The sequence below is a fragment of the Streptomyces sp. NPDC048270 genome (assembly GCF_040652335.1).
In the GTDB taxonomy this organism is placed as follows: Bacteria; Actinomycetota; Actinomycetes; order Streptomycetales; family Streptomycetaceae; genus Streptomyces.
Genome location: NZ_JBEZLV010000001.1, coordinates 57,332 through 115,002 on the forward strand (window position 1 = coordinate 57,332; position 57,671 = coordinate 115,002).

45 protein-coding genes (2 of these 45 running past the window's edge) are annotated in these 57,671 nt (G+C 72.2%); 28 read left to right on the forward strand and 17 right to left on the reverse strand.

Annotation, left to right across the window (positions count from 1 at the left end):
* On the reverse strand, positions 1-3 hold the beginning of the coding sequence (locus AB0D66_RS00230; RefSeq protein WP_362294248.1) for a pyrimidine reductase family protein. The gene continues 780 nt to the left of window position 1, outside the view; 3 of the gene's 783 nt are visible here — the first part of the coding sequence; its start codon is at positions 1-3; its stop codon lies off the left edge, out of view.
* Between the two features lie 36 nt (positions 4-39).
* Between AB0D66_RS00230 and zapE the strand changes: the two genes are divergently transcribed.
* From zapE to AB0D66_RS00255, 5 genes are all read left to right on the forward strand, one after another.
* Positions 40-1,143: a cell division protein ZapE gene (zapE, locus tag AB0D66_RS00235; protein ID WP_362294252.1), complete on the forward strand. Its 1,104-nt coding sequence runs from the start codon at positions 40-42 to the stop codon at positions 1,141-1,143.
* A 63-nt stretch (positions 1,144-1,206) separates the two neighbouring features.
* On the forward strand, positions 1,207-1,632 hold the full coding sequence (locus AB0D66_RS00240; RefSeq protein WP_362294255.1) for an OsmC family peroxiredoxin: 426 nt from the start codon (positions 1,207-1,209) through the stop codon (positions 1,630-1,632).
* A 145-nt stretch (positions 1,633-1,777) separates the two neighbouring features.
* Positions 1,778-3,121 (forward strand): alkaline phosphatase PhoX, encoded by a 1,344-nt coding sequence (locus AB0D66_RS00245; protein ID WP_362294258.1) that lies wholly within the window; start codon positions 1,778-1,780, stop codon positions 3,119-3,121.
* On the forward strand, positions 3,112-3,963 hold the full coding sequence (locus AB0D66_RS00250) for a PPK2 family polyphosphate kinase (protein WP_362294261.1): 852 nt from the start codon (positions 3,112-3,114) through the stop codon (positions 3,961-3,963). Before AB0D66_RS00245 ends, AB0D66_RS00250 begins: the two co-directional genes overlap by 10 nt.
* Before the next feature lie 17 nt (positions 3,964-3,980).
* Positions 3,981-4,898 (forward strand): polysaccharide deacetylase family protein, encoded by a 918-nt coding sequence (locus AB0D66_RS00255; RefSeq protein WP_362294265.1) that lies wholly within the window; start codon positions 3,981-3,983, stop codon positions 4,896-4,898.
* A 27-nt stretch (positions 4,899-4,925) separates the two neighbouring features.
* Here AB0D66_RS00255 and AB0D66_RS00260 read toward each other — a convergent pair whose 3' ends face one another.
* Complete coding sequence (locus AB0D66_RS00260) at positions 4,926-5,117, reverse strand: hypothetical protein (protein WP_362294268.1); 192 nt, start codon at positions 5,115-5,117, stop codon at positions 4,926-4,928.
* A 222-nt stretch (positions 5,118-5,339) separates the two neighbouring features.
* Between AB0D66_RS00260 and AB0D66_RS00265 the strand changes: the two genes are divergently transcribed.
* From AB0D66_RS00265 to AB0D66_RS00300, 8 genes are all read left to right on the forward strand, one after another.
* Complete coding sequence (locus tag AB0D66_RS00265; RefSeq protein WP_362294271.1) at positions 5,340-6,686, forward strand: discoidin domain-containing protein; 1,347 nt, start codon at positions 5,340-5,342, stop codon at positions 6,684-6,686.
* A complete protein-coding gene (locus tag AB0D66_RS00270; RefSeq protein WP_362294274.1) occupies positions 6,686-7,948 on the forward strand; it encodes an MFS transporter in 1,263 nt (420 codons plus the stop codon). Before AB0D66_RS00265 ends, AB0D66_RS00270 begins: the two co-directional genes overlap by 1 nt.
* A complete protein-coding gene (locus AB0D66_RS00275; protein WP_362294278.1) occupies positions 7,945-8,931 on the forward strand; it encodes a hypothetical protein in 987 nt (328 codons plus the stop codon). Before AB0D66_RS00270 ends, AB0D66_RS00275 begins: the two co-directional genes overlap by 4 nt.
* A gap of 109 nt (positions 8,932-9,040) precedes the next feature.
* Positions 9,041-9,793, forward strand: a complete 753-nt coding sequence (locus tag AB0D66_RS00280) for an aminoacyl-tRNA hydrolase (RefSeq protein WP_362294281.1) — start codon at positions 9,041-9,043, stop codon at positions 9,791-9,793.
* Between the two features lie 135 nt (positions 9,794-9,928).
* Entirely contained in the window at positions 9,929-11,209 is a 1,281-nt protein-coding gene (locus AB0D66_RS00285) for a DUF692 domain-containing protein (RefSeq protein ID WP_362294914.1), read from the forward strand.
* Entirely contained in the window at positions 11,206-12,258 is a 1,053-nt protein-coding gene (locus AB0D66_RS00290; protein WP_362294284.1) for a TIGR04222 domain-containing membrane protein, read from the forward strand. Before AB0D66_RS00285 ends, AB0D66_RS00290 begins: the two co-directional genes overlap by 4 nt.
* A 96-nt stretch (positions 12,259-12,354) precedes the next feature.
* Positions 12,355-13,137 carry a TIGR04222 domain-containing membrane protein gene (locus tag AB0D66_RS00295; RefSeq protein WP_362294287.1) on the forward strand — a complete coding sequence of 261 codons (783 nt, stop codon included), beginning with the start codon at positions 12,355-12,357 and terminating at the stop codon, positions 13,135-13,137.
* A gap of 80 nt (positions 13,138-13,217) precedes the next feature.
* Positions 13,218-14,867 carry an alpha/beta hydrolase gene (locus AB0D66_RS00300; protein WP_362294290.1) on the forward strand — a complete coding sequence of 550 codons (1,650 nt, stop codon included), beginning with the start codon at positions 13,218-13,220 and terminating at the stop codon, positions 14,865-14,867.
* A 112-nt stretch (positions 14,868-14,979) separates the two neighbouring features.
* Here the strand turns inward: AB0D66_RS00300 and hemQ are convergent, their stop codons facing one another.
* Together hemQ and hemG are read right to left on the reverse strand one after the other, a co-directional pair.
* The gene (gene hemQ / locus AB0D66_RS00305) at positions 14,980-15,693 is read right to left on the reverse strand and encodes a hydrogen peroxide-dependent heme synthase (RefSeq protein ID WP_030651599.1); all 714 of its coding nucleotides are present in this window, start codon (positions 15,691-15,693) and stop codon (positions 14,980-14,982) included.
* 4 nt (positions 15,694-15,697) lie between these two features.
* Positions 15,698-17,176 carry a protoporphyrinogen oxidase gene (gene hemG, locus AB0D66_RS00310; protein WP_362294294.1) on the reverse strand — a complete coding sequence of 493 codons (1,479 nt, stop codon included), beginning with the start codon at positions 17,174-17,176 and terminating at the stop codon, positions 15,698-15,700.
* A 150-nt stretch (positions 17,177-17,326) separates the two neighbouring features.
* Between hemG and AB0D66_RS00315 the strand changes: the two genes are divergently transcribed.
* The 3 genes from AB0D66_RS00315 to AB0D66_RS00325 all read left to right on the forward strand — a co-directional run bounded on the left by AB0D66_RS00315 (position 17,327) and on the right by AB0D66_RS00325 (position 20,932).
* Positions 17,327-18,355: a DUF4349 domain-containing protein gene (locus tag AB0D66_RS00315; RefSeq protein WP_362294297.1), complete on the forward strand. Its 1,029-nt coding sequence runs from the start codon at positions 17,327-17,329 to the stop codon at positions 18,353-18,355.
* A gap of 62 nt (positions 18,356-18,417) precedes the next feature.
* Positions 18,418-19,824, forward strand: coding sequence for an FAD-dependent oxidoreductase (locus AB0D66_RS00320; protein ID WP_362294299.1), 1,407 nt, complete (start codon positions 18,418-18,420; stop codon positions 19,822-19,824).
* A 130-nt stretch (positions 19,825-19,954) separates the two neighbouring features.
* Positions 19,955-20,932 (forward strand): hypothetical protein, encoded by a 978-nt coding sequence (locus tag AB0D66_RS00325; protein WP_362294302.1) that lies wholly within the window; start codon positions 19,955-19,957, stop codon positions 20,930-20,932.
* Positions 20,933-20,972: 40 nt separating this feature from the next.
* Here the strand turns inward: AB0D66_RS00325 and hemE are convergent, their stop codons facing one another.
* Positions 20,973-22,037, reverse strand: coding sequence for a uroporphyrinogen decarboxylase (gene hemE / locus AB0D66_RS00330; RefSeq protein WP_362294304.1), 1,065 nt, complete (start codon positions 22,035-22,037; stop codon positions 20,973-20,975).
* A 91-nt stretch (positions 22,038-22,128) separates the two neighbouring features.
* Here hemE and AB0D66_RS00335 point away from each other — a divergent pair, with 91 nt between their 5' ends.
* The 6 genes from AB0D66_RS00335 to AB0D66_RS00360 all read left to right on the forward strand — a co-directional run bounded on the left by AB0D66_RS00335 (position 22,129) and on the right by AB0D66_RS00360 (position 29,883).
* Positions 22,129-22,785: a DUF3000 domain-containing protein gene (locus AB0D66_RS00335; RefSeq protein ID WP_362294306.1), complete on the forward strand. Its 657-nt coding sequence runs from the start codon at positions 22,129-22,131 to the stop codon at positions 22,783-22,785.
* A 297-nt stretch (positions 22,786-23,082) separates the two neighbouring features.
* Entirely contained in the window at positions 23,083-23,745 is a 663-nt protein-coding gene (locus AB0D66_RS00340) for a response regulator transcription factor (protein ID WP_069922445.1), read from the forward strand.
* A 124-nt stretch (positions 23,746-23,869) separates the two neighbouring features.
* Complete coding sequence (locus AB0D66_RS00345; protein WP_362294309.1) at positions 23,870-25,153, forward strand: ribonuclease D; 1,284 nt, start codon at positions 23,870-23,872, stop codon at positions 25,151-25,153.
* 236 nt (positions 25,154-25,389) lie between these two features.
* On the forward strand, positions 25,390-26,616 hold the full coding sequence (locus tag AB0D66_RS00350; protein WP_266997582.1) for an acetyl-CoA C-acyltransferase: 1,227 nt from the start codon (positions 25,390-25,392) through the stop codon (positions 26,614-26,616).
* A complete protein-coding gene (locus tag AB0D66_RS00355) occupies positions 26,613-28,751 on the forward strand; it encodes a 3-hydroxyacyl-CoA dehydrogenase NAD-binding domain-containing protein (RefSeq protein WP_362294312.1) in 2,139 nt (712 codons plus the stop codon). The genes AB0D66_RS00350 and AB0D66_RS00355 overlap by 4 nt, the downstream gene beginning before the upstream one ends.
* 91 nt (positions 28,752-28,842) lie before the next feature.
* Positions 28,843-29,883, forward strand: a complete 1,041-nt coding sequence (locus tag AB0D66_RS00360) for an LCP family protein (protein WP_362294315.1) — start codon at positions 28,843-28,845, stop codon at positions 29,881-29,883.
* A gap of 4 nt (positions 29,884-29,887) precedes the next feature.
* Here the strand turns inward: AB0D66_RS00360 and AB0D66_RS00365 are convergent, their stop codons facing one another.
* The 6 genes from AB0D66_RS00365 to AB0D66_RS00390 all read right to left on the reverse strand — a co-directional run bounded on the left by AB0D66_RS00365 (position 29,888) and on the right by AB0D66_RS00390 (position 38,385).
* Positions 29,888-31,384: an amino acid permease gene (locus AB0D66_RS00365; protein WP_362294318.1), complete on the reverse strand. Its 1,497-nt coding sequence runs from the start codon at positions 31,382-31,384 to the stop codon at positions 29,888-29,890.
* 116 nt (positions 31,385-31,500) lie between these two features.
* The gene (dxs, locus tag AB0D66_RS00370; protein ID WP_362294320.1) at positions 31,501-33,417 is read right to left on the reverse strand and encodes a 1-deoxy-D-xylulose-5-phosphate synthase; all 1,917 of its coding nucleotides are present in this window, start codon (positions 33,415-33,417) and stop codon (positions 31,501-31,503) included.
* Positions 33,418-33,668: 251 nt separating this feature from the next.
* On the reverse strand, positions 33,669-34,919 hold the full coding sequence (locus AB0D66_RS00375; RefSeq protein WP_362294917.1) for a sugar ABC transporter permease: 1,251 nt from the start codon (positions 34,917-34,919) through the stop codon (positions 33,669-33,671).
* Between the two features lie 62 nt (positions 34,920-34,981).
* Positions 34,982-35,770, reverse strand: a complete 789-nt coding sequence (locus AB0D66_RS00380) for an ATP-binding cassette domain-containing protein (protein WP_069922436.1) — start codon at positions 35,768-35,770, stop codon at positions 34,982-34,984.
* A 169-nt stretch (positions 35,771-35,939) separates the two neighbouring features.
* Positions 35,940-37,052 (reverse strand): substrate-binding domain-containing protein, encoded by a 1,113-nt coding sequence (locus AB0D66_RS00385; protein ID WP_362294324.1) that lies wholly within the window; start codon positions 37,050-37,052, stop codon positions 35,940-35,942.
* A gap of 118 nt (positions 37,053-37,170) precedes the next feature.
* Positions 37,171-38,385, reverse strand: a complete 1,215-nt coding sequence (locus tag AB0D66_RS00390; protein WP_362294327.1) for an ROK family transcriptional regulator — start codon at positions 38,383-38,385, stop codon at positions 37,171-37,173.
* A 610-nt stretch (positions 38,386-38,995) separates the two neighbouring features.
* Here AB0D66_RS00390 and mgtA point away from each other — a divergent pair.
* Both mgtA and AB0D66_RS00400 read left to right on the forward strand, forming a co-directional pair.
* The gene (gene mgtA, locus AB0D66_RS00395) at positions 38,996-41,716 is read left to right on the forward strand and encodes a magnesium-translocating P-type ATPase (RefSeq protein WP_362294330.1); all 2,721 of its coding nucleotides are present in this window, start codon (positions 38,996-38,998) and stop codon (positions 41,714-41,716) included.
* A 28-nt stretch (positions 41,717-41,744) separates the two neighbouring features.
* On the forward strand, positions 41,745-42,467 hold the full coding sequence (locus tag AB0D66_RS00400; protein WP_362294333.1) for an MgtC/SapB family protein: 723 nt from the start codon (positions 41,745-41,747) through the stop codon (positions 42,465-42,467).
* Positions 42,468-42,504: 37 nt separating this feature from the next.
* On the opposite strand, the gene AB0D66_RS00405 is transcribed toward AB0D66_RS00400, so the two are convergent.
* From AB0D66_RS00405 to AB0D66_RS00425, 5 genes are all read right to left on the reverse strand, one after another.
* The gene (locus AB0D66_RS00405) at positions 42,505-43,431 is read right to left on the reverse strand and encodes a carbohydrate ABC transporter permease (RefSeq protein WP_362294336.1); all 927 of its coding nucleotides are present in this window, start codon (positions 43,429-43,431) and stop codon (positions 42,505-42,507) included.
* 13 nt (positions 43,432-43,444) lie between these two features.
* On the reverse strand, positions 43,445-44,389 hold the full coding sequence (locus tag AB0D66_RS00410; RefSeq protein WP_362294339.1) for a sugar ABC transporter permease: 945 nt from the start codon (positions 44,387-44,389) through the stop codon (positions 43,445-43,447).
* A 19-nt stretch (positions 44,390-44,408) separates the two neighbouring features.
* Positions 44,409-45,839 (reverse strand): N-acetylglucosamine/diacetylchitobiose ABC transporter substrate-binding protein, encoded by a 1,431-nt coding sequence (ngcE, locus tag AB0D66_RS00415; RefSeq protein ID WP_362294342.1) that lies wholly within the window; start codon positions 45,837-45,839, stop codon positions 44,409-44,411.
* 308 nt (positions 45,840-46,147) lie between these two features.
* Positions 46,148-48,862, reverse strand: a complete 2,715-nt coding sequence (acnA, locus tag AB0D66_RS00420) for an aconitate hydratase AcnA (protein WP_362294919.1) — start codon at positions 48,860-48,862, stop codon at positions 46,148-46,150.
* A gap of 155 nt (positions 48,863-49,017) precedes the next feature.
* Entirely contained in the window at positions 49,018-50,022 is a 1,005-nt protein-coding gene (locus AB0D66_RS00425; protein ID WP_362294345.1) for a LacI family DNA-binding transcriptional regulator, read from the reverse strand.
* An 84-nt stretch (positions 50,023-50,106) separates the two neighbouring features.
* Here AB0D66_RS00425 and AB0D66_RS00430 point away from each other — a divergent pair, with 84 nt between their 5' ends.
* The 4 genes from AB0D66_RS00430 to AB0D66_RS00445 all read left to right on the forward strand — a co-directional run bounded on the left by AB0D66_RS00430 (position 50,107) and on the right by AB0D66_RS00445 (position 56,630).
* Positions 50,107-52,077, forward strand: coding sequence for an amidohydrolase (locus AB0D66_RS00430; protein WP_362294922.1), 1,971 nt, complete (start codon positions 50,107-50,109; stop codon positions 52,075-52,077).
* 243 nt (positions 52,078-52,320) lie between these two features.
* Positions 52,321-53,850: a UDP-N-acetylglucosamine 1-carboxyvinyltransferase gene (locus AB0D66_RS00435; protein WP_362294348.1), complete on the forward strand. Its 1,530-nt coding sequence runs from the start codon at positions 52,321-52,323 to the stop codon at positions 53,848-53,850.
* 247 nt (positions 53,851-54,097) lie between these two features.
* A complete protein-coding gene (locus AB0D66_RS00440; RefSeq protein WP_362294351.1) occupies positions 54,098-55,090 on the forward strand; it encodes an excalibur calcium-binding domain-containing protein in 993 nt (330 codons plus the stop codon).
* Positions 55,091-55,223: 133 nt separating this feature from the next.
* On the forward strand, positions 55,224-56,630 hold the full coding sequence (locus AB0D66_RS00445) for a cytochrome P450 (protein ID WP_362294354.1): 1,407 nt from the start codon (positions 55,224-55,226) through the stop codon (positions 56,628-56,630).
* Between the two features lie 157 nt (positions 56,631-56,787).
* Here the strand turns inward: AB0D66_RS00445 and AB0D66_RS00450 are convergent, their stop codons facing one another.
* Positions 56,788-57,671 carry the 3' portion of an amidinotransferase gene (locus AB0D66_RS00450; protein ID WP_362294924.1) on the reverse strand. The gene runs 154 nt beyond the window's last position, so 884 of the gene's 1,038 nt are visible here — the last part of the coding sequence; the start codon falls outside the window, past its right edge; its stop codon occupies positions 56,788-56,790.

Consider the following 57,671-nt stretch of genomic DNA (forward strand, 5'->3'; position numbering starts at 1 on the left):
CATCGGTGCAGTGTGCCACGACCCGTAGAGTTGAGTGCTGTGTCAACATCACTCTCCACCTCCGGTGCCACGTCCAGTCGGCCTCAGATAGCCGACGCGGGGCCCCAGGCCCTGTGCGCCCGCGAGCCCCGGGTGCCCGCCGAACGGCTGGTGGCCGAGATGGTGCCGCCGCCGCGTTTCGACTCGGTGCGCTTCGACACGTACAACCCGGACCCGACCCAGCCGAGCCAGTCCGAGGCGGTCACCGTCCTCAGCGGCTTCGCGGCCGGCCTGGGCGGGGCCCACGCGAGCGGATCCGGCAAGCGGCGCTGGTTCAGCAAGAAGCCGGCCCCCGCGGCCGCCCCGCGCGGGGTCTACCTCGACGGCGGCTACGGCGTCGGCAAGACCCACCTGCTCGCCTCCCTGTGGCACGCCACGCCGGCCGAGCCCGCGCTCAAGGCCTTCGGCACCTTCGTGGAGCTGACCAACCTGGTCGGCGCGCTCGGCTTCCAGCAGACCGTGCAGACCCTGGGCGGGCACCGGCTGCTGTGCATCGACGAGTTCGAACTGGACGACCCGGGCGACACCGTCCTGGTGTCCTCGCTGCTCAGCCGCCTGGTCGAGCAGGGCGTGGCGCTGGCCGCCACCTCCAACACGCTGCCCGGCAAGCTCGGCGAGGGCCGTTTCGCCGCCGCGGACTTCCTGCGGGAGATCCAGGGGCTGTCGGCGCACTTCCGGCCGCTGCGGATCGACGGGCAGGACTACCGCCACCGCGGCCTGCCGGATGCCCCGGCTCCGTTCTCCGACGAGCAGGTCGCCAAGGCGGCGTACGCGACCGACGGCGCGAGCCTGGACGACTTCCCCGGCCTGCTGGAGCACCTGGCCCGGGTGCACCCGAGCCGGTACGGGGCGCTGACCGACGGGATCACGGCGGTCTGCCTGACCGACGTCGGCCCGGTGCCGGACCAGTCGACCGCCCTGCGTCTGGTGGTGCTCGCCGACCGGCTGTACGACCGCGAGGTCCCCGTCCTGGCGTCCGGGGTGCCCTTCGACAGGCTGTTCAGTGAAGAAATGCTCAACGGCGGCTATCGGAAGAAGTACTTCCGCGCCATATCGCGGCTCACCGCGCTCGCCCGCGACGCGAAGCCCCTGGTGTCGCAGTAGGTTGGGGAACGCCGGGCGCCCTGGCGGGTGTCCGGCCGTTTCCACTTCTGCGAAGGGATCACCATGGCCACCACGCGTCACGCGCACACCGTCTGGGAAGGCGACCTGCTCAAGGGCAAGGGCGTCGTCACCCTCGACTCCTCGGGCCTCGGCTCCTACGACGTCTCCTGGCCCGCCCGCTCCGAGGCCGCGAACGGCAAGACCAGCCCCGAGGAGCTGATCGCCGCCGCCCACTCCAGCTGCTACTCCATGGCGCTGTCCCACGCCCTCGCGGGCGCCGGCAACCCGCCGAGCCGCCTCGAGACCAAGGCCGACGTCACCTTCCAGCCCGGTGAGGGCATCACCGGCATCCACCTCACGGTGAAGGGCGAGGTCCCGGGCATCGACGCGGACGCCTTCGCCGCCGCCGCCGAGGACGCGAAGAAGAACTGCCCCGTCAGCCAGGCCCTGACCGGCACGACGATCACCCTGAGCGCCGAACTCGCCTGATCCCCCGCGGGACCGCCCGGTCCGGCCGGGCGGGGCCGCGCCGCGCCCGATCCGGCCGGGCACCGCCCCACCGCACCGGTCCGGGCGGCGCACCCCGGCGGCGCGGCGGCCCACCGCGGGCGGCCCCCTGTGGTACCAGTGGCCGATGTCCGTCACCCGACGCAGTCTGCTCGCCGCCGGCGGGATCGCTTTCAGCGGGGCGCTCGGCGCCCTGTTCACCAGCCGGGCCGGCGCCGCCCGGCCGACGCGCGGGTACGGGCCGCTGCTGCCCGACCCGGGCGGGCTGCTCGACCTGCCCGCCGGATTCTCCTACCGCGTCCTCTCGCGCGCGGGCGCTCCGCTGCGCTCGGGTGAGGGCGCCGTCCCGGCCAACTGCGACGGCATGGCCGCCTTCGGCGCGGGCGGCGGACGCGTGCGGCTGGTCCGCAACCACGAGAACCGCGCCACGGCCGCCCTGCGCGTGCCCGCCGTCGCCGGGCTGACGTACGACCCGGAGGCGCTGGGCGGCTGCACGGCCCTGGAGCTCGGCCCGGACGGGCGGGTCACCGGCGAGCGGGTGGCCCTCGCGGGTACCGCCGTCAACTGCGCGGGCGGCCGGACCCCTTGGAACACCTGGCTGAGCTGCGAGGAGACCGAGGAGCGGGCGGGCGGCTCCGGCTACGCGCGCGACCACGGCTACGTCTTCGAGGTGGATCCCGCGGACCCGTACCGCTCGGGGGCCGTCCCGCTCACCGCGATGGGCCGCTTCGCCCACGAGGCCGTCGCCGTGGACCCGTACCTCGGGGTCGTCTACGAGACCGAGGACGCCTTCGACCCGCCCTTCGGGCTGTTCTACCGCTTCCTGCCCGCGCGGCCGCTCGGCGGCGCCGGTTCGCTGCGGGCCGGCGGCGCGCTGGAGGCGATGCGCGTGCCGGGGCTGGCAGACCTGGCCGTGGTGGACCGGCCCGGGGCGGAGTTCCCGGTGGAGTGGGTCCGCGTGCCCGACCCGTCCGCGGCCGGGACCGCGATCCGGTTCCAGGACTTCGGGCGCGGCGGGATCACCCACGCGCAGAAGCTGGAGGGCTGCTACTGGGGCGGCGCCGGCGTCCACTTCGTCTCCAGCTACGCCCGCCGCGGCGAGGGCGCGGGCGCCGACCACCACGGGCAGGTGTGGTTCTACGACCCGCTGCGCGCCCGGCTCCGGCTGGACGTGGTGTTCGGCCCGGCCGCCGACATCCGGCTCCCCGGGGACTCCCCCGACAACATCTGCCTGGCCCCGGACGGCGGGCTGATGGTGTGCGAGGACGGCGGCGGGGCCCAGTACGTGTTCGGGGTGACGGTCGGCGGCGAGGTGTACCCGGTGGCCCGCAACGCCGACGACATCGGCCGGCCGGGCGCGCCGGAGTGGGGGGAGTTCGCCGGGGTGACCTTCTCCCCCGACGGGCGGACCATGTACGTCAACGCCTACGCGCCGGGCACCACGTTCGCGGTGACGGGACCGTGGCGGTGACCCCGCGGCCCCTGCGGGAGCTGCTGCGCGTGCCCGTCGGCGGGGGGCTCGACCTCGGCTGCCTCGACCCCGCCTCGACCCCGGCGGGCCCCCCGGACAAGGCGGCCGGCCGGGCGGCCACCGCGGCGATGGCGCAGCCGCTCGCCTCGCTCCAGGAGCGGCTCTACGCCGCGAGCACCGCGGGCGACCGGCGCCGCGTGCTGCTCGTCCTGCAGGGCATGGACACCAGCGGCAAGGGCGGCACCGTCAAGCACGTGATCGGCCTGTTCAACCCGTCCGGCTGCCGGATCCGGCCCTTCAAGGCGCCCACGCCGGAGGAGCGGAGGCATCCCTTCCTGTGGCGGGTCAGGAAGGCGCTCCCCCAACCGGGCGAGATCGGCATCTTCGACCGTTCGCACTACGAGGACGTGCTGGTCGCCCGCGTCCGCGAACTGGTGCCGCGCAGCCGGATCGCCCAGCGCTACGCGCAGATCAACCGCTTCGAGGAGTCCCTCGCGGACGACGGCGTGACCCTGGTGAAGGTCTTCCTGCACATCAGCTACGAGGAGCAGCGCGAGCGGCTGCTGGAGCGGCTCGACAACCCGGACAAGCACTGGAAGTTCAGCCCGGCCGACATCGAGGACCGCGCCCTGTGGCCCGCGTACCAGGAGGCGTACGAACTGGCCCTGGAGCGCTGCTCCACCGGCGCCGCGCCCTGGTTCATCGTCCCCGCGGACCGCAAGTGGTACCGCAACTGGGCGGTCAGCAGGCTGCTGCTCGAGCATCTGGAGGACATCGGCCCGAGGTATCCCGCGGGTGACTTCGACGTCGGGGAGTGCCGCGCACGACTACTTGCCACATAGTCATATATTTTGCCTGTGTGACCATTTCCGTGCGCAAAGCGGCGTCCGCAGCCGTGCTCAGTGCCGCCCTCGGCGCCGCCCTCGCGGGATGCGGGGGCGGCGCCGGTCCGTCGGACGCCGGCCGCGAGGCCCGTCTGGGGACCCCGGCGGCGTCCGCCCCCGCGTCCGCCCCCGCCCCCGCGCCCGGCGCGCCGTCGGCGGCCGGAGCCGGGCCGCAGGCCGGCGCCCCCGCCAAGCCCCCGACCCTGGCCCCCGGCCCGAACGGCCTGACCCCGGTCTTCGAGCGGGCGAAGCAGCACACCGACAAGACCGTGGCGCTGACCTTCGACGCCGACATGACCGCCGACCAGGGAGCGCGCGCCGCCGGCGGGGAGCGCTTCGACAACCCCCAGCTGATCACCACCCTGCGCACGCTCAAGGTGCCGTCGACGATCTTCATGACGGGCCGTTGGGCCGAGGAGTACCCGGACCAGGCGAAGGCGATCGGCACCGACCCGGTCTTCGAGGTCGCGAACCACTCGTACAGCCACCACGCCTTCACCTCCCCCTGCTACGGGCTGCCCGCCCTCGACGCCGCCGCCGCCCGCGCCGACGTGGACCGGGCCTTCGCCGCCTTCCGCACGGCGGGCGCGGTGAACACCGTCCCCTACTTCCGCTTCCCCGGCGGCTGCTACGACGACCAGGCGCTGCGGGCCCTGTCCACGGCGAAGGTCACGGCCGTCCAGTGGGACGTGGTCAGCGGGGACGCCTTCGCCAAGGACCCCGACGCGGTGGCCGAGCAGGTGCTGGCGGGGGTCAAGCCGGGCTCGGTGGTGGTCATGCACTGCACGCGCAGCGCGGCGCCGGTCACCGAGGAGGCCATCCGCAAGATCGTTCCGGAACTGCGCCAACGCGGCTACCGGTTCGTGAAGGTCTCCGAGCTCATCGGCACCTAGCGCGCGGAAGGGGGCGGCCGGGGCCCTTCAGCCCGAGCAGGCCGTGCGCTGCGCGTCCTGCCACTCGCACACCGGGCACAGCACCACGCCCGGGGTCTTGACCCCGTACTCGGTGGGCTTGCCGCACTCCAGGCAGTCGGCGTACGGAGGCCCGGCCACCCGCCCGGCCGGAGCGGCGGGAGCGGGGCAGTACGACGGGTTCGCGTCCGGCTGGTCCATGGGAACAAGCCTATCCGGGACACTGGTAGGAAACTTTCCTTCCTGTTAGTCTCCCGGGCGGCGGCTTGGCGCGGTGCCCCCGTTCCGCAGGCGGGCATGACGCGCTCAGCGAGAGCTCTGACCCGGCCGCCGTGCACCGCTCCCCGCCCGCACGCGGGCCGGGGCGCGCTGCTCCGCGCCAGAGTCCAGCTCTCGCCGCCCCCAAGGCCAGGGAGTCCAGGTATGCACCTGAACGCTTCCGCTCCGTCCCCCTCAGTCCGCAGCAGACTCCGCACCCTCCTCCTCGCCGGCGTCGCCGCCCTCGTCCTCGTCGGCGGGCTCCTCGCCTGGCCCGAACGGGCCGGGGCCGCCGCCGCCCCCCTCATATCGCTCGGCAAGCCCGCCACCGCCTCCTCCGTCGAAACCTCCTCCCTCGGCGCGAAGAACGCCTTCGACGGCGACCCGGCCACCCGCTGGGCCAGCGCCGAGGGCAAGGACCCGCAGTGGATCCGGGTCGACCTCGGCGCCTCGGCCACCGTCTCCCGGGTGCGGCTGCGCTGGGAGGCGGCGTACGCGAAGGCGTACCGCGTCGAGGTGTCCGCCGACGGCGCCGCCTGGACCCCGCTCGCCACCGAGACCGCCGGCAACGGCGGCACCGACGACTGGACCGGGCTGTCCGGCAAGGGCCGATACCTGCGCGTCCACGGCACCGCCCGCGGCACCTCGTACGGCTACTCGCTGTTCGAGGCCGAGGTCTACGGATCCCTCGACGGCGGGCCGCCGCCCGGCGGCGCCTTCACGGTGGTCGCGGCCGGTGACATCGCCGCGCAGTGCACGGCCTCCGACAGCGGCTGCGCACACCCCGAGACGGCCGCGCTCGCCCAGCGGATCGACCCGAAGTTCTACCTGACGATGGGCGACAACCAGTACGACGACGCCCGGCTCTCCGACTTCCGCAACTACTACGACAAGAGCTGGGGCGCCTTCAAGGCCAAGACCCGCCCGGTACCGGGCAACCACGAGACCTACGACCCGGCCGGCTCCCTCGCCGGGTACAAGGCCTACTTCGGGAGCATCGCCTTCCCGCAGGGCAAGAGCTGGTACAGCTACGACGAGGGCAACTGGCACTTCATCGCCCTCGACTCCAACTCCTTCGACCAGTCAGCCCAGATCGACTGGCTCAAGGCCGATCTCGCCGCCAACACGAGGAAGTGCGTCGCGGCCTACTGGCACCACCCGCTGTTCTCCTCCGGCGGGCACGGCAACGACCCGGTCTCCAAGCCCGTCTGGAAGATCCTGTACGCCGCGAAGGCCGACCTCGTCCTCGGCGGCCACGACCACCACTACGAGCGGTTCGCCCCGCAGGACCCCGACGGCCGGGCCACCGCCGACGGGATCGTGGAGATCGTCGGCGGGATGGGCGGCGCCGACCCCTACCCGATCGAAGAGGTCCAGCCCAACAGCCAGAAGCGGATCAGCGGCCCGTACGGCGTGGTGAAGCTGGAGTTCGCCGACTCCGGCTACGGCTGGACGTACGTCGCCACGGACGGCCAGGTCAAGGACACGAGCCCGAAGTACAGCTGCCACTGATGTACCTGGCCGCCAACGGCCGCCCGGACGCGCCGCCCCGCACCCCAGGGGCCCGGCGGCGCGTCCCCGCCGCCGTCCTCGCGCTCGGCGCGGTCAGCCTGGTCACCGACATCTCCTCGGAGATGGTCACGGCGGTGCTGCCGCTCTACCTCGTCCTCGGACTCGGCCTCTCCCCCCTCCAGTTCGGCTTCCTCGACGGGATGTTCAACGGCGCGACCGCACTCGTACGGCTGCTCGGCGGGCGCCTCGCCGACCGCGGCGGCCGCCACAAGCGCGTCGCCGGAGCCGGCTACCTGCTCTCCGCGCTGTCCCGGCTCGGCCTCCTGCTCGCCGGAGGCGCCACCGCCGGGATCGCCGCGGCGCTCGCCGCCGACCGCCTCGGCAAGGGCATCCGCACCGCCCCGCGCGACGCGCTGATCTCGCTCAGCGGGCCGCCCGAGGCCCTCGGCAGGTCCTTCGGCGTACACCGCGCCATGGACACCACGGGCGCCCTGCTGGGCCCGCTCGCCGCGTTCGCCGTGCTGTGGGCCACCGCCGACGCCTACGACGCGGTGTTCGCCGTCAGCTTCTGCGTCGGCCTGCTCGGCGTGCTGCTGCTCGCCGTATACGTCCCGGCCGCGCCCGCCGCCCCGCCCCCGTCCGCGGCCGCGCCCGCGCGCCCGCCCACCACCAGCGCCCTGCGCGACCCCGCCTTCCGCCGCGTCCTGTGCGCCGCGGCCCTCCTCGGCGCCACCACCATCGGCGACGCCTTCCTCTACCTGCTGCTCCTGCGCGCCCTCGACCTGCCGCCCGCCCTGTTCACGCTGCTGCCGCTGGGCGCCGCCGCCGTCTACCTCCTGCTCGCCGTCCCGGCGGGCCGAATCGCCGACCGGTACGGGCGGCGGCCGGCCTTCCTCCTCGGACACGGCGCCCTGCTCTGCGCGTACGCCGTGCTGCTGGCGCCGGTCTCCTGGCCCAGCGCCATCGCCGTACTCGCCCTGCTGGGCGTCTTCTACGCCGGCACCGACGGGGTCCTGATGGCCCTGGCCGCGCCGGCGCTGCCCGCGCACGGCCGGGCCGGCGGGCTCGCGCTGCTGCAGACCGGCCAGGCACTGGCCCGGCTGCTCGGCGCCGCCGGGTTCGGAGCGGCGTGGACCTTCTGGGGGCAGCGGCCCGCCCTGTGGGCGGCCGCCCTCGCGCTGGCCGCGGCGCTCGCGGCCGCCCGGCGCGTCCTGCCCTCCCCCGCCGCCTCCCCCCGCACCCCCACCCCGGAGCCGTCATGAACCTCCGTCACGGGCGGCTGCGCCCCGCCCTCGTCGTCGCGGCCGTACTCCTGCTCGCCGCGGGCTCCCTCGGCTACGTCCTGCACGCGCGGCACCGCGAACGGCCGGCCCCGCAGGCCGGGGCCAGTGCCTCGTTCGGCCTCGCGGAGCCCGGGCTCTACTTCCGGGACGCGGCCACCGGACGGGTCGCGCGCCGGCCCGCGTCCGAGGGGCCCAGCGTGCGGGGCGGCCCGTCCTGCGACCGCTTCCACGCCGCCGGGGAACACGCCCTGTGCCTGCGCAAGCTGCCCGGCGTCCCGGCCCGCACCGACGCCCACGTCCTCGACCGGCAGCTGCGCGAGATCCGCCGGGTGACCGTGCCGGGCATCCCCAACCGGGCCCGCGTCTCCGCCTCGGGGCAGCTCCTGTCCTGGACGACCTTCACGACCGGGGACTCGTACAACACCTCCGCCTTCTCGACGCGGACCTCGATCCTGGACCTGCGCACCGGCTACCTGGTCAAGTCGATGGAGCAGATCCCGCTGACCCTCGACGGGGCCCGGCACCACGACTCCGACGTCAACTACTGGGGCGTCAGCTTCGCGGGCGACGACAACCGCTTCTACGCCACCGTCTCCACCCGGGGCCGCACCCACCTCGTCGAGGGCGACCTGCGGAACTGGTCGGCGAAAGCGCTGCGCGAGAACGCCGAATGCCCCTCGCTGTCACCCGACGGCACCCGCGTGGCCTTCAAGAAGAAGGTCTCCGACGACGCCCGGGCGCCCTGGCGGCTGTACGTCCTGGACCTGGCGACGATGCGGGAGCACCCGCTGGCCGAGCCGCACAGCGTCGACGACCAGCCCGCCTGGCTGGACGGGGCGAACGTCGGCTACGGCCTCGACGGCGACATCCGCTCGGTCCCGGCGGACGGGACGGGGGCGTCCCGCGTCCTCGTGCGCGGCGGCTCGTCCCCCGCGTACGTCAGTGCGGAGCCGCCTCGGTGACCTCGCTCGGGCGGACGACGGCGCCTGGCCCTCCCCGCTCGGCATCGGCCGGCCCGGCCCGGCCCCCCGCGGCATCCTCCTGGCGGGGGAGGCTGGCATCCTTGGCGGGATGAGCAGCCAGCAGACGAACGACACCACAGAGGTACCCGCGGTCGGCGCGGACAGCCCGTTCCGGCAGGAGCACGCCCTGCGCGACGAAGCCCCGCAGTACGTCCTGCCGCTGGTGGTGCGGATCGAGAAGACCGAGCCGCCCGCCCGGACGGACGCGCTGGAGACGGCGGCCCGCGCGGTGCTGGTCCTGCTGACCGACGAGCGCTCGCGGGGCGAGGGCGAGTGGGCCGGGGCGGTGCGGGACTGGCAGGACGCGCGGATCCGCAAGGTGGTCCGTCGGGCGCGCGGGGCGGAGTGGCGCAAGGCCGGCACCCTGCCGGGTGTCACGGTGCACGGTGACACCGCGGAGGTACGGGTGTTCCCGCCGGTGCCGCTGGACGGCTGGCCCAGGGAACTGGCCAAGCTCCAGGTGTCGGGCACCGACCTGGCGGACCCGGAACCCGTCGCCCCGGACACCGCGCCGGGCCTGCCCGTGCTCTGGTTCAACCCCGGCCTCGACATGTCGGCCGGCAAGGCGATGGCCCAGGCGGGGCACGCGGCGCAGCTGGCCTGGTGGGAGCTGACGGACGCGGAGCGGGCCGAGTGGCAGGACCGCGGCTTCCGGCTGGCCGTGCGGACGGCGCCGCGCGAGCGGTGGGCGCAGCTGAGCTCCGGCGGGCTGCCGGTGGTCCGCGACGCCGGTTTCACGGAGATCGCGCCCGGCAGCGCGACGGTGATCGCCGACCACCCGGCGCTGCGCGCGCGGCTCTGAGGGATCCGAGGGGCGGAACCTCAAATGTTGCTCTGAACGTCCCCTCTTCGTGGTTGGCCGGACCGCGCCGGGGCCATCACTTCGGCACACGGTGCGAGGAACGGCACTGAAAGGGGGGCGAGGGACATGAAGCCCATGGCACACCTGGGGGTGGGCATCGGCTGGCGGCCCGAGATCGCGGACGCGGTCGAGCGGCTGCCCGGCCTGGACTGGGCCGAGGTGGTGGCCGAGAACATCTGCCCGGGCCATCTGCCCGAGGCGCTGCTGAGGCTGCGCGAGCGGGGGGTGCGCCTGGTCCCGCACGGGGTCTCGCTGGGCCTCGGCGGCGCCGACCGCCCCGACCCGGCGAAGCTGGCCGCGCTCGGGGAGCGGGCGGTGGCGCTGGGGGCGCCGCTGGTCACCGAGCACATCGCCTTCGTCCGCAGCACCTCGCCGGTGCTCGAGGCCGGGCACCTGCTGCCGGTGCCGCGTACCCGCGACGCGCTGGACGTGCTGTGCGAGAACGTGCGCATCGCGCAGGACGCGCTGCCCGTGCCGCTGGCACTGGAGAACATCGCCGCGCTGTTCTCCTGGCCGGGCGAGGAGATGACGGAGGGGCAGTTCCTGACGGAGCTGGTCGAGCGGACCGGCGTACGGCTGCTCATCGACGTGGCCAACCTGCACACCAACCGGGTCAACCGGGGAGAGGACCCGCTCACCGTGCTGGACGCGATCCCGCTGGAGGCGCTGGCGTACGTGCACGTGGCGGGCGGCGTCGAGCGGGGCGGGGTCTGGCACGACACCCACGCGCACCCGGTGCCGCCGGTGGTGCTCGAGCTGCTGGCCGCGCTCCGCTCCCGGGTGGACCCGCCGGGCGTCCTGCTGGAGCGGGACGACGACTTCCCGCCGGAGCCGGAGCTGGCGGCCGAGCTGGCGGCCGTCCGCGCGGTGATGACGGCCGGGCCCGCCCTGCCGTCGGACCCCGGCCCCGCGGCCGGGGCGCACGACCGGCACGCGCCGCCCGACGAGGCCGCGCGCACCCGGGTGGGGCTCGGGCAGGCCGCCCTGCTGTCGGCGCTGGTGGCCGGGACTCCGGTTCCCGAGGGCTTCGACCGGCAGCGGATCCGGGTGCAGTCCCGGGCGCTGGCCGCCAAGCGGGCGGACGTGGTGGCCCGGCTGGCTCCCGAACTGCCCGGCATCCTCGGCGGCGGGGGACCGTACCGCACGGCCTTCCTCGCCTACGCCAAGGGCCGCCCGATGACCGCCGGATACCGCCGGGACGCGCTGGACTTCGCCGAGCACCTGCTGATCCAGGACCTGCCGGCCGACCCGGCCGCCCGGCGCCGGCTCACCGCGTGGTGGCGGGACCGGGCCGCGGCAAGACCGCCCGGCCGGGTCGTGCGCTGGGCCCGCGCCCTCGTGGGGAGGGCGGCATGAACCTGCTCGCACTGGCGATCTGGCTCGCCGTCGCCGCGTCCAGCGGCCTGCTGGCCCTCGGTCTGTACCGGGCCCGGCCCCGGGCCGCCGGTCCGGCGCCGGTCCTCCACGACCTGTCCGAGGCCGCCTTCATGGCGGGCGGGCCCGGCGCGGTCGTGGACACCGCCCTCGTGTCGATGCTGGGGGACGGCCGGCTGATGGTCGGGGGCCCCGGCATCGTCCACGTACGCCCCGGGGCGCGGGCGAACGACGCCGCCGAGCGGGCCGTCCTCCAGGCGCACGCCGGGGCGCCCTCGGGCTGGCTCTACCAGGTGCGCTACGCGGCGATGGTCGACCCGGCCGTGCAGGAGACCGGGGACGGGCTGGCGGCCCGCGGGCTGCTCTCGCCGCCCGGCTGGGGGCGGACCTGGCGGCGCTGGGGCCTGGTCCAGGCCACGGTGTGCGGACTGCTGGTGCCCGTGTCGCTGCCGCTGACCTTCGTCGCGTTCGTCCTGGACCCGGACGGGCAGGTGCCGTTCATCGTCAAGGTGCTGCCCGTCCTGCTCGTGGGGGTCCTCGTCGGGGGCCTGTGCGCCGCGGCGGCCGGCCGGCGGGTCACCCCGGCGGGACGCCGGGCGCTGCGCGAGATCCGCTCCCACTACGTGAACGACCGGACGCCGCACGTGCAGACCGCGCTGTTCGGGCTGCGCGGCCTGCGGGACCCGTTCCTGCGCGGGCAGCTGGTGCCCGCCGCCCGCGGCACCCGGCTGGCCGCGGCCCAGTCGAGACCGTCCCGGCCCGCACACCACGCGCACGCCTCGTCCTCCTCCGGCGCCGAGCTGCTGCCGGTGCTGTGGTGCGCGGGGAGCGACGGCGGTGGAAGCGGGGGCGGATCGGGGTCGGGCTGCGGCTCGGGGTCCTCGTGCGCGGGGTCCGGCGGGGGCTGCGGAAGCGGCAGTTCCAGCTGCTCCGGCGGGAGTTCCGGCGGTTCGAGCTGCAGCAGCTCCTCCGGGTCGAGCTGCAGCAGTTCGTCCGGTTCCAGCTGTTCCAGCAGCTCCAGCAGTTCCTGACGCCCCCTCACCGCGGCGCCACGGTCTGCTCACACGGCGGCTCGTACGGCGACGGCACCCTCGACCGGGCCTATCAACACACTATAGAACTCACTCATGTTCTGGGTTCTGTTCCTCCTGGTGGCCTGGGCCGGGGTGCTGACGTCGTGCACCCTGCTGCTCAGAGCCGCCGCCCATGCCGCGGAGGCGCCCGCCGGCGCCGCCGCGCACCACCACGCCGAGCTGAACCTGTACGAGGCCGCCTACCTGGCCGGCGGCCCGGCCCGGGTGGCCGACCTGACACTGCTGACCATGCACCGCCAGCGGCGGCTGCTGCTGGCCCACACCGGCTGGGCGACGGTCGTCGACCCGGTCGGCCGCGACGCGCACGAGCGGTCCGTCCTCGGGGCGTTCGGCCCCGACGGCCAGTCGCCGGTGCCCGAACTGCGCTCCACGGTGGCGGCGGACGGGGCGGTACGGGCCCTCGCGGAGCGGCTCGGCGAGGCGGGGCTGGCCCTGCCCGCCGACACCCTGCTCCGCGTGGGCAACGGGGTCCGGGCGGTCCGCGCCGCCACCCTGCTGGTCCTCGCGATGGCCGCGGCCGCGCTCGCCGCCCCGGCGGACGGGAGCACCACCACCGTCGTCCTGGGCTGGTTCGCCCTGCCGCTGATACTGGGCGCCGGCTGTCTGGCCATCGCCCGCTTCGAGTCGCACCCGTACTCCCGCTGGGCCTCCCCGGCGGGACAGCGGCTGCTGCGCACCCTGGACCGCGAGCACGGCGCGGGCGAACCGCTGACGGCGGTGGCGGTGCACGGGGTCCGCGCGGTCGACGATCCCGGGCTGCGGGCGGCCCTGGGGTGCGGCAACCGGGGGTGGCTCCCCCGGCAACGGGGCCAATGAGGCCGACACCGCCCGGTGATCCTTTACTTCCGTGCGGGGCCCTGGTCGTCTCATCGGACCATCGGCACGAAGGGGCCGCCATGCGGACGACACCCGCACGCCACGGAGCCGCCGCGGCGGCCCTCACCCTGTGGGCCACCGCGGCCACCACGGTCACCGCCGTCCCGGCGGCAGCGGCCCCCGCCCCGTACGCCGCCCCCGACGCCGCGTCGGCCGGCGCCGTCCTCGCCGCCCGCCGCGCCGCCGCCGCGGGCCTCGGCTTCCGGGCGTGCCCCGCCGTCGAGGAGCTGCCCGACCCGGTGCGCTGCGCGTCCCTGCGCGTGCCGCTCGACTACGCCCGCCCCGACGGCCCGCAGATCACCCTCACCGTCAGCCGGGTCGCGGCCGGCCGCGCCGGCGGCGCCGCCCGGCAGGGCGCGCTCGTCCACAACCCGGGCGGCCCCGGCGCCTCCGGCATGTACTTCCCGCTGCTCGCGGAGCTGCCCGCGTGGCAGCGCATCGCCGCCGCCTACGACCTGGTCGGCTACGCGCCGCGCGGCGTCGGCCGCTCCGCCCCGCTGTCCTGCCGGGACCCGGCCGCGCGCTCGGCCGGCCCCACCCAGGTGCCGGCGCACCCCTCCGCCGCGGAAAAGGAGCGCCGCCGCGCCGCCGCCCGGGCCTACGCCCGGGGCTGCGCCGAGCGGGCCGGAGCCGCCCTGCCGCACTACACGACGCTGGACAACGTCCGCGATCTGCACGTGCTGCGGGCCGCGCTCGGCGAGGAGAAGCTGACCTTCGCCGGCGCCTCGTACGGCACCTACCTGGGCGCGGTCTACGCCACCCTGTACCCGGACCACGTCCGCCGCATGGTCCTCGACTCGGCGGTCAACCCGGATCCGGACCGGATCTGGTACCGCAACAACCTCGACCAGGCAGCGGGGTTCGAGCGCCGCTGGCACGACTTCCGCGCCTGGGCGGCCCGCCACCACGCCGCGTACGGTCTCGGCAGCACCCCGGCGGCCGTGCGGGCAAGCTACGAGCGGGTCCGCGAAGCGGTGGCCCGTACCCCGGCGGGCGGCAACATCGGCACCGGCGAGCTCCACGCGGCGTACCTCGAGACCGCCTACCGGGACGAGGTCTGGCCGGAGCGGGCCGCGGCGCTGGCGGCCTTCCTGCGCGGAGATCCCGGACCGCTGGCCGGCCAGGCGGCCCCGGACCCGGCCACCGCCACGGAGGCGGAGAACGCGACGGCCGTCTACACGGCGGTGCTGTGCAACGACGCCGACTGGCCGCGGGACTGGGAGACCTGGGACCGCGACCACACCGAGCTGGCCCGCACGGCGCCCTTCGAGACCTGGGCCAACGCCTTCCTGAACCTGCCGTGCGCCTCCTGGCCGGTCCGGGCGGCCCGGCAGCGGCCGGTGGAGGTCGGCGGGCCGTCATCGGCCCGGCTGCCCCGCACGCTGATCGTCGCGGCGGAACGGGACGGGGCGACCCCGTACCCGGGCGCGCTGGAGCTCCAGCGGCGGCTGGGCGCCGAGGCGGCGCTGGTGACGGAGCAGGGGTCCGGCTCCCACGGAGTCTTCGGCGGACGCAATGACTGCGTGGACCGTCACGTGGAGCGGTATCTGCTGACGGGTGACACCGCAGGATGGCGTGTCACGTGTGCGCCGCATCCGGAGCCCGCACCGGTGTCGCTGGACGACCGGGCAGCACGTGCCCGCGGGGCAGTGCTGCCGCCAGTCGTCTGAACTTCCGGGCGGGGTCTCCGGCTGCGTCGTTTCGGGGGCAGGGCCTCCCGATCCGCCGAAGGCCGCTCTTGTGTCACGAGCGCTCCTCCGGCCCTTCCCCCCAGGGGAGGTATCAGGCGAGCCCGGCCACCAGATCGGCGACGGACTTGCGGCGTCCGGTGTAGAAGGGGACCTCTTCACGGACGTGCATACGGGCCTCGGAGGCGCGCAGGTGACGCATGAGGTCGACGATGCGGTAGAGCTCGTCGGCCTCGAAGGCCAGCAGCCACTCGTAGTCGCCCAGGGAGAAGGAGGCCACGGTGTTGGCGCGCACGTCGGGGTAGCCGCGGGCCATCTTGCCGTGGTCGGCGAGCATGCGGCGGCGGTCCTCGTCCGGCAGCAGGTACCAGTCGTAACTGCGCACGAAGGGGTACACGCTGACGTAGTCGCGGGCGACCTCGTCGGCCAGGAAGGCCGGGATGTGCGACTTGTTGAACTCGGCCGGGCGGTGCAGGGCCATGTTCGACCAGACCGGCTCCAGGGCGCGGCCCAGCTTGGTGCGGCGGAACAGGTTGTACGCGGTCTGCAGCTCGTCCGCGGTCTCCGCGTGCCACCAGATCATGATGTCCGCGTCGGCGCGCAGGCCGGAGACGTCATAGGTGCCGCGGACCGTGATGTCCTTGGCGGCCAGCTGGTCGAACAGCTCCTGGACCTCGTCGGCGAAGCCGGCGCGGTCCTCCGGGAGGACGTCCTTCAGCTTGAAGACGGACCACAGGGTGTAGCGGATGACCTCGTTGAGGTCCTTCGCCTTCTTCCCCGCGTTGGGAATCTTCTCTGGTGCAGTCATGTGCCTATTGTCCCGTGCGCTGATCAGTGGTCTGCGCCAGGGGTGGCGAACCCGCACCGAAGGCGGCGGTCACCGCGTCCACGGCCTTGCCCGCGCCGGCGATGCACGCCGGAATGCCCACGCCCTCGTAGAGCGCCCCGCACACGGCGAGGCCCGGCAGGGCGGCCACGGCCGCGCGGATCCGGGCCACCCGGCCGAGGTGGCCGACCGGGTACTGGGGCAGCGCGCCGTCCCAGCGGGTGACGGCGGAGGCCACCGGCCGGGCCGCCAGGCCCACGGCCGCGCCGAGGTCGGCCAGCGAGACCTCGACCAGTTCCGCGTCCTCGCGCAACAGGTCCTTCTCGTCGCCGTGGCGGCCGACCGAGGTGCGCAGCAGGAAGAGGTCCGGATCGGTCCCGGCCCAGGCCCACTTGTTGCTCGAGAACGTGGAGGCCTTGATGGTCCGGCCGTCGACGGGCGGTACGAGGAACCCGCTCGCGCCCCCGTCGGCGACGGCCGCGGGCAGGTCGGAGCGGCGGAAGGCCATCGTGATCAGGGCCATGGAGGCGTACTCCACCCCGCGCAGCTCGGCCGCGGCGGCCGGTGCGAGCCCGTCGAGCAGCCGGGCGGCGGGTCCGGCGGGGGTCGCCAGGATCACGCCGTCGGCCTCGACGGCCTCCGAGCCGGCCACGACCCGCCAGCCCCCGGGGGTGCGCAGGAGCTCGCGGGCGGGGGCGTCGGTGACGATGCGCGCCCCGGCCGCGCGGCAGGCCTCGGCCACCGCCACCGGGAGCCGCCCGATCCCGCCGTCGATGCCGGCGAAGACCGGACCGGCCTGCTGGGGCTGCGCCTGGGCCCGGCGCTGCAGCTCCCGTACGCCGTCGCCCAGCAGCGCGTGCGTGCGGGCGGCCTCGAAGAGCTGGGGCACGGCGGCGCGCAGGGAGATGCGGTAGGCGTTGCCCGCGTAGACCCCGCCGAGCAGCGGTTCCACGAGGCGGTCGACGACCTCGCGGCCCAGCCGGTCGGCGACGTACTCGCCGACGGCGACGTCCTCGCCGATCTCGGCGGGCGGCAGCGCGTGTTCGGCCTCGATCCGGGCGAGCCCCTCGGGGGAGAGCACCCCGGAGGCGGCGAGCGGTCCGAGGTCGCCCGGCACGCCCATCACGTGCCCGCGCGGCATGGGGCGCAGCGCGCCCCGGGTCCACAGGTGGGCGGTGGCGGTGGCGGGCGGCTGGAGGGCCGCGCCGAGGCCCACGGCCTTGGCTAGGTCCACGGCTTCGGGGCGGCGGGCCAGCACGGACTCGGCGCCGAGGTCGACGGGAAGGCCGGCGAGCTCGCCGGAAAGCAGTTTGCCGCCGAGCCGCGGGCCGGCCTCCAGCAGGGTGACGCGGACGCCCTCGGCGAGCAGCCCGTGGGCCGCCGCCAGGCCCGCGATGCCGCCGCCGATGACGACGACGTGCCGGGTTCGGGCGGGGCGATCCGTACGCATGTCCGCTTCGTGCATGGACACATCGTCTCAGACCGATCACCGGCCGCGCGCCGAGGCCGGACCGTGACCGCATCGGGATCGGCCCGGGACCGCCGGAGTGAAACCCGCGACCGGACTCTGTACGTCGAAACGGCAACACCAGCCGAAACTCGGGGGTTTGACACGATGCATCGCTCTGCGGCGGCCCTGGCGGCCGCCCTCTCCCTGGCCGGGGCGCTCACGCTCACCGGTTGCGGCGCTTCCGGCGGGAGCCGGGACAGCGCCTCCGACAAGGCGGCGGTCGCGCCCGCCCAGGGCGACAAGGCCCCGGAGGGGGCCCCGGGGGCCGCGGCGGCCCCCGCCCCGGCGGGGCCCGGCGCCTCCCCCGCCGACAAGAACGGGCAGCAGCCGGTCACCGTCCGCCCCAACGTCATCCGTACGGCGACCCTCGGCATCGAGACGGAGGACGTCCAGAAGACCCTGTCCGCGGCCCGGACGGCGGCCGACGGAGCGGGCGGCTACGTGGGCAACGAGTCGACCAAGCGCGGCGGGGACGGCCGGATGACCTCCACGCTCACCCTGCGGGTGCCGGGCGAGCGCTATGACGCGGTGCTCGGGGCGATGGAGGGCAGCGGCAAGCTCCTGCACCGCAAGGTCGACGCGCAGGACGTCACGGAGAAGGTGGCCGACATCGGCAGCCGGGTGGCGTCCCAGCAGGCCAGCGTGGCCCGGGTGCGGGAGATGATGGGCAAGGCCTCGGCGCTGAGCGAGGTGGTGATGCTCGAGAGCGAGCTGAGCCGCCGCCAGTCCGACCTGGAGTCGCTGCTGGCGCAGCAGACGGCGCTGAAGGACCAGACCTCGCTGGGCACGATCACGCTGGAGGTCTCCGAGCCTCCCGCGAAGCCGGTGGCGCAGGAGAAGAAGAAGGAGAAGGAGCCGACGTTCCTGGGGGCCTTGAGCGGCGGCTGGGAGGTCTTCACCAAGGTCGTGCGCTACCTGACGGTCGCGGTCGGCGCACTGCTGCCGTTCGCCCTGGCGGCCGCGCTGGCGGCGCTGGGGTACCGGCTGTACCGGAAGTTCCGCCCGGCCAGGCCGAAGGCGGGCCTGACGCCGAAGCAGGCCGCGGTCCCGGCGGCCCGGCCGGCGCCTTCGACGCCGCCCTCCCCCTCCCCCTCCCCGTCTGACGGTGCCGCGGAGGCCGGCGCACGCGACTGAACGCGCGTTCGCCCGTAGCGTGTTCCCCATCCGGTGGACGGCGCGAAGGGGCGGTGCGGACGATGGCGGCGGCAAGGGAACGCGTGGTGGTGGTCGGCGGTGACGCGGCGGGCATGTCCGCCGCGTCACAGGCCCGGCGGCTCAAGGGCCCGGCGGAGCTGGAGATCGTCGCCTTCGAGCGCGGGCACTTCACCTCGTACTCCGCGTGCGGGATCCCCTACTGGGTCGGCGGCCTGGTCCCCGAGCGGGACGACCTGATCGCCCGGACCCCCGAGGAGCACCGGGCCCGGGACATCGACCTGCGCACCCGCACCGAGGTCGTGGAGCTCGACCTGCCCGGGTCGCGGGTCCGCGCCCGCGATCTGGACAGCGGATCCGAGTTCTGGACGGGCTACGACAAGCTCGTCCTGGCGACGGGCGCGCGTCCGGTCCGCCCCCGGCTCCCCGGCATCGGCGCGCACGGGGTGCACGGCATCCAGACCCTGGACGACGGCCAGCGTCTGATGACGGACCTGGATCCGAAGGAGGGCGCGGCCGCCCCGGAGGGCCGCCGGGCGGTCGTCGTCGGCGCCGGCTACATCGGCGTGGAGATGGCGGAGGCCCTGGTCGGGCGGGGGTACGAGGTCACCGTCCTGCACCGGGGCGAGCAGCCGATGGCCACCCTGGACCCGGACATGGGCGGCCTGGTGCACCGCGCGATGAACGGGATGGGGATCCGTACGGTCTCCCGCGCCGAGGTGACGGAGATCCTCACCGACGAGCGCGGCCGGGCCCGGGCGGTGCGGACGGCCGCGGGCGAGGAGTACCCGGCGGACGTGGTCGTGCTCGGCATCGGCGTGGAGCCGCGCACGGCCCTGGCCCGCGCCGCCGGACTGCCGCTCGGCTCCTCGGGCGGCATCCTCACGGACCTCTCGATGCGGGTCCTGGGCCACGAGGACATCTGGTCGGGCGGCGACTGCGTGGAGGTCCTGGACCTGGTCGCGGGCCGCACCCGGCACATTCCGCTGGGCACGCACGCCAACAAGCACGGCCAGGTCATCGGTTCGGGAGTGGGCGGCGGCTACGCGACCTTCCCGGGGGTGGTGGGCACGGCGGTCAGCAAGGTCTGCGAGCTGGAGATCGCCCGCACGGGCCTGCGCGAGCGCGACGCGCGGGAGGCCGGCCTGCGGTTCGTGACGGCGACCATCACCTCCACCAACACGGCGGGCTACTACCCGGGCGCGGCGGAGATGACGGTGAAGATGCTGGCGGAGCTGCGCACGGGCCGGCTGCTGGGCGTGCAGATCGTGGGCGCGGCGGGCTCCGCGAAGCGGGTGGACATCGCGGCGGTGGCCCTGACCGCCGGTATGACGGTGGAGCAGATGGTCTCGCTGGACCTGGGCTACGCCCCGCCGTTCTCCCCCGTCTGGGACCCGATCCTGGTGGCGGCCCGCAAGGCGGCCTCGGCGGTGCGGGCGGCGGGCTCCTAGGCCCCGGGCGGTCCCTGGCGGACCGGGCGGGCTCCCGGGCCCCCGGACGGTCCCCGGTGGACCTTTCCGGTCGCCGTACTAGGCTGGAAGGCGCCTTCGCCTCGGGGACCGTCCGGATGAGGTGACCCGCTTGCGCGCGTCCAGGCACATCCCCGCCCTCGCCACCGCCACCGCCCTCGCCGCCGTGTGCCTGCTGCCCGGTCCGGTGTCCGCCGCTCCCGCCGCCCCGGGGGACGGCCCCTGCGCGACCTCGCTGCCGGACAGTTTCTGGCGCGCCCCCGTGGACACGCTCCCGCTGCACCCGGCATCGGCCCGGTACGTCTCCTCGATCGGGTCCGCGCAGCCCCTGCACCCGGACTTCGGCTCGGGGCTGATCGAGGGGCAGCCCTTCGGCATACCCATCACCGTCTCGGACACCCAGGTGCCGGAAACGAAGGTCACCCTGGACTACCCGGAGGAGAGCGAGCGGTCCGGGTACCGGATCCCGCAGGACGCCAGGGTCGAGAACGGTCCGGCGAGCGACGGGGACCGGCACGTCGTCGTGTGGGACCGCGGCCTGTGCAAGTCCTACGAGCTCTTCGACGCGAAGCAGCAGGGCCCCGACGCCTGGCACGCCGGCTCGGGCGCGATCTTCGACCTGCGGTCGCACGAGCTGCGCCCCGACGGGTGGACCTCGGCCGACGCCGCCGGCCTGGCCATCCTCCCCGGCCTGGTGCGCTACGAGGAGGCGGCGGCCGGGCGGATCGACCACGCGATCCGCATCACCGTGCCCCGCTCGGACCAGAGCTACCTCTGGCCGGCCCGGCACCAGGCGGGCGCCGCGGCGGACGCCTCGCTGCCTCCCATGGGGCTGCGGCTGCGGCTCAAGGACTCGGTGGACACCACGCGGTTGCCGCCGCAGGCCAGGGCGGTGGCCGAGGCGCTGAAGAAGTACGGCGCCATCGTCGCGGACAACGGCTCGCCCTGGTACATCACCGGCGAGGAGCACTCCGGCTGGGACAACTCCCAGCTCGACGCGCTCAAGGACTTCAAGGGATCGGACTTCGAGGCGGTCGACGCGTCCGGGCTCCGGCTGTCGCCGGACTCGGGAGCCGTCGCCCCGAAGTGACCCCTCGGGGACGCGTCGACCGTACGCGGGTGCCTTCGGCTCAGCGGGCCGTCTTGGTGTGGACGTAGTCCACCAGGCGGGTCAGGGCGTCCGGGTCCGTGGTCGGCAGGACGCCGTGTCCCAGGTTGAAGACGTGGCCCTCCAGGCCGGCGGCCGCCGCGAGGACCTCGTCCGCCTTGGCCTCGACGGCCTCCGGGGTGGAGAAGAGCACGGCCGGGTCCAGGTTGCCCTGGAGCGCCTTGCCCCGGCCGACCCGGCGGGCCGCCTCGTCGAGCGCGACCCGGTAGTCGACGCCCACGACGTCCGCGCCGGCCTCGCCCATCAGGCCGAGGAGCTCGCCCGTGCCCACGCCGAAGTGGATCCGCGGGACCCCGTACGAGGCGACGGACTCCAGGACCTTCGCCGACGCCGGCATCACCGAGCGGCGGTAGTCCGCCGGGGCGAGCGCGCCGACCCAGGAGTCGAAGAGCTGGACCGCGGAGGCGCCGGCCTCGATCTGGACCTTCAGGAAGGCGGAGGTGATCTCCGCGAGGCGGTCCAGCAGGTCGGCCCACAGCTGCGGGTCCCCGTACATCAGGGCCTTGGTGTGCTCGTGGTTCTTCGAGGGGCCGCCCTCGACCAGGTAGCTCGCGAGGGTGAAAGGCGCACCCGCGAAACCGATCAACGGCGTGCCGCCCAGTTCACCCGTGAGCATGCCGATCGCCTCGGTGACGTACGAGACGTCCTCAGGGGTGAGGTCGCGCAGCTGTGCGAGGTCCTCGCGGCGGCGGATCGGCTGGGCGACGACCGGGCCGACGCCCGGCTTGATGTCCAGGTCGACGCCGATGGCCTTCAGCGGGACCACGATGTCGGAGAAGAAGATCGCCGCGTCCACCTTGTGGCGGCGCACCGGCTGGAGCGTGATCTCGGTGACCAGGTCGGGCCGCATGCACGACTCGAGCATCTGGGTCCCCTCGCGCACCTTGCGGTACTCGGGGAGCGAGCGCCCGGCCTGCCGCATGAACCACACCGGGGTGTGCGGCACCGGCTCCCGCCGGCACGCCTTCAGGAAGGCGGAATCGTACGTCTGACTCGGCTGGCCCGTGGGGCGGTCGTTGGCGCTCACGACCCAAATCTTCGCACGTATGAAGAGTTGCCCGGCCCGGTGCGGGTGTCCCTGCGCCGTACGGGCGCCCGTTCCGCCTAGTCTTCCCCGCATGGCTGCGGCTCAGGGACGATTTTCAGATGGCGCTGACGGTATGGACAGCGCGGAGGAGAGCTCCGTCCCGCTCCCGTTCCGGCGGGCGGTCGACGGCTTGAAGAAGGCGCGGCTGCGTCCGGGGATCGAGATCGACCCCACCAAGCCGCCGCAGAGACTCGCACCGTACGCCTACGCCCTGGAGGCGGCGGTCGTGGACGGCGAGGAGGACCTCGCCGACGGCCGGCTCATCCTGCTCCACGATCCGGCCGGGCACGACGCCTGGCACGGGACCTTCCGGCTGGTGACGCTCGTACGGGCGGAGCTCGAGCCGGAGATGGCCGTGGACCCGCTGCTCCCGGAGGTGTGCTGGTCGTGGCTGACCGGGGCGCTGGAGGCGCGCGGGCTGGGGTACGGGGAGGCGAGCGGAACCGTGACGATGGCGAGCTCGCACTACTTCGGCGGGCTCGCGGAGCGGCGTCCGGCGACGCAGATCGAGATCAGAGCCTCGTGGACGCCGCGCGAGGGCGTGGGCGGGGTGCCGGACACCTCGGCGCACCTGGCGGCCTGGTGCGAGCTGCTGTGCCAGATCGCGGGGCTGCCGCCGGTGGGGCCGACCGACAGCGTCACGGGCGTGGTCTCCCTGCCACAGCGGCGCGGTCCGCACCACCCCTAGGCAAGGGGCCGTCCGGCCCACGACGCGAGGGGCCGTCCGGCCGGCGGCCGGGGCGGGCGGCACAGAACGGGTGGTCGAAGTCCGCTACGGAGTGTCGCAACGGGGCGTCCGTTGTGGGCTTCTGATCACCCTATGATCGATCGTGCGTCCGAATTGCCCGAATTGTTACTCACCAAATCGTGATCATTCCCTAAAGCCGGGCGGGTGACGTGCCGAAGGAGTCAGTGACCATCCGCACGGTTCGCACCGGCTTCCTTCCCCGAGCCGGCCGTCCCGCCACTCCCCCAGGAGGCCTAGGTGTCCGTTCTTCTCGAGCAGCCCGCAAGCCTGGTCGCCTACCGCCCGAACAAGCCGACGGCCATGGTCGTCGTGGCCGACCCGCGCGTCCGTTCCACCGTGACCCGCCATCTGTGGGCCCTCGGAGTACGTGACGTGATCGAGGCGTCGTCCATCGCGGAGGCCCGCCCCCGCGTCGGCAGCCCGCGCGACATCTGCGTGGCCGACGTACACCTGCCCGACGGTTCCGGTCTCACCCTGCTCTCGGAGACCCGCGCCGCGGGCTGGCCGAACGGTCTGGCCCTGTCCGCCGCCGACGACATCGGCGCCGTGCGCAACGCCCTCGCGGGCGGAGTGAAGGGCTACGTCGTCACCGGTACGCGGACCAACATCGGGCTCCCCAGCCGGCCCGGCGCCGCCCCCATCGGCGCTGCCGCCGCCCGCATGCACCGCCGCCCCCCGGGTGCCCCGAGCCACCCGGGCGGCTACCGCGAGCTCTCCGGCCGCGAGGTCGAGGTCCTGCGCCTCGTCGCGGAGGGCCAGTCCAACAAGGCCATCGGCGTCTCGATGGGCCTGTCCGCCCTGACCGTCAAGTCCCACCTCGCCCGGATCGCCCGCAAGCTGGGCACCGGCGACCGGGCCGGGATGGTCGCCGTCGCACTGCGGACCGGGATCATCCACTGACCCGACTCCGAGGCTCCCGGGCGAATGCCGGGGAAACCCCGGGAAACGTCCGCATTCCCCTCCCGCGCCCGTCGACGGATCGTTCCGGCGACGGGCGCGCCGCTTCCACGGATACCCTTGACCGGTGACCGACGCCCAAGAGACCGCAGCAGACCTGCGCACCACCACCGGGGGCGGCCCCCCGGACGATGTCGTCAGTTCGTCCGATGGGCCGCCGATTCCGTTGCTGGAACCCCGTGAGGGGATCCCCCCGGTCGTCGCCGACGCCGACGCCCTCGCCCGAGTGGTCGCGGCCTTCGCCGCGGGCACCGGCCCCGTGGCCGTCGACGCCGAGCGCGCCTCCGGATACCGCTACGGCCAGCGCGCCTACCTGGTGCAACTGCGCCGCGAGGGCGCGGGGTCCGCGCTCATCGACCCGGTGGGCTGCCCCGACCTCTCCGCACTCGGCGAGGCCCTGTCCGGGACCGAGTGGATCCTGCACGCCGCCACCCAGGACCTGCCGTGCCTGCGCGAAATAGGCATGGTGCCCACCTCCCTGTTCGACACCGAGCTGGCCGGCCGCCTCGCCGGCTTCCCCCGGGTCGGGCTGGGCGCGATGGTCGAGAGCGTGCTCGGCTACGCGCTGGAGAAGGGCCACTCCGCCGTCGACTGGTCGACCCGCCCGCTCCCCGAGCCGTGGCTGCGCTACGCCGCCCTGGACGTGGAGCTGCTCGTCGACCTGCGGGACGCGCTGGAGGAGGAGCTGGACGGGCAGGGCAAGCTGGAATGGGCCCGCCAGGAGTTCGAGGCCATCGCCGCCGCCCCGCCCGCACCGCCGCGCAAGGACCCGTGGCGCCGTACGTCCGGCATGCACAAGGTGCGCCGCCGCCGTCAGATGGCGGTCGTACGGGAGCTGTGGGAGTCGCGGGACCGGATCGCCCAGCGGCGCGACGTGTCCCCCGGCAAGGTGCTGGGCGACGCCGCGATCGTCGAGGCCGCCCTGGCCCTGCCGGCCAACGTGCAGACCCTGTCCACCCTGCCCGGCTACGGACAGCGCATGGGCCGGCGTCAGCTGGAGCAGTGGATGGCCGCCGTGGACCGGGCGAAGGCCCTGCCCGAGAGCGAGCTGCCGCAGCCCGGGGCGACCCCGGCCGGCCCGCCGCCGCCGCGCTCCTGGGCCGACAAGGACCCGGCGGCCGCGGCCCGGCTGTCGGCGGCCCGCACGGCCGTCTCGGCACTGGCGGAGGAGCTGAACCTGCCCCAGGAGAACCTGATCACCCCGGACACGGTCCGCAGGCTGTGCTGGGAGCCCCCGCAGCGGCTGGAGGCGGATGCCGTGGCCCAGGCCCTGGCCGGCTACGGCGCCCGTCCGTGGCAGGTGGAGCAGGTCACCGCGGCCCTGGCCACGGCCCTGGCCGCGACCGCCTGACCCGCCCCTCCGGCAGACCCCCGAAGACCCCCGGCGCCCGCCGGGGGTCTTCTCGTTCCGCGCCGGGGGCGGGGGCTGCGGGGGCCCGCGGCAGTGTGACCTTCGCCGCTCCTCGGGGAGGGGGTGTGCACATGGGTTACCCGCAAGTAGCATGGGCCGGGTGAGCGGGCGCTCAGCAATGCGTGCCGAGCCGCCCCCGCGCAGCAGTGCACACCCGCACCTGGAGGAGAGCCAACGTGCCTCGTACCGTCAGGGACGTCGTCTTCGTCGACGGCGTCCGCACCCCGTTCGGCAAGGCGGGCCCGAAGGGCATCTACAACGGGACCCGCGCCGACGACCTCGTCGTGAAGGCGATCCGGGAGCTGCTGCGCCGCAACCCGGACCTGGACCCCAAGAAGATCGACGAGGTCGCCATCGCCGCGACCACGCAGATCGGCGACCAGGGCCTCACGCTGGGCCGTACCGCGGGCATCCTCGCGGGCCTCCCCCAGTCCGTCCCGGGCTACTCGATCGACCGCATGTGCGCCGGCGCGCTGACCGCCGTGACCGCGGTCGCGGGCGGCGTGGCCTTCGGTGCGTACGACGTCGCCCTCGCCGGCGGTGTCGAGCACATGGGCCGCCACCCCATGGGCGAGGGCGTCGACCCGAACCCGCGCTTCGTCTCCGAGAAGCTGGTCGACGAGTCCGCCCTGTTCATGGGCATGACCGCCGAGAACCTGCACGACCGGTACCCGACGATCACCAAGCTCCGCGCCGACGAGTACGCCGTGCGCTCGCAGGAGAAGGCCGCCAAGGCGTACGCCGACGGCAAGATCCAGCAGGACCTGGTACCGATCTCGGTGCGCAACACCAACGAGGCCGCGGGCGAGACGGGCTGGGGCCTGGTCACCACCGACGAGCCGATGCGCCCGGGCACCACCCTGGAGAACCTGGCCGGCCTGAAGACCCCGTTCCGTACGCACGGCCGGGTCACCGCGGGCAACGCCGCCGGTCTCAACGACGGTGCCACCGCCGCGATCATCGCGTCCGAGGACTTCGCCCGCGAGAACAACCTCCCGGTCAAGATGCGCCTGGTCTCGTACTCCTTCGCGGGTGTCGAGCCCGAGGTCATGGGCTACGGCCCGATCCCGGCCACCGAGAAGGCCCTGGCCCAGGCCGGCCTGTCCATCGAGGACATCGGCCTGTTCGAGGTCAACGAGGCCTTCGCGGTCCAGGTCCTGGCCTTCCTGGAGCACTACGGCATCGCCGATGACGACGCCCGCGTGAACCAGTACGGCGGCGCCATCGCGTTCGGCCACCCGCTGGCCTCGTCCGGCGTGCGCCTGATGACGCAGCTGGCCCGCCAGTTCGAGGAGCAGCCGCACGTCCGCTACGGCCTGACCACCATGTGCGTCGGCTTCGGCATGGGCGCCACGGTCATCTGGGAGAACCCGAACTTCAACGCCGAGGGAGACTCCAAGTGAGCACCACCGCTGAGCTCCTGAAGGGCGCGGCCGAGCTGTTCCCGGACGAGGTCGTCACGTCCGCGCACGTCCGCCACCTGGACCTGCCGTTCGGCGCCGGGCGCTTCGCGCTCATCACGCTGGACAACGGCTTCGACCACACCAAGCCGACCACCTTCGGCCCGCAGTCCCTCGCCAACCTGAACGCGGCGATCGACCAGGTCGAGCAGGAGGCCACCGCCGGCTCCATCGTCGGCGCGGGCATCACCGGCAAGCCGTTCATCTTCGCGGTCGGCGCCGACCTCAAGGGCGTCGAGCTGCTGAAGAAGCACGACGAGGCCCTCGCCATCGGCAAGGGCGGCCACGACGTCTTCAAGCGCCTCTCCGCGCTGGCGGTCCCGACCTTCGCCTACTACAACGGCGCGGCGATGGGCGGCGGTGTCGAGGTCGGCCTGCACTGCACCTACCGCACCGTCTCCAAGGCCATCCCGGCCTTCTCGCTGCCCGAGGTCTTCCTCGGTCTGGTCCCGGGCTGGGGCGGCTGCGCCCTCCTCCCGAACCTGATCGGTGCGGAGCGCGCGGTCTCGGTCATCATCGAGAACTCGCTGAACCAGAACCGCCAGCTCAAGGGCAAGCAGGTCTTCGAGCTCGGCATCGCCGACGCGATCTTCGAGGGCGCCGACTTCCTGGAGCAGTCCCTCCTGTGGACCGCGAACGTCCTCAAGGGCGACACGCAGGTCGACCGCGCCGAGATCGACCGCGGCGAGGCCTGGGACGCGGCCGTCGCCAAGGGCCGCGCCATCGCGGACTCCAAGGTGCACGGCGCCGCTCCGGCCGCCTACCGCGCGCTGGACATCATCGCCGCGGCCAAGGACGGCGACCTCCAGGCCGGCTTCGACGCCGAGGACACGGCCCTGGCCGACCTCATCATGGGCGGCGAGCTGCGCTCGGGCATCTACGCCTTCAACCTGGTCCAGAAGCGCGGCAAGCGCCCGGCCGGCGCCCCGGACAAGTCCCTGGCCCGTCCGGTCACCAAGGTCGGCGTCGTCGGCGCGGGCCTGATGGCCTCGCAGCTGGCGCTGCTCTTCCTGCGCCGCCTGGAGGTGCCGGTGGTCCTCACCGACATCGACCAGGAGCGCGTGGACAAGGGCGTGGGCTACGTCCACGCCGAGATCCAGAAGCTGCTCGGCAAGGGCCGCATCAACCAGGACAAGGCCAACCGCCTGACCGCCCTGGTGAGCGGTGTCCTGGACAAGGCCGAGGGCTTCGCGGACGCGGACTTCATCATCGAGGCCGTGTTCGAGGAGATGTCCGTCAAGCAGAAGGTGTTCGCGGAGGTCGAGGCCGTCGCCCCGGCGCACGCGATCCTCGCCACCAACACCTCCTCGCTGTCGGTGTCGGAGATGGCCGTGGGGCTCCAGCACCCGGAGCGCGTGGTCGGTTTCCACTTCTTCAACCCGGTCGCGATCCTCCCGCTCCTGGAGATCGTCCGCGGTGAGCAGACGGACGAGGCCTCGCTGGCCACGGCCTTCGGTGTCGCCAAGAAGCTGAAGAAGACCGCGGTCCTCACCAAGGACGCCCCGGCGTTCGTCGTGAACCGCATCCTGACCCGCTTCATGGGCGAGATCCAGAACGTCATCGACGAGGGCACCCCGGTGGCCACCGCCGAGAAGGCCATCGAGCCGCTCGGCCTGCCGATGTCCCCGCTGGTCCTCCTGGAGCTCGTCGGCCCGGCCATCGGCCTGCACGTCTCCGAGACCCTGAACCGCGCCTTCCCGGAGCGCTTCACCGTCTCGCCGAACCTGGCGGCCGTGGTCAAGGCCGGCAAGCGCGGCTTCTACGTCTACTCCGCGGAGAACGGCTTCAAGCCGGAGCTGGACCCCGAGGTCGCCGCCCTCCTGGTGCAGGGCGACTCCGTCCTGACGGAGGAGCAGGTCCGCGACCGCGTCCTGGACGCGGTGGCACAGGAGATCGGCCTGATGCTGGAGGAGGGTGTCGTGGCCGAGGCCCAGGACATCGACCTCTGCCTCATCACGGGCGCCGGCTGGCCCTTCCACCTGGGCGGCATCACGCCGTACCTGGACCGCGAAGGCGTCTCGGAGCGCGTGAACGGCAAGAAGTTCCTCGCCCCCGGCCTGGCGAGCGTCCCGGCCTAGTCCGGGTCGCGGACCGGTAGCGCACGGCGTGGCCCGCCCCCTCCGGGGGGCGGGCTTCGGCCGTTCGAATATCTGTCTAAGATTCACCCCCATGACGGACACGCACGCGCGGCCCAGGCGCCGCCGACGCCGCATTCTGCGGATCACCCTGCTGCTGGTCGCCGTGCTGGTCCTGGGCACGGCCGGGGCCGGCTGGTGGGCCTACAGCCACCTCGACGGCAACATCTCCAGCGTCGACCTGGATCAGGCGATCGGCGACAACCGGCCGCCCAAGGTGGCCGCGAACGCGCAGAACATCCTGGTGATCGGCTCCGACTCGCGGGCCGGGGCCAACGCCGACCTCGACCACGGCGACGTCGGCGGCGCCCGCTCGGACACCGCGATGCTGGTGCACATACCCGAGGGCCGGGCCAAGGCGACCGCGGTGAGCATCCCCCGCGACACCCTGGTCACCCGGCCCGAGTGCAAGGCCAAGGACGGCAAGACCGTGCCCTCGGCCAAGCGCGTCATGTTCAACTCCGTCTACTCGCTGGCCGGTCCGGCCTGTGTGGTCAACACGGTGGAGCAGCTCTCCGGGGTCCGCGTGGACCACTTCGTCGAGGTGGACTTCGCCGGCTTCAAGGGTCTGGTCGACGCGCTGGGCGGGGTCACCGTCACCCTCGACAAGCCGATGACCGGGGCCAAGGGCGGCCTGAAGCTGGACGCGGGCACGCACCGGCTCGACGGCACCGACTCGCTGAAGTTCGTCCGTACCCGCTACGGCTACGGGGACGGCAGCGACCTCGGACGCATCGGCCTCCAGCAGCAGTTCATGATGGCGATGCTGTCCGAGATAAAGAAGCAGGACGCCTTCGGCAACCCGGCCCGCCTGTACAAGCTCGCCGACGCCGCGACCAAGTCGCTGACCACCGACTCCGACCTCGCCTCGCTCACCGCGCTCTCCGACTTCGCCCAGAGCATGAAGGGCGTGGACCCGGAGACGATGGAGACCATCATGCTGCCGGTCGCCTACGACAAGGTCGACCCCAACCGGGTGGTCGTGGCCGAGCCGCAGGCGACCCAGCTGTGGGAAGCCCTCCGCAAGGACCAGAAGATCCCGGCCGCCGCGAAGGACTCCCCGGCGAAGGGCTGACGGGCTAGTACTTCGCGTCGCGGCCGGACCGGCCCAGCCGGCTGTGGCTGCGCCCGTACGCGTAGTAGACGATGATGCCGATCGCCATCCAGATGCCGAAGCGCAGCCAGGTCTCGGCCGGCAGGTTGAGCATCAGCCAGACCGACGCGGCGATCGACAGGATGGGCACCACCGGCACCCACGGGGTGCGGAAGGACCGGTGCAGGTCGGGGCGGGTGCGGCGCAGGATGATCACGCCGAGCGCCACGACCACGAAGGCGAAGAGCGTGCCGATGTTCACCAGTGTCGCGAGCTCGTTGATGCTGGTGAATCCGGCGACGATCGCGATGATCACGCCGAGCAGGATCGTCGGCCGGTACGGGGTGCGGTACTTCGGGTGGGTCACCGAGAAGAACCGCGGCAGCAGGCCGTCGCGGCTCATCGCGAAGAACACCCGGGTCTGGCCCAGCAGCAGGATCATGCAGACCGTGGTGAGGCCCACCGCGGCGCCGAAGCTGATGATGCCGCCGTACACGGGATGCCCGGCGGCCTTGAAGGCGTCCGCCAGGGGTGCGCTCACCGACAGTTCGCTGTAGTGCTGCATGCCGGTCACCACGAGGGAGACCGCCACGTACAGCACGGTGCAGATCAGCAGCGAGCCCAGGATGCCGCGCGGCATGTCCTTCTGCGGCAGCGTGGTCTCCTCGGCGGCCGTGGCGACCACGTCGAAGCCGATGAAGGCGAAGAACACCACCGAGGCCGCGGTGAAAATGCCCATGATGCCGAAGTTGGTGGGCTCGTAGCCGAAGATCAGCTGGACCAGCGGGGCGTCGAGCCCGGCGCCGCCCTCCTGCTTGACGGCCGGCGGGATGAAGGGCTCGTAGTTGCTGCCCTTGATGAAGAACAGGCCCGCGATGATCACGATGAGCACCACCGTGACCTTGATCGCGACGACGAGCGCCGTGATCCGCGCGGACAGCTTCACCCCGACCACCAGGATCGCGGTCAGCACCAGCACCAGGATGAAGGCGAGCAGGTCGAAGGTGCCGCCGGGCACGTCCGGCCCTTGCAGCGCGACCGGTAGATGGATGTTCGCGTTGTCCATGAGGGAGCGGACGTACCCGGACCAGCCGACGGCGACGACGGCGGTACCGAGGGCGAATTCCAGTACGAGGTCCCAGCCGATGATCCAGGCCGGGAGCTCGCCGATCGAGGCGTACGAGAAGGTGTACGCCGAACCGGCGACGGGCACGGTCGAGGCGAACTCGGCGTAGCAGAGGGCGGCCAGCGCGCACACGACGCCCGCGGCCACGAAGGCCAGCGCGGTGGCGGGGCCGGCGGTCTCCTTGGCGACCTTGCCGGTGAGGACGAAGATGCCGGTGCCGATGATGACGCCGACGCCGAAGACGGTCAGGTCCCAGGCCGAGAGCGACTTCTTGAGCGCATGCTCCGGCTCTTCGGTGTCCCGGATGGACTGCTCGACCGACTTGGTGCGGAAAGGACTGTTCAGATCCGTACTCACCAACGCACCTCCGAACAAGGTGACGCACGCGAACGGGCCGGGAGGCCCACCCCTTCAAGGGTGATCTCCCGGCCCGTGCCGTGCAACCGCGCGTCGATCCAGTGGCCGGTATCCGTCTAGTCGACGGCGGCGGCCGGCTCGCTGTCGTAGCGCCCGTCCAACTTCGCCACCAGGCCGGTGACCTGCCGGGCGATGTCCGGAGCGGTCAGCCCGATTTCGGCCATGACCTCCTTGCGGGTGGCGTGGTCGAGGAAGCGCTGCGGGATGCCGAAGTCGCGCAGCGGCACGTCGACGCCCGCGTCCCGCAGGGCCTGGGCGACGGCGGAGCCGACGCCGCCGGCGCGGCTGTTGTCCTCGACGGTGACGACCACGCGGTGGCGGTCGGCGAGCGGGGCCAGCGCCTCGTCCACCGGCTTGACCCAGCGGGGGTCGACGACGGTGGCGGAGATGCCCTGCTTGTCGAGGAGATCGGCGATCTCCAGGCACATCGGGGCGAGCGCGCCGACGGAGACGAGCAGTACGTCCGGCCGGGTGACCTCGGGGGCCGGGGCGCGCAGCACGTCCATGCCGCCGATGCGGCCGACGGCCGGGACGGCCGGGCCGACGACGCCCTTGGAGAAGCGCACCACGGTCGGCGCGTCCTTGACCTGGACGGCCTCGTTCAGCTGGGCGCGCAGCTGCTCCGCGTCGCGCGGTGCGGCCAGCCGCAGGCCGGGGACGACCTGCAGGATGGACATGTCCCACATGCCGTTGTGGGAGGCGCCGTCGGTGCCGGTGACACCGGCGCGGTCCAGGACGAAGGTGACCCCGCACTTGTGCAGGGCGACGTCCATCAGGACCTGGTCGAAGGCGCGGTTGAGGAAGGTCGCGTACACCGCGAAGACCGGGTGGGCGCCGCCGGTGGCCAGGCCCGCCGCCGAGGTGGCGCCGTGCTGCTCGGCGATGCCGACGTCGAAGATCCGGTCGGGGTAGGCGTCCGCGAACTTCTTCAGGCCCACCGGCTGGAGCATGGCCGCGGTGATCGCGACGATGTCCTTGCGCTCCTTGCCGAGCTTGACCATCTCGTCGGCGAAGACGGAGGTCCAGCTGGCGGCGTCGGTGGAGACCGGCAGGCCGGTGTCCGGGTGGATCACGCCGACCGCGTGGAAGCGGTCCGCCTCGTCCTGGACGGCCGGCTCGTAGCCGCGGCCCTTCTGGGTGAGGCAGTGCACGATGACGGGGCCGCTGAAGCGCTTGGCGCGCTGCAGGGCCGACTCCAGGGCCTCGATGTCGTGGCCGTCGATGGGGCCGATGTACTTCAGCCCCAGGTCCTCGAACATGCCCTGCGGGGCGATGAAGTCCTTGAGGCCCTTCTTGGCCCCGTGCAGGGTCTCGTAGAGCGGCTTGCCGACGACCGGCGTGCGCTCCAGGAGGTCCTTGCCGCGGGCCAGGAAGCGCTCGTAGCCGTCCGTGGTGCGCAGGGTCGCCAGGTGGTTGGCGAGGCCGCCGATGGTGGGGCCGTAGGAGCGCTCGTTGTCGTTGACGACGATGACCAGGGGGCGGTCCTTGGCGGCGGCGATGTTGTTCAGCGCCTCCCAGGCCATGCCTCCGGTCAGCGCGCCGTCGCCGATGACGGCGGCGACGTGGTGGTCCTCCCGGCCGAGCACCTCGTTGGCCTTGGCGATGCCGTCGGCCCAGCCCAGCACGGTGGAGGCGTGCGAGTTCTCGATCACGTCGTGCTCGGACTCGGCGCGCGAGGGGTAGCCGGACAGGCCGCCCTTGGTGCGCAGGCCGGCGAAGTCCTGGCGGCCGGTGAGCAGCTTGTGGACGTAGGCCTGGTGGCCGGTGTCGAAGAGGACCTTGTCCTTGGGCGAGTCGAAGACCCGGTGCAGGGCGATCGTCAGTTCGACCACCCCGAGGTTGGGGCCGAGGTGCCCGCCGGTCTTGGAGACGGCGTCGACGAGGAAGGACCTGATCTCGGCGGCGAGCTGGTCGAGCTCCTCCTGGCTGAGCCGGTCCAGATCGCGCGGTCCCTTGATGCGGGTCAGCAGCACCCGTGCCTCCTTGCAGTTGCTTGCTGGTCTGTCGAGTCTAATGTTCCGTCGGCGGGCGCGGTCATCGGGCCGTCCCGGGAGGGTCACACCTTTGTCATACATGTACGCACCGCCCCGGGGTCACACATCACAAACGGGCGTATACCCGCACAGGCGTACCTGACCGCGTACGCACGGATGCCCGGCGCCACGCGAAGTGGCACCGGGCACTGTGACGGGTCTTACCGGCGACCCGGGCGACCGGGCGGGCGTCAGGCCCGTCCGGCCGTCTTCTGGGTCTTGCGCGTGACCGAGTCGATCACCACGGTGGCCAGCAGTACGGCGCCCGTGATCATGTACTGGATCGGAGTCGCGATCCCCTCCAGGGCCAGACCGTACTGGATCGAGGTGATGACCATGACGCCGAGGAGGGCGTTCCAGGTCCGGCCCCGGCCGCCGAAGAGGCTGGTGCCGCCGATGACGGCCGCCGCGATCACGTTCATCAGCAGGTCGCCGGCGCCGGCGCTCTGGTTGGCCGCGGCGATCTTGGAGGCCCAGAAGAGCCCGCCGATGGCCGCGAAGGTGCCGGCGATGGCGAAGACCGCGATGCGGATGCCGGTGACGTTGATGCCCGCGCGGCGGGAGGCCTCGACGCTGCCGCCGAGTGCGAAAACGTTTCGGCCGAAGGTCGTGCGGCGCAGCACGAAGTCCGTGGCGACCAGGGCCAGCACGAACAGCACCACCGCGAGCGGCAGGCCCTTGTACTGGTTGAACACGATCGCGGGACCGAAGGTGAACACCGCGAGCAGGCCGGTGCGCAGCAGGATCTCGCCGAGCGGCCGGGAGGGGACCCCGGCTGCCTCGCGGCGGCGGTTGTCGAAGAAGGTGGCGAGGAAGTACCCGACCACCGCGACCGCCGCCAGGCCGTAGCCGACGGCCACGTCCGAGAAGAAGTACGTGGTCAGCTGCCCGACCACGCCCTCGGAGTCGAGGTTGATCGTGCCGTTGCTGCCGAGGATCTGCAGCATGGCACCGGACCAGAAGAGCAGGCCCGACAGGGTGACCGCGAAGGCCGGGGCGCCGATCTTGGCGAAGAAGAAGCCGTGGATCGAGCCGATCAGGGCGCCGCCCGCGACGGCGGCGAGGATGGCCAGCCATTCGTTCACGCCGTTGGTGACGGCGAGGACGGCGACGATCGCGCCCGAGACGCCGCTGACCGAGCCGACCGAGAGGTCGATCTCGCCGAGCAGCAGCACGAAGATGATGCCGACGGCCATCATGCCGGTGGCCACCATCGTGATGGCGATGTTGGAGAGGTTCTCCGGGGAGAGGAAGTTGGAGTTCAGCCCCTGGAAGATGGACCAGATGATGATCAGACCGAGGACGACCGGGATGGATCCCAGGTCGCCGGCCTTCATCTTGCGCCCGAACTCGCTGAGGTACCCGGACAGGCCCTGCTCGCGGACGAGCAGGCGCGGGTCCACGGCCGGGATGGCGTCCGCGGCCGCGGCCGGGTTGACCACCTCGTGGTCCGCGGGGTTCGCCGCCGCCTTGTCGAGCGGGTCGGCGGCTGGGTTGTCGGTGCTCACTTGCGAGCCTCCCCGGTGCGGGCCGCCCGGCGGGTCACGGCGTTGTCCGTGGCTCCCGTGATGGCGGAGATGATCTCTTCCTGCGAGGTGTCGGCGACGGTGAAGACGCCGTTGTTGCGGCCCAGCCGCAGGACCGCCACCTTGTCGGCGACGGCCTTCACATCGGCCATGTTGTGGCTGATGAGGATCACGGCGTGGCCGCGCTCGCGCAGCCGCTCGACCAGGTCGAGGACCTGCGCGGTCTGCTCGACGCCGAGGGCGGCGGTGGGCTCGTCGAGGATCACGAGCTTGGGCTCGCCGAGCATCGAACGGGCGATGGCCACCGTCTGGCGCTGCCCGCCGGAGAGCGAGGCGATGGGGATCCGGACACTGGGGATCCGGATGGACAGCGTGGTCAGGAGCTCGCGGGCACGGCGCTCCATCTCCACCTCGTCCAGGACACCGCGGCGCTTGAGTTCGCGGCCGAGGAAGAGGTTTCCGACGACATCGATGTTGTCGCACAGGGCGAGGTCCTGGTAGACCGTCGCGATGCCCAGGTTCTGGGCGTCGTGGGGCTTGCCGATGGAGACCGGGCGGCCCTCCCACTCGATGACGCCGTCATCGATGGGGTGCACGCCGGCGATCGTCTTGACCAGCGTGGACTTGCCGGCGCCGTTGTCGCCGACGAGGGCGACCACTTCACCGGAGTGGATCTCGAGTTCTACGTCGGTCAGGGCCTGAACGGCGCCGAACCGCTTCGAGACCCCTCGCAACGCCAGCACGGGCGCAGCGGACACATGAACCATCTCCTTCGCCGCCTGACCGGCGGGGATGTCGTGCAAAAGAGCAGGAGCGGGGCGAATGGGGGATTGAGCCTGGGAGCAAACGCTTCTGCCCGGCGCCCCGCGGGTGGCGGGGTAAGAAGGAGCGGGGCGCCGGGCAGGCACGGGGGGCCGCCTCGGGGGCGGCGGGGGCCTACTTGAGGCCGAGGGTGGCGCAGGCGGCCGCGTACTTGTCGGTGCAGATCTCGTCGACCGTGTAGACGCCGTCCTTGACGACGGTGTCCTTGATGTTGTTCTTGGTGAGCGAGACGACCGGGATCAGCACGGCCGGGACGCCCTTGGTGGTCGGGCTGTCGACCGTGGAGGTGGTGACGCCGGTGACCTTCTCGCCCTTGGCGAGGGCGACGGCCATCTTCGCCGCGGCCTCGGCCTCGGGGGCGTACGGCTTGTAGACGCTCATGAACTGCTCGCCCGCGACGATGCGCTGCACACCGGCGAGTTCGGCGTCCTGGCCGGTGACCGGGGGCAGGGGGGTGACGCCGGCGGCCTTGAGGGCGGTGATGATGCCGCCGGCCATGCCGTCGTTGGCGGAGTAGACGCCGATGACCTTGTCCTTGCCGAGCGCCGAGAGGGCGGCCGCCATGTTCGTGTTGGCGTTCTCCGGCTTCCACTCGACGGTGTCGTACTCCTTGCCGACGTTCACCTTGCCGTCGAGGACGGAGTGCGCGCCGGACTTGAAGAGCTTGGCGTTCGGGTCGGTGACCGAGCCGTTCATCATGACGATCTGGCCGTCCTTGGCCTTGTCGCCCAGCGCCTCGAGGAGCGCCTTGCCCTGGACCTTGCCGACCTCTTCGTTGTCGAAGGAGGTGTAGGCGTCGATCGGGCCCTCGGCGAGGCGGTCGTAGGCGACGACCGGGATGCCGGCCTCCTTGGCCTTCTTGACCGAGCCGGCGATGGCCTTGGAGTCCACCGCGTCGACGATGAGGACGTTCACCTTGTTGGTGATCATCGTGTCGACCTGGGAGTTCTGGGTGGTCGCGTCCTGCTTGGCGTTGGCGTAGACGACCTCGCCCTTGCCGCCGGTCAGTTCCTTGACCGTCTTCTCGATGAGCGGCTTGTCGAACTTCTCGTAGCGCGCGGTCTGGTTCTCCGGGAGCAGGAGACCGACCTTGATGGCGTCGCCCGCGGCGGCTCCGGTCTCCTTGGTCTTGTCTCCGGCCTCCTTGGCACTGCCACAGGCGGCAAGCGAAACGGCCATGGCACCGGCGGCTACGGCTACGGCGGCTCTGCGCATACGCGTGTTCATTACTTGAACCTCCCTGACGAGGCCGCAACGCTGCGGCCGAGGTGGGTGTGAGTCAACCCCGGCCGCAAGTTTGCCGTCAAGGAGTGAATCCTTAACGAGATGACAACGGTGCCATCCGTTATCTAACTGAAGACATGGCGGCTGGAGTTCGCACTCCACTTCCATGGTCTGACAAAAGCGTCGAATCGCCCATCTCGCTGAGCACCAGGGCGAGTGCGCCCAGCACCTCGGCCCGCCCCCCCAAGGAGCCCGTCAGCACCGAGAGCTGGCGGGCGGCGCTCGGGATCGCGTACCTCCCCACTGATTCACGGATGGGAGCCAGGACCAGTTCACCGGCCTCCGCGAGCGAGCCCCCGAGGACCACCCGGCTCGGGTTCAGGAGGTTGCACAGACTGGCCACGCCGCTGCCGACGTGGCGGCCCACGTCGGTGATCACCCGGCGGCAGCCCGGGTCCCCCTCCCGGGCCAGCTCGACCACCCGTTCCATCGTCAACTCCGGTCCGTGGCTGCCCTGGAGGAGGGGAAGCACGTACCGGGCCGCCGCGAAGGTCTCCAGGCAGCCGCGGTTCCCGCAGCGGCAGACGGGGCCCGATTCGTCGAGGGTGATGTGCCCGATCTCGCCCGCCGTGCCGCCCGGGCCGCGGTAGATCTGACCGTTGATCACCAGCCCCGCGCCGACGCCGCTGGCCACCTTGATGTAGGCGAGGTCCTTCACTCCGCGCCCGCTCCCCCAAACGAGTTCGCCGAGCGCCCCGAGGTTCGCGTCGTTGTCCACGTACACGGGCACGCCGAGGCGCCGCGAGAGCTCCTCGCGGGGGTTGATCCCGGCCCAGCCGGGCAGGATGGCGGTCGAGCCGAGGGTTCCGGACTCGACGTCGATCGGGCCGGGCACGCCCAGGCCGACGCCGATGGCCTTGCCCAGGCTCACCCCGATGCCCGCGATCAAGCGTCCGACCAGCGCTTCCGCCCGGTCGAAGCCCTCCACCCAGGAGGCGTCCACGTCCAGCGGCTCGGCCTCCTCGGCCAGCACCTGGTGCGCGAGGTTGCCGACGGCCACCCGCAGGTGGGTGTGGCCGAAGTCCACGCCGATCACGATGCCCGCGTCCCCGCTGAGCGACACGCTGCGGGCCCGCCGGCCGCCCGCCGAGGTGTCGGTGACCTCGACGGTCCCGCCCTCCTTGAGCTCACGGACGATGTTGGAGACCGTGGCCGCCGACAGTCCGGTGGCACGGGCGATCTCCGCCTGGGTCAGCGAACCCGCGAGCCGCACCGCCCGCACGACCCGTTCGAGATTCGCGCGATGCAGCGAGGACTGCGATCCGGGAGTCTGCACGACTCATCCACTCCTGCCCATAAGCGACGGCCAGCCGTCGCCCCCCGGCCGGGGGAACGGCGCTGCGCGCTCCGAGACCCCGGCGTCTCTCCAACTTGTGAACCTTAAGTCGAGCCTTTGCGCATCCAGACGTCAAGAGGCTGACACGGGACCAAACCGCCACATCGGCCATAAGAGGGAGAGAACGGTCGCGGAGATCGTGCTACGGTCGCTGAGGCGCCGGTCCTCTGCGGCCTTTCCGGCCGGACCGCGCCCCGTGATGACAGCGCTATGCGAGGAGGTGTTCGGGATGAGTCCCGATCGAAGTCCTTGCCGCGCTCTCGCCCTCGTCGGCTGATCCGCCGGTTCTCTCCGATCCACTGATCCGCCGATCCGCTGATCGGTCGGCCTTTCCCTGAGCGCGCACGGCCACGGTGTCCCACCGCGCCCTCCGTGCGTTCCGCGTTCCTTCCTTTCCTTCCGCATGTCCTGATTCTTCTGTCAGGCATACGTCATCCATGCCCTCGGCGCATCCCGTGGCCCGTCCGCGGCACCGTGCGCCGACCCATGATCACTCCACGTGACCGAGCGGCTCCGCGCTGCCCGGACACCGTGGAGGGAGGTATTCGTCATGACCATGCTCACCCCTCGCACCCCCGCGAAGCTCGCTCCGCCGGGCCGCACCCGCCGCGAGCGCAAGGCCGCCGAGCTGGAGTCCCGCACCCGCCTCGTCGGCGAGCGCCTGACCGGGCTCAGCAGCCGCCCCGGCGTCCACGCCCTGCAGTCCGTGGACGCCTCGCGCCACGGCCTCACCCACGCCGAGGCGGCGCTGCGCCTGGAGCGGCACGGCCCCAACGTCGTGGCGCAGGAGCGTGCGCCGCTCTGGTTCGTCCAGCTCGCGAAGGCGTACTGGAACCCCTTCATCGGCGTCCTCGTCTTCCTGGCCGCCGTCATGTACTGGCAGGACCCCGGGGACCCCGGCGTCGTCATCCTCTCCGTGATGGTCGGGATCAGCGGCCTGCTGCGCTTCTGGCAGGAGTACCGCTCGGGCCGCGCGGCCGATGCGCTGAAGAAGCTCGTCACCACCACCTGCGCGGTACAGCGCCGGGCCGGCAGCGGCTCCGGTCCCACCACCTTCGAAGTGCCCATGGACCAGGTGGTCCCGGGCGACGTGGTCAAGCTGGCCGCCGGCGACCTGATCCCCGCCGACCTGCGGCTGATCACCTCCAAGGACCTGATGGTCGGCCAGGCCGCGCTCTCCGGCGAGTCCCTGCCGGTCGCCAAGGCCGACACGCGTGCCCGGGACCTCGGCCAGCAGGCGACGACGGACCCGGTCGAGGCCGACAACCTGTGCCTGATGGGGACCTCGGTCACCTCCGGCACCGCCACCGGAGTCGTCGTCGCCACCGGCGCCGACACCTACTTCGGCTCGATGGCCGGCTCGCTGGTCGGCGAGCGCCCGCAGACCAACTTCGACAACGGCGTGCGCAAGGTCAGCTTCCTGCTGATCCGCTTCATGCTGGTCATGGTCCCGGTGGTCTTCCTGGTCAACGGGCTGACCAAAGGCGACTGGAACCAGGCCTTCCTCTTCGGTGTCGCCGTCGCGGTGGGCCTGACCCCCGAAATGCTGCCGATGGTGGTCTCCGCCAACCTGGCGCGCGGCGCGGTCGCCATGGCCAGGCGCAAGGTGGTCGTCAAGCGGCTCAACGCCATCCAGAACCTGGGCGCCATGGACGTGCTCTGCACGGACAAGACCGGCACCCTCACCGAGGACCGGATCGTCCTGGACCGCTACCTGGACGTGCACGGCAACGAGGACGACGAGGTCCTGGAGTACGGCTACCTCAACTCGCACTTCCAGACCGGTCTGAGGAACCTGATGGACCAGGCGGTCATCGACCGCGTGGACGAGGCCGAGGAGGTTGTCGTCGACGCACGGTTCTCGATGGTCGACGAGATCCCCTTCGACTTCGCCCGGCGCCGGATGTCCGTGGTCCTCAACCGGAACGGCTTCGCGGGCGACCTCGGCCGCCCCGAGCACGTCATGATCACCAAGGGTGCGGTCGAGGAGGTCCTGGACCTCTGCACGCACATGGCGGACCGCGGCGAGCAGGTCGAGCTCACCGAGCAGCTGCGGTGGCACGCCACCCGCATCGCCGAGGACAGCAACCGCAGCGGCCTGCGGGTCCTGGCCGTCGCCACCCGCACCATCGCCGCGCCGCGCGACACCTACACCGTCGCCGACGAGGAGGGGCTGACGCTGGTCGGCTTCCTCGCCTTCCTCGACCCGCCGAAGGCCGACGCCGCCCGGGCCCTGCAGGGCCTGGCCGACAAGGGCATCGCGGTCAAGGTCGTCACCGGCGACAACGACCTGGTGGCCGCCCGGGTCTGCGCCGACGTCGGCATCGACGTGGGCCAGGTGGTGCTCGGCTCCGAGATCGACGCCCTCGACGAGCCGCAGCTGCGCGCGCTGGCCGCCCGTACGACCGTCTTCGCCAAGGTCAACCCGGTCCAGAAGGCCCGGATCGTGCGGGCCCTGCAGGCGGACGGGCACACCGTCGGCTTCCTCGGCGACGGCATCAACGACGCCGCCGCGCTGCGCGACGCCGATGTCGGCATCTCCGTGGACACCGCCGTCGACATCGCCAAGGAGTCGGCCGACATCATCCTGCTGGAGAAGGACCTGACCGTCCTGGAGCAGGGCGTGCTCCAGGGCCGGACCACCTTCGGCAACACGATCAAGTACATCAAGATGACGGCCTCGTCGAACTTCGGCAACGTCTTCTCGGTGCTGGTGGCGAGCGCCTTCATCCCCTTCCAGCCGATGCTCGCGATCATGCTGCTCGTGCAGAACCTGGTCTACGACATCTCCCAGCTGGCGACCCCGTGGGACCGGATGGACGAGGAGTACCTGCGCAAGCCCCGCAACTGGGACGCCAAGGGCATCCTGCGGTTCATGGTCACCATCGGCCCCGTCAGCTCCGTCTTCGACATCTCGATGTTCCTGATCATGTGGAACGTCTTCGCCGCCGACAGCGAGGCGAGCCAGTCGCTCTTCCAGTCCGGCTGGTTCATCGAGGGCCTGCTCTCGCAGACCCTGATCGTCCACATGATCCGCACCCGGAAGATCCCCTTCGTCCAGTCCCGCGCCTCGTGGCCGGTGATGGTGACGACGGTCCTCGCGGTGCTGACCGGCCTGTACCTGCCGTTCTCCCCGCTGGCCGGCTCGCTGGGCTTCGTGGCCCTGCCGGCGAGCTACTTCCCGTGGCTGATCGGCGTGCTGCTCGCCTACTGCACGCTCACCCAGCTCGTGAAGACCTGGTACATCCGCAGGTTCAACACCTGGCTCTGAGGCCCGAGCAGGGAGAAGGGAGAGGCCGGTGCAGCTCACCGAATGGGAGATGGCCGCGCATCTGGCCGCCGCGCTCGGACTCGGAGCCGTCATCGGCCTGGAACGGCAGTGGCGGGCCCGCCTCGCGGGACTGCGTACGAACGCCCTGGTGGCGGGCGGGGCGGCACTGTTCGTGCTGCTCTCGCAGTACGGGTTCCTCAGCGCGGCCGCGGAGGTGAACTACGACGGCTCCCGGGTCGCCGCCCAGATCGTCTCCGGGATCGGCTTCCTCGGCGCCGGCGTGATCATGCGCGACGGGCTGAGCGTGCGGGGCCTGAACACGGCCGCCACCCTGTGGTGTTCGGCGGCCGTGGGCTGTCTGGCCGGCGTGGGCCTGTTCGTGCTGGCCCTATGCGGCACGGCGGGCGTGGTGGGGGCGAACCTCGTCCTGCGCCCGCTGGGCCGTCGCCTGGACCGCGAGCCGCGCGGCGGGGCCGAGGTGGCCGCCGACTACCACTTCGAGGCGGTGTGCCTGGAGTCGGAGGAAGCCCACATCCGCCACCGGCTGGTGGACGCGCTGGCCCGGCCGGGCTACCAGCTCCGGGAGATCCGCAGCCAGGACGGCCCGGCGGCCGGCCGGGTGACGGTGTCCGCGCTGCTGACCGCCGAGGGCCAGAAGGGCAAGGCCCTCGAGGAAGCGGTCAGCAACCTCTCGCTCGACCCCTCGGTCTCGGCGGTCAGCTGGTCGGTCGTGCCGGACCCGGCGGCCTGAGCCGGGCCGGACCGGTGCCGGCCCGGCCCCCGCCCCGCTACTTGAGGGTGGCGGAGGTCAGGCCGGCCTGGATCTGGCGCTGGAAGGAGAGGTAGACCGCCAGCATGGGGATGACGGCGATGGTCGCGCCGGCGAACAGCACCGGCAGGTCCGTCTCGTACCCCATCTGGTACTGGAGCTGGATGAGCCCCTGCGTGAGCATGTAGCGCTCGGGCTCTCCGCTCGTCTGGGGCTGCATCAGCACGGCGGGCAGGATGTACTGGTTCCACTGCCCCAGGACGTTGAATATCCCGACGCTGATCAGGCCGGGCTTGGCCATCGGCAGCATCACCTGGAAGAAGATCCGGGTGTCGGAGGCCCCGTCGATGACCGCCGCCTCGTGGATCGCCGTGGGCAGCGTCCGGAAGAAGGAGTGCATGAAGAAGACGGTGAACGGCATCGAGTAGGCGACGTACACCAGGATCAGGCCCTGGTACGTGTTCAGCATGTCGAAGCGCTTGACCATGAAGAACAGCGGTACGAGCGCCAGGAACACCGGGAACATCGCCCCGCTGACGAAGAAGTAGTAGACGACCCGGTTGCCCTTGAAGGGGTAGCGGGCCAGCACGTAGGCGGCCATCGAGCCGAACAGCATGGTCAGCGGCACCGAGAACACCAGCACGATGAGGGTGTTGGCGAAGTAGCCGCCGATGCCCTTGTCCCAGGCCCTGCCGAAGGCGTCGAAGTTCCAGTTCGCGGGCCAGGTCAGGGCCGAGCCGCCGATCTGCGCGTCGGTCTTGAAGGCGCCGAGCGCCAGCCAGATCAGCGGAAGCACGATCATTATCGCCCAGAGGGCGAGGAACCCGTGCGAGAAGACGTTGAGGACCACGCCCTCGGAGCGGGACTTGTCCCCCGCCCCCGGCCGGCCGGCCTTCCCGGACCGCTCCGCGGCCGCTTCGCCCGGAGCCTTGATCACTGTGGTCATGGAGGTCTCCCGCTCAGAACTCGATGCGCTCGCGGCGGGTGGCACGCAGCGTGATGACGGAGAGGATCATGGTCAGGGCGAGCATGACCACGCCCATGGCGCAGGCGTAGCCGCTCTTGCCGAAGTACAGGAAGTTGCGCATCAGCACCGTCGCCATGACCTCGCTGTGGTGGTCGGGACCGCCGCCGAACTGGCCCGAGGTCATGGTCGACACAAGGACGAACATGTCCATCGCGGCGATGCCCAGGTAGACCGCGGAGGTCTGCACAGAATCCCACAGGAGCGGCAGTGTGACCTTGAAGAAGGTCTGGGCGCGTCCGGCGCCGTCGAGCAGGGCCGCCTCGTAGATGTCCTTGGGGACGGACTGCATGGCCGCCGAGAACAGGACGAGGTAGAAGCCGACGCCGTGCCAGACGACCACGAAGAGCAGGCACCAGAGCACGAAGTTCGGCTCGTTGAGCCATTCGACCGGGTGCTGCGGGGAGATCAGGCCGAGCTTGATGAGGAAGCCGTTGAGCAGGCCGCCCTCGTCACTGCGGTAGATCGCGCCGAAGAGGACGGCGAGGATGGCGAGGGAGAGGACCTGCGGGAAGAAGTAGACGACCTTGTAGAAGCGCGAGCCGCTGACGCCCTGCACCCCGCCGGCCCCGCTGCGCCCTCCCGCGTTCACCATGAAGGCGAAGAAGAGGGCCAGCAGGATGGTGATCACCGGGACGAACACCAGGAGCAGCAGGTTGTGCCAGAGCGCGCCGCGGAAGACCTCGTCGTTCAGCAACGTCGCGTAGTTGTCCAGGCCGACGAAGTCGAACGTCGGGGACTGCCCCGTCCAGTTGGTGAAGGAATAGCCGAACGTCTGCACGTACGGCCAGATGACGAAGGTCAGGTACAGCGCGAGGGGCGCGAAGAGGAAGCCGGTGATGAAACCGGCCCGCCCCTTGCCCTGGGCTACGTGGCTCATGGTGTCCGTCCCTGCGGTGTCAGCTGCGGCGGTTGTTCTTGGCGTTCGGGTCCTTGGCAGCCTTGTCTACCGCAGCCTGGGCCCGCTTGATCCACTCCTTTGGCTGGATGCGCTGCGCCATCAGCTCATTGGACGCGTTCTGGATCTCGGTGTCCATTTCGCTGTACCAGTCGGGGTAGCGGTAGCTGAAGGTGTTGGCGTCCGCGGCCTTGAGGGCGTCCACGGCCGACTGGGTGCCCGGCCGCAGCTTGACGCTGGGGTCGACGCCGTCCTTGACGACGGTGAGCGAGTTGGCCTGCTGGGCGAAGATCGTCGACCACTCGCGGGACAGCATCGAGCGGAGGAACTCCAGTCCGCCGGCCTTGTTGGCGGCCTTCTCGGGGACGATGAACGGCTCGTCCACGCCGGCCCGGATGGCCTCGTAGGGCAGCTTGCTGTCGGCGAGCAGGGGCACCGGCAGGAACTTCATGTCGAAGTCCTCCGGGGTCTGCTTCAGCTGCTCGTTCTCCAGCCAGGAGCCGGAGGGGATGAAGGCGGCCTTGTACTGGTTCCAGGCGGTCTGGGACTCCGTGTGGGTGAGGCCGTTGGTGCCGGGCATCAGCAGGCCCTTCTCCACCACCTCGTAGACCGCCTCGACCGCGGCGAGGGCGGCCGGGTTGCCCTCGAAGGCGTTCGGCTCCAGGTGGTCGATCGCCTTCATGGCGTCCAGACCGCCCTTCTTGGCGATCAGGTCCATGATGACCACGTTGATGTAGTACGGGAACTTGCCCTGGTGGGCGAGGCCGCCGATGCCCGCCTCCTTGGCCTTGGTGCAGACGGCCAGGAACTCGTCCCAGGTCTTCGGCGGGGTCCAGCCCTTCTCCTTGAAGAGCTTGCCGGAGTACCAGAGGCCGAACACGGCGTAGACGTACTTCAGGGTGACGAACTTGCCGCCCAGCATGCCCTGTTCGACGGCGCCGGCGACCAGCGTGTCGCGCACCTTCTTGGTCGGGTCGTCGAGCGAGGGCGCGTCGAGCACGGCGGTGAGGTCGGCGAGCTGGTTGCCCTTGGCGAGTACGTCCAGCTTGATCTGCTGGGCGCCGGAGTCGTCGACGACGTCCGGGGGGTTGCCGCCGTTGAAGCGCGGCTGCAGCTTGGCGGTGATCTCCTGGGTGCCCAGGTGGGAGCTGGTCGTGCCCCACTTCTTGTCGAAGGCGGCCTCCCAGGCCTTGGCGTAGTCGTCGCCGAAGCCGCCCTTGAAGACCACGACGTCCAGCTTGCTGCCCTTGGCGACGCCGAAGGGGTTCTCCTTGGAGACGACGCCCTTGTCCGGGCCCTTCGTGCTCTCCTCGCCGCCGGAGGCGCAGGCGGACAGGAAGCTCATCGTCGGCACCGTGATCAGTCCGAGTGCTGCGGAGCGCTTGATCAGATCACGGCGCCCGAGGCCCTCACCAGTGGATCCCATGCTCATGTCCTCGCCTTCGTCAGAAGTGTGAAGGAGGCCGGGACATCACGGCGGTTGCCGTGCATGCGGACATCGCCGCAGGTCCCCGCCCATCCCCCCGGTCCGGACCACTCGTCTCGCGATGATCCGGACGGGCACAGGTATAGTCCACTTCCGCTCACGTGAGCAAGATCATGCACACGGATGGCGGCCAGCTTTTCCGAGTTGAGACCTGGCCGTCATCTGCGCCGGACGCCGGACAAGCGGAAGGGCCGTACCCCCTTTTCGGGGATACGGCCCTTCGGCGCCGGTCCGGAGCCGGACCGCGGTGGTGCCTAGCCGCGGATCAGGTTGCGGAGCACGTACTGCATGATGCCGCCGTTGCGGTAGTAGTCCGCCTCACCCGGCGTGTCGATGCGGACGACCGCGTCGAACTCCACGCCCGTGTCGGTGGACACCTTGACGGTGCGCGGGGTGGTGCCGTTGTTCAGCTCCTCCACGCCGGTGAAGGAGAAGGTCTCCTCGCCGGTGAGGCCCAGGGAGGCCGCCGTGGCGCCCTCGGGGAACTGCAGGGGCAGGACGCCCATGCCGATCAGGTTGGAGCGGTGGATGCGCTCGTAGGACTCGGCGATGACGGCCTTGACGCCGAGCAGCGCGGTGCCCTTGGCCGCCCAGTCGCGGGAGGAGCCGGAGCCGTACTCCTTGCCCGCCAGGATGACCAGCGGGATGCCGGCGGCCTGGTAGTTCTGGGAGGCGTCGTAGATGAAGGAGACCGGCGCGTCCGGGGCGGTGAAGTCGCGGGTGAAGCCGCCCTCGGTGCCCGGCGCGATCTGGTTGCGCAGGCGGATGTTGGCGAAGGTACCGCGGATCATGACCTCGTGGTTGCCGCGGCGGGAACCGTACGAGTTGAAGTCACGGCGCTCGACGCCGTGCTCCGTGAGGTACTTGCCGGCCGGGGTGTCGGCCTTGATCGCACCGGCCGGGGAGATGTGGTCGGTGGTGACCGAGTCGCCCAGCTTCGCCAGCACGCGGGCGCCGGCGATGTCGGAGACCGGGGTGGTCTCCATCGTCATGCCCTCGAAGTAGGGGGGCTTGCGGACGTAGGTGGACTGCGGGTCCCACTCGAACGTGTTGCCGGTCGGGATGGACAGCGCCTGCCACTGGGCGTCGCCCGCGAAGACGTCCTGGTAGGACTTGCTGAACATGTCCTCGCCGATGGCGTTCGCCACGACGTCGTTGACCTCGGCCTCGGAGGGCCAGATGTCCTTGAGGAAGACCGGGTTGCCCTCGGTGTCGGTGCCGATGGCCTCGGTGGTGATGTCCACCTTCATGGAGCCCGCGATGGCGTACGCGACGACCAGCGGCGGGGAGGCCAGGTAGTTCATCTTGACGTCGGGGTTGATCCGGCCCTCGAAGTTGCGGTTGCCGGAGAGCACCGAGGTGACCGCGAGGTCGTGCTCGTTGATCGCCTTCGAGATCTCCTCGTCCAGCGGACCGGAGTTGCCGATGCAGGTGGTGCAGCCGTACCCGACGAGGTTGAAGCCCATCTTGTCGAGGTAGGGGGTCAGGCCGGCCTTGTCGAAGTAGTCGGTGACGACCTTCGAGCCCGGGGCCAGGGTGGTCTTGACCCACGGCTTGCGGGACAGGCCCTTCTCGACCGCCTTCTTGGCCACGAGCGCCGCGGCGACCATGACGTAGGGGTTCGAGGTGTTGGTGCAGGAGGTGATCGCGGCGACGGTGACGGCGCCGTGGTCGATCTCGAAGGAGGAGCCGTCGGCCAGGGTGACCAGGGTCGGGCGGGTCGGGACGCCGTTGGCGGAGGCCGGGGCGTCGGAGGCCGGGAAGGACTCCTTGCCGGCCTCGTCGTCGTCCTCGACGTAGTTGCGCACGTCCTGCGCGAACTGCTGGGAGGCGTTGGCGAGGACGATGCGGTCCTGCGGGCGCTTCGGGCCGGCGATGGAGGGGACGACCGTGGAGAGGTCGAGCTCCAGCTTCTCGGAGAAGTCCGGCTCGGCGGCCGGGTCCAGCCACAGGCCCTGCTCCTTGGCGTACGCCTCGACGAGCGCGACCTGCTGGGCGTCGCGGCCGGTCAGGCGCAGGTACTTCAGCGTCTCGCCGTCGATCGGGAAGATCGCGGCGGTGGAGCCGAACTCCGGCGACATGTTGCCGATGGTGGCGCGGTTCGCGAGGGAGGTGGCGGCGACGCCCTCGCCGTAGAACTCGACGAACTTGCCGACGACGCCGTGCTTGCGCAGCATCTCGGTGATCGTGAGCACCAGGTCGGTGGCGGTGGTGCCGGTCGGCAGCTCGCCGGTCAGCTTGAAGCCCACGACGCGCGGGATCAGCATGGAGACCGGCTGGCCGAGCATCGCGGCCTCGGCCTCGATGCCGCCGACGCCCCAGCCCAGCACGCCCAGGCCGTTGACCATGGTGGTGTGCGAGTCGGTGCCGACGAGGGTGTCGGGGTAGGCCTGGCCGCCCCGCACCATGACCGTGCGGGCCAGGTGCTCGATGTTGACCTGGTGGACGATGCCGGTGCCCGGGGGGACGACCTTGAAGTCGTCGAAGGCGGTCTGGCCCCAGCGCAGGAACTGGTAGCGCTCCTTGTTGCGGCCGTACTCGAGCTCGACGTTCTGCGCGAAGGCGTCCTTCGTGCCGAACTTGTCGGCGATGACCGAGTGGTCGATGACCATCTCGGCGGGCGAGAGCGGGTTGATCTTCGCCGGGTCGCCGCCGAGGGCCTTCACGGCCTCGCGCATGGTGGCGAGGTCCACGACGCAGGGAACGCCGGTGAAGTCCTGCATGATCACGCGAGCCGGCGTGAACTGGATCTCCTCGCTGGGCTGGGCCTGCGAGTCCCAGTTGCCGAGCGACCGGATGTGGTCGGCGGTGATGTTCGCGCCGTCCTCGGTACGGAGCAGGTTCTCCAGCAGCACCTTCAGGCTGTAGGGCAGGCGGGCCGAGCCCTCAACCTTGTCCAGCCGGAAGATCTCGTACGACTCGTCGCCCACCTGCAGCGTGCTGCGGGCGTCGAAGCTGTTCGCCGACACGACAGTCTCCTTCATGCATGAATTTCGCGCGTATGACCGCATCCTGCCGCCAAGCCCCTTGGCCAATCCGCTAAGGTAAGACTAAGTTAGGTAACCCTTACCAGCGGGGGCGGCTGCGGTACGCCTTCGGCAGTTATCTCGATGTCGAGATAACTCTAGTACATGACCGGGGGCAGGGACGAGGCACGCACCCGCAGGGATGCGGGGACGGTGTACTGACCCGCTGATTCCGCATGCCCTGATTCGATCAGTGTGACCAGGGCGGACACCGCGACCTCCGCAATCCGTTCGGGGTGGAGGGTGACGGTGGTCACGGCAGGCGCCGACGTCGCGTACGCGGGATCCTCGCTCGCGCAGACCAGGAAGAGCCCCCCGGGCGTACGGATCCCGTGCCGCGCGGCGGCGGCCAGCACCTGGTGACCGCCCGGATCGTAGAGGCTGTACACGGCATCGGGGCGGCCGGGCGCGGCCAGAGCGCGGTCGAAGGCCCTGCCCTCGGCGTCCTCGGGATCAAAGGGAACCACGAGCGGGCGTCGACCGCGCTCCGAGCACCAGCGCGTGTAGGCGGCGGTGACGGCGGCGGTGTAGAACTCCCGGCCGAAGGCGGAATGCAGGGCTATGCGGCGGGCCCCGGCCGCGGCGAGGTGGTCGAGCACCTCGCGGGTGGTGGCCTCGTGGTCGTTGTCCACCCACACGTCCCCGGGCCGGGGCTCGGCGGGGCGCCCGTCGAAGACCACGGGCAGGCCGCGCGCCCGCAGGGCCCGGAGCACCGGATCGCCCTGCGGGCTGTCGAGCAGCAGCATCCCGTCGACCGCGAGGGTGTGCCACAGGGGCTCGGCCCCGCGGTCCGCGGGCAGGGTGGTCAGCGCGTAGCCGCGGGCGTGGGCGGCGGAGGTGGCGGCGGTGAGCAGCCGGGAGAAGTACGCGACGCCCGCGAAGTCCCAGCTCCATGCGGCGTGGGTGGTGACCGCGAGGCCGAGGGTGCGGGTGCGGGGGCCGCGGTGGACTCCGTAGCCGAGGGCTGCGGCCGTCTCCCTGACCCGGCGGCGGGTGCCGTCGCCGAGGCGGCCGGTGCCGTTGAGGGCGTGCGACACGGTCGCGGTGGAGACCTCCGCGGCGCGCGCGATGTCGGCGATCGTCGGTCCGGGCACGCGGGCCATCGTACGGATTCCGTCGTCCGGGGTGGGTTCCGGTTACGGGGTTAACCAAAGAGTGTCCTGGCCACATCGACGATCGGACGGGTGATGACGCCTTCTACTCCTCCCTCTGCTCCTGCCCCCTCCCCTTCTTCCCGGCCTACCGCCGCCTCCTCCGTCCCGCCGGGCGCCCTGTCCCGGCGGGGGCTGCTCGCGGCGGCCGGGGCCGCCGGGGCGGCGGGTCTGCTCGGCGCGTCGGCCGGCAGCGCCTCGGCGGCGCCTTCGGGGCGCGGTGCGGCGGCCCTGGTCATCCACAACGCGCGGGTGTTCAGCGGCGTCGGGCAGGGCCGTCCGGCGCAGGCGGTCGCCGTCGGCCGGGACGGCACGATCCTGGCCACCGGGGAGGGCGCGGCGCTGCGCCGGTTCGTGGGCCGGGACACCGAGACGGTCGACGCCGGCGGCAACACCGTGATGAGCGGCATCCACGACGGGCACGTGCACCCGCTGGGCGCCGGGGACCGCTCCCTGCGGCCCTCGCTGGACGGGGCGCAGACCACCGGGGCCGAACTGCTCGCGATCCTCGGCGGGTTCCTGGCCGACACCGGGGGCGCGGGGGCCGAACCGGACCGCTGGCTGGTGGTCGAGGACTGGAATCCGGTCGGGCTGCTGCCGACCGGGGCGGTCCCGCACCACTCGATGCTGGACGCGCTGGCGACGCGCCGCCCGGTCGCGCTGGTCGGCGGCGACGGGCACAACATGTGGGTCAACCGGCGGGCGCTGGACATCGCGGGGATCACGGCGGCCACCCCCGACCCGGCGGGCGGCCAGGTCGTGAAGGGGCCGGACGGGCAGCCGACGGGCGTGCTCAAGGACGACGCGCAGGGCCTGGTGCAGCGGCACGTCCCCGAGCCCTCCCGGGCCGAACTGCTCGCGGCCTGCTCCCGGGTGCTGGAGCTGGCCGCCGCGTCCGGGATCACGACGATGATGGACGCGCTGGTCGGGCGGCACGAGCTGGAGCTCTACCGGGCCCTGGCCGGCGCCGGGAAGCTGCCGCAGCGGATCGTGCCCGCGATCCGGCTGGACGCCGCGCAGGCCAAGGACCCGGCGGCCTCGCTGGAGTACGCGCGCGGGCTGCGGCGGGAGTTCGAGGGGACGCGCGGGCTGCGCTTCGGAATGGTCAAGGTGTTCCTGGACGGGGTGATCGAGTACCCGGCCCAGACGGCCGCGCTGCTGGAGCCGTACCTGGACGGGAAGGGCGTGCCGACGAAGAACCGCGGCGAGCTCTACACCTCGGCGGCCGACTACGGCCGGCTGACCGCGGCCTTCAACCGGGCCGGCTGGCAGATGCACGCGCACGGGCTGGGCGACCGGGCCGTGCGCACGGCCCTCGACGGGTACGCGTACGCGCGCCGGGCCACCGGTCAGCGCGACCCGCGCAATGCCGTCGCCCACCTCCAGATCGTGGACCCTGCCGACCTGCGGCGGTTCGCACAGCTCGGGGTGGCGGCCTGCATGCAGCTCCAGTGGGCGGCGCGGGACACCTGGACGATGGAGGCCCTGCTGCCGTACATCGGGCCCGGGCGCCACCGCTGGATGTACCCGGCGCGGAGCCTGGAGAAGGCGGGCGCGCGGCTCGCCGGGGGTTCCGACTGGCCGGTGGACGCGCTCCAGGTGTGGAACCAGATCCGTACGGCGGTCGACCGGCGGGGCGCGCACGGCGAGGGCGAGCTGTACCGGGAACTGGAGGGCCTGAGCCGTACGTCGGCCCTGCGGATGCACACGGCGGGCACGGCCTGGCAGCTGCGCCAGGAGGGGCTGACGGGCACGGTGGAGCGGGGCAAGGCCGCGGACCTGGTGGTGCTGGACCGGGACGTGACCCGCTGCCCGGTGGCCGACATCAGCGGCACGGAGGTTCGGCTGACGCTGGTCGGCGGCCGGGTGGTGCACGACGCGGAGTCCGCGGCGGGCAGGGCGGCTTCGGCCCGGGCCGCGCGCGCGGTGCCGGGGCCGCGGCCCGCCTCGTACACGGCGGTGCACGGCGGGCGGCACCGTGCGTGCGGGTGCGGCGGCGGGGCCTGAGCGAGGGCCTGCCCCGGCGGCTGCCGGGGCGGGCCGGCGGGCGGGCGGAGGGGCGGCGCCGGCGGGCGGGCGGAGGGCGGGCCTCCGGTGCGTGGAGGGCGGCCTCCCCGAGGGACAAGTGGGACAGAGAATCACAAATGGCATCACCCGTCCGGCGGCCCCACTATGGGAGCTGACGGTCGGTAACACCCGTTCGGCCTACCCCGCGCGATCAACATCTCATATCTGAGATACGGTGCAGGCATGGCAGACGACTACCTCGTACGCATCGGCAAGCTCATCCGTGACGCCCGGCAGCACCGGGGCTGGACACAGAGTCAGCTCGCCGACGCACTCGGCACCAGCCAGAGCGCCGTGAACCGGATCGAGCGGGGCAACCAGAACATCAGCCTTGAGATGATCGCCCGTATCGGCGAGGCGCTCGACAGCGAGATCGTCTCTCTCGGCTACGCCGGCCCGATGCACCTGCGCGTCGTCGGCGGCCGCCGGCTGTCCGGTGCCATCGATGTCAAGACGAGCAAGAACGCCTGTGTCGCCCTGCTGTGCGCCTCGTTGCTCAACAAGGGCCGTACGGTCCTGCGGCGCGTCGCCCGCATCGAGGAGGTCTACCGGCTCCTCGAGGTCCTCGGCTCCATCGGTGTCCGCACCCGCTGGATCAACGACGGCGTGGACCTGGAGCTGATCCCGCCGGCCCGCCTCGACATGGAGTCGATGGACGCGGACGCCGCCCGCCGGACCCGGAGCATCATCATGTTCCTGGGCCCCCTGCTCCACCGGATGGACCAGTTCCGCCTCCCGTACGCGGGCGGCTGCGACCTCGGCACCCGCACCATCGAGCCGCACATGATCGCCCTGCGCCGCTTCGGCCTGGACATCACCGCGACCGAGGGCATCTACCACGCGCAGGTCGCCACCGGGGTCTCCCCCGACCGCCCGATCGTGCTGACCGAACGCGGGGACACGGTCACCGAGAACGCCCTCCTGGCCGCGGCCCGGCACGACGGCGTCACGGTCATCCGCAACGCCTCCTCCAACTACATGGTCCAGGACCTGTGCTTCTTCCTGGAGGCGCTGGGCGTCAAGGTCGAGGGCATCGGCACCACGACCCTGACCGTCCACGGCATCCCGAACATCGACGTGGACGTGGACTACTCCCCCTCCGAGGACCCGGTCGAGGCGATGAGCCTGCTCGCCGCCGCGGTGGTCACGGAGTCGGAGCTGACCATCCGCCGGGTCCCGATCGAGTTCATGGAGATCGAGCTCGCGGTCCTGGAGGAGATGGGCCTGGACCACGACCGCTCGGCCGAGTACAGCGCCGACAACGGCCGCACCCGCCTGGTCGACCTCACGGTCCGCCCGTCGAAGCTCGAAGCCCCGATCGACAAGATCCACCCGATGCCGTTCCCCGGGCTGAACATCGACAACGTCCCGTTCTTCGCGGCCATCGCCGCCGTGGCGCAGGGCCAGACCCTGATCCACGACTGGGTCTACGACAACCGCGCCATCTACCTGACCGACCTCAACCGCCTCGGCGGCCGCCTCCAACTCCTGGACCCCCACCGCGTCCTGGTCGAGGGCCCCACCCGCTGGCGCGCGGCGGAAATGATGTGCCCGCCGGCCCTGCGCCCGGCCGTGGTCGTCCTCCTCGCGATGATGGCGGCGGAGGGCACCTCGGTCCTGCGCAACGTCTACGTCATCAACCGCGGCTACGAGGAACTGGCCGAACGCCTCAACTCGGTGGGCGCCCAGATCGAGATCTTCCGGGACATCTGACCGCAGCGCCGCCCCCGCCCGGCGGCACCCGAGGGCCCCTTCACCGCTCCCCGCAGCGATGGAGGGGCCCTTCCTTCTGCCGCGACATCAGCATTTCGCCTCACTTTTCCCACTTGCCCGTACGATCTTCAACTTTCTCTGTAATCTCTCCAGCCCACCCCCCTGGCATCACCTGCGCCATGCCCCGCAGTCCCGATCCTCGCGATTCTGGAGAGCCGTGTATCCGCCGCCGCACCCCTACCCACCCATGCCCTCGGCCGCCCGACGCTGGTGGCACCATCCCGCGGTCGTCATCACCGCCCTCGTCCTCATACCGCCGGCCGGCATAGCCCTGGTCTGGACGGGCGGTTGGGGCAAGGGCAAGAAGATCGTCGCCACGGTCGTCGCGGGGCTGTGGTTCCTCACCCCGTTCCTCGGCGACCCGCCGAAGAAGGCCGAGGCCGACGCGAAGCCCCAGGCGGCCGCCGCCGCGCCGAGTTCCAGCCCGAGCCCCTCCGCGCCTCCCGGCTTCGTCGGCCAGAACCTGAGGGCGGCCAAGTCGGCGGCCTCCTCGGCCGGGTACGACACGATCTCCCACGACGCCGCCGACACCGACGCCGGCCAGTGGGACGACGACAACTGGAAGGTGTGCTTCCAGGCTCTGGCGGCCAAACCGATCGGCAAACTGCCGACGCTCGACTTCGGTGTCGTGCGCAACGAGGTCCCCTGCCCCGCCAAGGACGGCGATCCGATCCCCTACCCGAAGATGCCCAAGGTCGTGGGCCTGACCTTCGCGAAGGCGTCCGAGACGCTGGGGCCGGTCGGGCTCCAGAAGATCGAGCCGCTCAGCGCGTACACCGACGTCACGCTCCCCACGGGCGTGGACGACTGGACCGTCTGCTTCCAGGAGCCCGAGGAGGGCACGGAGGTCCGCAGCCCGAAGTCCACGACCGCCCGCCTCGCCCTCACCGCGCCCGGCACGCCCTGCCCGGCCGGCAGGAACACGAAGCTGCACCCGGACCCGACGCCGCCGCCGAGCCGCGACGATGACGACTCCGGCACCACCTCGTCCACCGGCGGTTCGTCCACCGGCTCCGGCGGCTCGTCCGCGTCCGGCGGGACTTCCACGGGTGGTGGCGGCAGCGTCTCCTACAAGAACTGCGCCGCCGTCCGCGCGGCCGGAGCCGACCCGATCCGGCGCGGCGACCCCGGCTACGGCCGACACCTCGACCGCGACGGAGACGGTGTGGGCTGCGAGTGAGGGAACCGTGACCGCCCCGCAGCCCCCCGACCTCCACATCGTCGCATTTCGGCCCTTTTGGCCGAGATCCTCGCCCCTACCGGCCGATGACCGGCAGAATCGGGGTTTCGGTACGGGAACGAGGGGGGCTGTCATGGCAGTTGGGGCGGATACGGGTGCGCAGGTGCCCGCGCTCGCGGGGGCGCCGGTGGTCGGGTCGCTGTTCGAGTTGAAGTCGGACTCGCTCGGCGCCTACCTGCGGGCCCGGCGCGAGCACGGGGACGTGGTGCGGATCGTCGCCGGGCCGCCCGGGCTGCGGGCCGAGCTGTACTGCGTGTTCTCCGCGGAGGGGGCGCAGCAGGTGCTCGCCTCCGATTCGGCCAACTTCCGCAAGGACAACCGCTTCTACCAGGAGATCCGGGACTCGTTCGGCAACGGCCTGCTGACCAGCCAGGACGAGGACTACCTGCGCCAGCGGCGGCTGGTCCAGCCGTTGTTCACGCGGCGGCGGGTGGACGGGTACGCGGGCGCCGTCGCCGCCGAGACCGAGGCGGTCCTGTCCGCCTGGGAGCGGGCTCCGGGCGGCGTGGTCGACGTGTCCGGGCAGATGATGCACCTGGCGCTGCGCGCCGTCTCCCGGATCCTGTTCGGGACCGACGTGGAGGCCACGGTCGACGTCGTGGACCGGTGTTTTCCGGTCATCACGGAGTACGTGCTGCGCCGCGGCTACTCCCCCGCCAACTTCCCGCGCAGCTGGCCGACCCCGGCCAACCGGCGGGCGGCCGCGGCGATGGACGAGCTGTACGCGGTCTGCGACAAGATCATCGGGGAGCGGCGGCGGACCGCGGCCGGCCCCGGCGCGGGTGGGGGTCCGGGCGAGGGCTCCGGGGCCGGTGAGGACCTGCTCACGCTGCTCGCCGCCGCCGGGAGCTCGGACGACGCGGAGTTCGACGTCACCGAACTGCGCGACCAGGTGCTGATCTTCCTGCTCGCCGGGCACGAGACGACCGCCACCTCCCTCGCCTTCGCGCTGCACCTGCTGGCCCGCCACCCCGAGGAGCAGCGCCGGGCCCGCGAGGAGATCGCCCGGGTCCTGGGCGACCGTACGCCCGAGGCCGCCGACCTGGACCGGCTCCCGTACCTCACCCGGGTCCTGAAGGAGACGATGCGGCTCTACCCGGCCGCCCCGGTGATCGGCCGCAATGCCGTCGCCGCCACCGAGGTCGACGGGTACGCCATCCCCGCGGGCGCGAACGTGATCCTGGCGCCCTGGGTGACGCACCGCCACCCGCTCCACTGGCCGGACCCGGACCGCTTCGATCCGGAGCGCTTCACGCCGGAGGCGGAGGCCGGCCGCCCGCGCTACGCCTGGTTCCCCTTCGGCGGCGGGCCGCGCGCCTGCATCGGGCAGCACTTCTCGATGCTGGAATCGGTGATCGCGCTGGCGATGATCCTGCGGGCGTACGAGTTCGAGGCGGTGGACACCGAGATCCCCGTCAGCGCCGGGATCACCCTGCGGCCGGCCGGTCCGGCGCGCTGCCGGGTGCGCCGCCTGGCCTAGTGCTGTGGCCGGAGAGGTTTGCCGGGGCGCGGCGTCCGGTGCGGTGCATCGCAAGGCGGAGGGCCACGGCTCGTACTGGACGTACGTGCGCGGTCCGACAACGCAGCGAGGTGCCGTGCCGGGCGTCGCGACCCGGTGAACCTTTGCGGTCACAGCACTAGCGGTACGACTCGAGGGTGCCGCGGCGCCGGACGTCGAGCGTGGCGCAGTGGAACGAGCCGGCGAACGGCGCGTAGTGCAGCAGGTCGCAGGGGATCGGTTCGAAGCCCCACCGCTCGAGGGCGCGCTGCATGCCGGTGTGGTGCCGTTCCGCGATCACCCGGTGCTCGTCGATCATCAGCACGTTCATGCTGAGCCACTTGCCGCACATGGAGGTGATCCTGAGCAGGCGCTCGTCGATCGGGTCGGGTTCGGGGGCGACCAGGACGTCCCACGAGCTCAGGACCTCGGGCAGGCGGTCGATGTCGACGTAGTCGGGGTTGACGAGCACCCTGCCGGGGGCGAGCGGGACGAACGTGGTGTCGATGTGCATCGGCGTACGGCAGCGGCTCTCGATCTCGTGGATGCGGTAGCCCGGCCCGAGATGGCGGCGCAGCCAGTCGATGCCCATGCGGTTGGTGACGTTGCTCCGCGTCACGAACAGGTCGCGTCCCGCGCGTACGAAGTCCGCCGCGTCGAAGACCGGTTCGAACTCGGTGAGGATGTGGCGCACGGGCTCGCCGGCCGCCGGGATGCGGAAGTCCGGGTCGAACAGCGCGTCGGTGAGCTGCGGCTTGGGCGCAGCCGTCCAGCGCGCGCCGCGCCGGAAGTAGTCCTTGAGGATCGTGCGGTAGGAGTGGGTCTCGAAGTAGCGGCACGGCCATGCCATCGGGGTCTCGATGATCTCGTCGCCGATCACGAGCATGCTGTCCCGCGGGCAGGTGTTGGAGAACCCGCGGGAGGTCCAGTCGGGCGTGGCGAAGCGCTGTCCGTGGTCGAGCGGGTCCGGGCGCCTGACCGTGACGCCGAGGCTCTGCAGGAGGGCGACGAACCGGTCGAGCT

What these genes read in the sequence shown, in the direction of transcription:
- AB0D66_RS00315 (WP_362294297.1), top strand. Translation starts at nt 17,327, where the DNA reads ATGCATCGCTCTGCGGCGGCCCTGGCGGCCGCCCTCTCCCTGGCCGGG.
- hemQ (WP_030651599.1), bottom strand. Translation starts at nt 15,693, where the DNA reads ATGACTGCACCAGAGAAGATTCCCAACGCGGGGAAGAAGGCGAAGGAC.
- AB0D66_RS00405 (WP_362294336.1), bottom strand. Translation starts at nt 43,431, where the DNA reads ATGACCACAGTGATCAAGGCTCCGGGCGAAGCGGCCGCGGAGCGGTCC.
- hemG (WP_362294294.1), bottom strand. Translation starts at nt 17,176, where the DNA reads ATGCACGAAGCGGACATGCGTACGGATCGCCCCGCCCGAACCCGGCAC.
- AB0D66_RS00425 (WP_362294345.1), bottom strand. Translation starts at nt 50,022, where the DNA reads ATGGCCCGCGTGCCCGGACCGACGATCGCCGACATCGCGCGCGCCGCG.
- mgtA (WP_362294330.1), top strand. Translation starts at nt 38,996, where the DNA reads ATGACCATGCTCACCCCTCGCACCCCCGCGAAGCTCGCTCCGCCGGGC.
- ngcE (WP_362294342.1), bottom strand. Translation starts at nt 45,839, where the DNA reads ATGAGCATGGGATCCACTGGTGAGGGCCTCGGGCGCCGTGATCTGATC.
- AB0D66_RS00290 (WP_362294284.1), top strand. Translation starts at nt 11,206, where the DNA reads ATGAACCTGCTCGCACTGGCGATCTGGCTCGCCGTCGCCGCGTCCAGC.
- AB0D66_RS00440 (WP_362294351.1), top strand. Translation starts at nt 54,098, where the DNA reads ATGCCCTCGGCCGCCCGACGCTGGTGGCACCATCCCGCGGTCGTCATC.
- AB0D66_RS00260 (WP_362294268.1), bottom strand. Translation starts at nt 5,117, where the DNA reads ATGGACCAGCCGGACGCGAACCCGTCGTACTGCCCCGCTCCCGCCGCT.
- AB0D66_RS00265 (WP_362294271.1), top strand. Translation starts at nt 5,340, where the DNA reads ATGCACCTGAACGCTTCCGCTCCGTCCCCCTCAGTCCGCAGCAGACTC.
- AB0D66_RS00430 (WP_362294922.1), top strand. Translation starts at nt 50,107, where the DNA reads ATGACGCCTTCTACTCCTCCCTCTGCTCCTGCCCCCTCCCCTTCTTCC.
- AB0D66_RS00385 (WP_362294324.1), bottom strand. Translation starts at nt 37,052, where the DNA reads ATGAACACGCGTATGCGCAGAGCCGCCGTAGCCGTAGCCGCCGGTGCC.
- AB0D66_RS00410 (WP_362294339.1), bottom strand. Translation starts at nt 44,389, where the DNA reads ATGAGCCACGTAGCCCAGGGCAAGGGGCGGGCCGGTTTCATCACCGGC.
- AB0D66_RS00270 (WP_362294274.1), top strand. Translation starts at nt 6,686, where the DNA reads ATGTACCTGGCCGCCAACGGCCGCCCGGACGCGCCGCCCCGCACCCCA.
- AB0D66_RS00280 (WP_362294281.1), top strand. Translation starts at nt 9,041, where the DNA reads ATGAGCAGCCAGCAGACGAACGACACCACAGAGGTACCCGCGGTCGGC.
- AB0D66_RS00380 (WP_069922436.1), bottom strand. Translation starts at nt 35,770, where the DNA reads ATGGTTCATGTGTCCGCTGCGCCCGTGCTGGCGTTGCGAGGGGTCTCG.
- AB0D66_RS00295 (WP_362294287.1), top strand. Translation starts at nt 12,355, where the DNA reads ATGTTCTGGGTTCTGTTCCTCCTGGTGGCCTGGGCCGGGGTGCTGACG.
- AB0D66_RS00320 (WP_362294299.1), top strand. Translation starts at nt 18,418, where the DNA reads ATGGCGGCGGCAAGGGAACGCGTGGTGGTGGTCGGCGGTGACGCGGCG.
- AB0D66_RS00360 (WP_362294315.1), top strand. Translation starts at nt 28,843, where the DNA reads ATGACGGACACGCACGCGCGGCCCAGGCGCCGCCGACGCCGCATTCTG.
- AB0D66_RS00275 (WP_362294278.1), top strand. Translation starts at nt 7,945, where the DNA reads ATGAACCTCCGTCACGGGCGGCTGCGCCCCGCCCTCGTCGTCGCGGCC.
- AB0D66_RS00240 (WP_362294255.1), top strand. Translation starts at nt 1,207, where the DNA reads ATGGCCACCACGCGTCACGCGCACACCGTCTGGGAAGGCGACCTGCTC.
- AB0D66_RS00245 (WP_362294258.1), top strand. Translation starts at nt 1,778, where the DNA reads ATGTCCGTCACCCGACGCAGTCTGCTCGCCGCCGGCGGGATCGCTTTC.
- AB0D66_RS00445 (WP_362294354.1), top strand. Translation starts at nt 55,224, where the DNA reads ATGGCAGTTGGGGCGGATACGGGTGCGCAGGTGCCCGCGCTCGCGGGG.
- AB0D66_RS00435 (WP_362294348.1), top strand. Translation starts at nt 52,321, where the DNA reads ATGGCAGACGACTACCTCGTACGCATCGGCAAGCTCATCCGTGACGCC.
- AB0D66_RS00285 (WP_362294914.1), top strand. Translation starts at nt 9,929, where the DNA reads ATGGCACACCTGGGGGTGGGCATCGGCTGGCGGCCCGAGATCGCGGAC.
- AB0D66_RS00335 (WP_362294306.1), top strand. Translation starts at nt 22,129, where the DNA reads ATGGCTGCGGCTCAGGGACGATTTTCAGATGGCGCTGACGGTATGGAC.
- AB0D66_RS00300 (WP_362294290.1), top strand. Translation starts at nt 13,218, where the DNA reads ATGCGGACGACACCCGCACGCCACGGAGCCGCCGCGGCGGCCCTCACC.